We start from the raw sequence: 55,451 nt of genomic DNA on the forward strand, positions 1-55,451 counted from the left end.
CACCTGGAGTGGTTCGAGGTGGTCGACACCCGGGGGCATATCCGCGACAACAAGGCAGCGCACTTCCAGGTGACGTTGAAGGTGGGCTTCCGTATTGCCAACAGCTGAAACGTAAACGGGCTGGCATCGCCCGGCGTGATGGCGTTATAACTTCGAAGGGCGCCTTGGCGGCGCCCTTCTGGTCTTTTCTCATCTGTAACAAGGAATGCGATCGATGAAGAAACTGATTCTGGCAGTGGGGATGATGGCGCTGGCCGGTGGTGCCATGGCTGCAGGCAAGCCCTGTGAAGAGCTCAAGGCGGAAATCGCGGCCAAGCTCGATGCCAAGGGTGTGAGCGGTTACAAGCTGGAGATCGTCAAGAAAGGCGACCCGGCGGGCAAGGTGGTGGGCAGCTGCGAGGCGGGTAGCAAGGAGATTGTCTACCGCCGTGGGTGATGGGCTGGCTTCTTCGCGGGGCAAGCCCGCTCCTACACATTAGATTGTAGGAGCGGGCTTGCCCCGCGAAGAACGTCACTCGGTTTTCAAGGCCTGCGCCAACAATTCATAGGACCGCACCCGGTCCGCATGCTCATACAAATCACAGGTGAAGATCAGCTCATCGGCCCCAGTCTGCTCCAGCAGCACCTCGACCTTGGCCCGCACCTTCTGCGGGCTGCCAATCATCGCCAAGCCCAGGAAACTGCCCACTGCATCGCGCTCATGGGGCAGCCACAGGCCATCCATGCTCGGCACTGGCGGTTTCTGCATCAGGCTTTGCCCACGAATAAGCGCCAGAATGCGCTGGTATACCGACGTGGCCAGGTACTCGGCCTTTTCGTCGGTTTCCGCCACCACCATCGGAATCCCCAGCATCACGTAGGGCTTGGCCAAGGTGGTGGAGGGCTTGAAGTGGTCGCGGTAGATGCGAATCGCCTCATGCATGTAGCGCGGCGCGAAGTGCGAGGCAAAGGCATAGGGCATGCCGCGCATGCCGGCCAACTGGGCGCTGAACAGGCTGGAGCCTAGTAGCCACAGGGGCACGTCGGTGTCGTGGCCGGGCACGGCGATCACTTTCTGGTCATCGGTACGCGGGCCCAGGTAGCGCGACAGTTCTTCCACATCGTCCGGGAAATCGTCGGCGCTGCCGGCGCGGTCGCGGCGCAGGGCGTAGGCGGTCATCTGGTCGGAGCCCGGCGCGCGGCCCAGGCCCAGGTCGATGCGCCCGGGGTAGAGGCTGGCCAGGGTGCCGAACTGTTCGGCGATTACCAGCGGAGCATGGTTGGGCAGCATGATGCCACCGGAGCCGACTCGGATGGTCGAGGTGCCGCCGGCCAGGTAGCCGATCAGCACCGAGGTGGCTGAGCTGGCGATGCCGTCCATGTTGTGGTGTTCGGCCACCCAGAAGCGGTTGTAGCCAAAGCGCTCCACATGCCGCGCCAGGTCCAGCGAGTTGTGCAGCGATTGCGCCGGGCCTTGGTCGGCGCGCACGGGCACCAGGTCGAGGGTGGATATTTTCAGGTCACGCAACGGCGTCATGGGAGCCTCCGCAAGAATGGTTGGCCCGCAGGCCCTGTTGACTCTGTATGGGCACATTCGCCGGATTCAATGCTAACGGGGTAATTGCTCTGAACTTGCCGTAGGACGCTGGCCTCTGAACCGTTAGGTAAGTAACCCTGCGACCAGGAGGCATCATGAAAAAGACAGCATCGGCGATTTGGCAAGGTGGCCTGAAGGATGGCAAGGGCCTGCTCTCCACTGAAAGTGGCGCCCTCAAGCAAAACCCTTACGGCTTCAACACACGGTTCGAAGGCTCGCCGGGCACCAACCCAGAGGAGCTGATTGGCGCGGCCCATGCCGGCTGCTTCTCGATGGCACTGTCGATGATGCTGGGTGAAGCCGGGCTGACCCCCGAGCGCATCGACACCATTGCCGAAGTCACCCTCGACAAGCAGCCAGACGGCTTTGCCATCACGGCGGTGCACCTGATTCTCAAGGCCAAGGTGCCCGGCGCCAGTGACGCGCAGTTCCAGGAAATCGCCAACAAGGCCAAGGCCGGTTGCCCGGTGTCCAAGGTGCTCAACGCGAAGATCAGCCTGGATGCCACGCTGGTGGGCTAAGCGGCGCAACGGCAACGGTTTGCTGTAGTCTAAACAGCATCGGCAGCACCGCTGCCCTTCCAGGAGCCGTTCCATGATTCGCGTAGCAATCGCCGTGCTGGCTTCGCTGATGGCCACTTCTGCCTTGGCGGCGGTAAAACCGTGCGAAGAACTCAAGGCTGAGATCGAAGCCAAGATCCAGGCCCAGGGGGTGCAGTCCTACACCCTGGAGATCGTGCCCAACAGCGAGGTGAAGGACCAGAACATGGTCGTGGGTAGCTGCGAGGGTGGTACCAAGAAGATCATTTACCAGAAGAATGATCGCTGACGGTTGAGGCCCATCGCGACAGGTTGTCGCGATGGGCTGCAAGGCAGCTCCGCTCAGGGAATGCAAAACACATCGCTGGGCTCGTTCACCACCACCCGCCGGCTGGCGTCATACAGCAGCACCTGCGGCTCCATCACCGGTGCCCGGGCCTCCAGCCGGTAACGCTCGCCGGCCTTGAAGTCGTTGTAGCGCACGGTCAGGTAGCAGGTGCGGTCCTTGGGCTCGGTCATGATGCCGCCGGCATAGATTTCATAATCGAAGCGCACCACCAGTTCGTGCTTGCCGGGCGTTACCTGGAAGTAGCGGCCATCATCCAGGCGCTGGCCGTCCAGGCGGTCGGCCATGACCAGGCGGCCTGGGGTCATGGTATAGAGGTCGACCCAGGCTTTGCCGGGGTCGGCGGGCGGCAAGGGGCTGGCGCAAGCCCCCAGTGCACTGAGGGCGATCAGCATCATGGGCTGGCGCATGGCAAAACTCCCACTTGCGATTTACAGCTTACAAGCATAGCGCCATTTGCCGGGCTCAGGTGCGTTGGCAACCCGCTGGCGAGCCTTGGCCGACCAGTTTTTGCTGTTGGTCGTAGAGCTTGATCCAGGGGCGGAAACCGATACTGCCGGCCTGCACCTGGTAGCGTTCGCCGGCATTGAAGCCTTTGTAGGCCACCTTGACCTGGCAATCGCGCCACAACGGCTCCTCGACCGGGCCGATATTGCTCGGTGCAACCGGGAACTGGTAGCGCACGGTCAGCTCGTGGCTGCCGGGCTGTACTTCGAAATAGCGGTTGTCGGCCCAGTCGCGCTCGTCTACCTGCACGGCGTGCAGCGAGGCGTTGTCGTAGGGAGCAAGGTCGACCCAGGCCTGGTTCGGGTCGGGGTCTGGCAGGGTCGAACAGGCCGAAACCAGCAACAATGAGCCGGTGACCAACAGTGCACGCATGGCGAAACTCCCCCTTGGCGAGATAGTCTTGAAGTGCATTGGCCGTGAGCGGGAAAGCCCCAGATGGATCTCTTTGTTGTTCTCAAGCGCTCAGGCCCTGGGCCACTCGACCGCGTTTTCAGGCATTTGGTTCCGCTGCTGGGCATCATTGCGCTGAGCGGTTGCAGCAGCCTGGGCTACTACGGCCAGCTGGCCGAGGGCCAATGGCAGCTGCTGCGGGCGCGCCAGCCGGTGGACCAGGTGATCGCCAACCCCGCCACCCCGGCGAAGCTGCGCGAGCGCCTGGCGCATGCCGAGCAGGCGCGGTTGTTCGCCAGCCAGCACCTGAAGCTGCCGGATAACCGCAGCTACCGGCTGTATACCGACCTCAAGCGGCCCTACGTGGTGTGGAATGTGTTCGCAACGCCGGAGCTGTCGCTGCAGCCGGTGACCCATTGCTTTCCGATTGCCGGCTGCGTGGCGTACCGGGGCTATTACCAGCAGGGCGCTGCCCGGGGTGCCGCGGCGTTGCTGCGTGAGCAGGGCCTGGATGTGTACGTGAGCGGCGTGGAGGCCTATTCGACGTTGGGTTGGTTCGATGACCCCATCCTCTCGTCCATGGCGGCCTGGGGTGATGAACGCCTGGCCACGCTGATCTTCCATGAGCTGGCGCACCAGCGCTTCTATGTGAAGGACGACACCGAGTTCAACGAGTCGTATGCCAACTTCGTCGAGCAGGAAGGCACCCGGCAATGGCGGGTGGCACGCGGGCTTGCGCCGGTGGGGGCGGATGATTCCGAGCAGCGTGAGCAGTTCACCCGGCTGATACTGGCCAGCCGTGAGCGGTTGCAGGCGATTTATGCAGGGCCCCTGGACGATGTGCACAAGCGAATGGCCAAGCAGGCGGAATTCGAGCGCTTGCGGGGCGAGTACAAGCAGGTGCGTGACAGCCAGTGGAACGGGGATAAACGTTATGACGCCTGGATCTACGCGCCGTTGAACAATGCCAAGTTGTTGCCGTTCGGGCTGTATGACCAGTGGGTGCCGGCGTTTGCGGCCTTGTTTCGGGAGGTGAATGGAGACTGGGCGCGGTTTTATGAGCGGGTCGAGCAGCTTGGGCGGTTGCCGGCTGACGAGAGGAAGGCGGCGTTGCAGCGGTTGATGTGAAGCTGGGGCCGCTGTGCGGCCCTTCGCGACCTTTGGTCGCTCCTACCAGGAACGCGATCCCTGTAGGAGCGACCAAAGGTCGCGATGGGCTGCAAAGCAGCCCCAACCCCCTCAATCCCTACAAAATGCCCGATGCAACTCGGCCACCGTAGCAAAATGAAACGCCGGCGCCTCGGCCACCAGCTCCTCCCGGCTACCGAACCCATACCCCACCGCCACCGCCTGCAGGCCATTGCTGCGGGCGCCGATCAAATCATGCTTGCGGTCGCCGATCATCAGCGTTTGCGCAGGGTCCAGCCCTTGCTCATCCAGCAGGTGGCGAATCAGCTCAACCTTGTTGGTGCGCGTGCCATCCAGCTCGCTGCCGTAGATCACCTTGAAATGCCGGTCGAAGGCGAAGTGCCGGGCGATCTCGCGGGCGAATTCCCATGGCTTGGAGGTGGCGATGTACAGCGTGCGGCCTTGGCCGTTGAGTGCTTCGAGCAGTTCCGGCACCCCTTCGAACACCCGGTTCTCGTACAGGCCGGTGACCCGGAAGCGTTCGCGGTAGAAATTCACCGCGTCCCACGCCTTGGCTTCATCGAAGCCATAGAACTGCATGAAAGCCTGCAGCAGGGGCGGGCCGATGAAGTGTTCGAGGCGGGTCAGGTCCGGCTCGTCGATACCCAGCTTGGCCAGCGCGTACTGGATCGAACGGGTGATGCCCAGGCGCGGGTCGGTCAGGGTGCCGTCGAGGTCGAAGAGGATGTTTTGCTGGTGCATGTAAGGGGTTCCACTTGAGTATTGCGTGGCCTTCTTCGCGGGCAAGCCCGCTCCCACAGATCCAGCGCTGGCCTTGAAGGCTCCACTGACCTTGTGGGAGCGGGCTTGCCCGCGAATGCGGTCATTCAGGTTGGTCGTAGCCTTCGGCCAGGTGCTGGTCCTTGAGCTTCACATAGTTGCCGGCGCTGTAGGGGAAGAAGGCGCGCTCCTGTTCACTGAGCGGGCGCACCTGTTTCACCGGGCTGCCCATGTACAGGTAGCCACTGACCAGGCGCTTGCCGGGCGGCACCAGGCTACCGGCGCCGATCACCACTTCGTCCTCGACGATGGCGCCGTCCATCACGGTGCTGCCCATGCCCACCAGGATGCGGTTGCCCAGGGTGCAGCCATGCAGCATGACCTTGTGGCCGATGGTGACTTCGTCGCCGATGATCAGCGGGAACCCGTCGGGGTTGAAGGGCCCGGCGTGGGTGATGTGCAGCACGCTGCCATCCTGCACGCTGGTGCGCGCGCCGATGCGGATGCGGTGCATGTCGCCGCGAATCACCGTCAGCGGCCAGACCGAGCTGTCTTCACCGATCTCCACATCGCCCAGCACCACCGCCGATCGGTCGACGAATGCCCGGGGCCCCACTTTCGGAGTGTGTTGCTGGAAGCTGCGAATGGCCATGATAGCGTCTCTCATCTGTGCCGATAGGCAGGCTGCCTGCTGCGGTCGGCGTCGATTGTAATTAAGATGGGGCAGTGTTTCTTCTGCCAAGGTATCCAAACCGTGACTGCGAACAACCCGCTTCTGCAATCCCACGATCTGCCGCCCTTCTCGCAAATCCGTGCCGAACACGTGTTGCCGGCGATCGAAGCGATCCTGGCCGACAACCGTAAAGCCATTGCCGAGATCCTTCAGCAGCAGGGCGACAAGCCCACCTGGGCCGGCCTGGTGCTGGCCATGGACGAACTGAACGACCGCCTGGGCGCTGCCTGGAGCCCGGTCAGCCACCTCAATGCGGTGTGCAACAGCCCGGAACTGCGCGAGGCCTATGAGTCCTGCCTGCCGGCGCTGAGCGCCTACTCTACGGAACTTGGCCAGAACCGTGTGCTGTTCGATGCCTACCAGGCGTTGGTCAACAGCCCGGAAGCGGCAGGCTTCGACGTGGCGCAAAAGACTATCCTCGAGCATGCCCTGCGTGACTTCCGCCTGTCGGGTATCGACTTGCCGGCGGACAAGCAGCAGCGTTACGCCGAAGTGCAGAGCAAGCTCAGCGAGCTGGGCAGCCGCTTCTCCAACCAGCTGCTCGATGCCACCCAGGCCTGGACCAAGCACGTTACCGACGAAGCCGCGCTGGCCGGCCTGACCGACTCGTCCAAGGCGCAGATGGCCGCCGCCGCCCAGGCCAAGGGCCTCGACGGCTGGCTGATTACCCTGGAATTCCCCAGCTACTACGCGGTGATGACCTACGCCAGCGACCGCGCCCTGCGCGAGGAGCTGTACGCCGCCTACTGCACCCGTGCCTCGGACCAGGGCCCGAATGCCGGCCAGTTCGACAACGGCCCGGTGATGCGCGAAATTCTTGACCTGCGCCAGGAACTGGCCGGGCTGCTGGGCTACAAGAACTACGCCGAGCTGAGCCTGGCGACCAAGATGGCCGAGTCCAGCGACCAGGTGCTGAGCTTCCTGCGCGACCTGGCCAAGCGTTCCAAACCCTTCGCCGCCCAGGACCTGGAGCAGCTCAAGGCCTATGCCGCCGAACAGGGTTGCCCGGAACTGGCCAGCTGGGACGCCGGTTACTTCGGCGAGAAGCTGCGTGAACAGCGCTACAGCGTGTCGCAGGAAGCCCTGCGCGCCTACTTCCCGATCGACAAGGTGCTTGGCGGGCTGTTCAGTATCGTCCAGCGCCTGTACGGCATCGAAATCACCGAGCTGCAAGGCTTCGACGCCTGGCACCCGGACGTACGCCTGTTCGAAATCAAGGAAAACGGCCAGCACGTTGGCCGCTTCTTCTTCGACCTGTATGCCCGCGCCAACAAGCGCGGCGGTGCCTGGATGGACGGCGCCCGCGACCGCCGCCGCACCGCTGCAGGCGCGCTGCAAAGCCCGGTGGCCAACCTGGTGTGCAACTTCACCCCGGCCGCGCCCGGCAAGCCGGCGCTGCTGACCCACGATGAAGTCACCACCCTGTTCCATGAGTTCGGCCACGGCCTGCACCACCTGTTGACCCGCATCGAGCATGCCGGTGTGTCTGGCATCAACGGTGTGGCCTGGGATGCGGTCGAGCTGCCAAGCCAGTTCATGGAAAACTGGTGCTGGGAGCCCGAAGGCCTGGCGCTGATCTCCGGCCACTACGAAACCGGCGCTGCCCTGCCCCAGGACCTGCTCGCCAAGATGCTGGCGGCGAAGAACTTCCAGTCCGGCATGATGATGGTGCGCCAACTGGAGTTCTCGCTGTTCGACTTCGAGCTGCACGCCAGCCACGGCGATGGCCGCAGCGTGCTGCAGGTGCTCGAAGGCGTGCGTGACGAGGTATCGGTGATGCGCCCGCCCGCGTACAACCGCTTCCCCAACAGCTTTGCGCACATCTTTGCCGGCGGCTATGCGGCGGGCTACTACAGCTACAAGTGGGCCGAAGTGCTGTCGGCCGATGCCTTCTCGCGCTTCGAGGAAGAAGGCGTGCTCAATGCCGAGACTGGCCGCGCCTTCCGCGAGGCGATCCTGGCCCGTGGCGGTTCGCGTGAGCCGATGGTGCTGTTTGTCGACTTCCGTGGCCGCGAGCCGTCCATCGATGCACTGTTGCGCCACAGCGGCCTGACCGAGGACGCGGCGGCATGAGTGAGGTAGCCGTGAACAAGACCAAGAAGCGCTTCATCGCCGGGGCGGTCTGCCCGGCGTGCAGCGAGCCCGACAAGTTGATGATGTGGAGTGAAGACGACGTGCCGCACCGCGAGTGCGTGGCCTGTGGCTTCACCGACACCCTCAACGAGCAGGGCTTGTCGGTGCCCAAGGAGCTCGGCACGCGGGTCAACCACCTGGCGCCCAAGGCGGCGCCGGCCAAGGTGCAGACCGTGCAGTTCTTCCCTAACCCGAAGCTGAAGAAGCCAACCGAGTAAGGGCTGGCTGACCGAAGGGGCTGTTGGATTGTGGGCGGCTGATATACTGTATATGAATACAGTATAGAGGCCCGCCATGAACCCCACCGCCCCGCAAAAAGGCCGCGGCACGGCGCACAACCCGCATAACCGGTTTGCGCCGAGCCATTCGGTGGCCGAGGATGACGGCTGGTACCAGGAGGTGCCGCTGACCCAGGGCACCGAGGTGCGGGTCGAGATCGCCAAGTCGGTGATCAGCCGCAACACCTCGCCCGACCTGCCCTTCGACCGCTCGATAAACCCGTATCGGGGCTGCGAGCACGGTTGCATCTACTGCTATGCCCGCCCTTCCCATGCCTACTGGGACCTTTCTCCCGGGCTGGATTTTGAAACCAAGCTTATCGCCAAGACCAACGCCGCCGAGGTGCTGGCCCAGCAGTTGAGCAAGCCCGGCTACGTCTGCGCACCCATCAACCTGGGCGCCAATACCGACCCCTACCAGCCCATCGAGCGCGAACAGCAACTTACCCGTCGGTTGCTGGAGGTGCTGCTGCGTTTTCGCCACCCGGTGACCATCGTCACCAAGGGCGCGCTGGTGCTGCGCGACCTCGACCTGCTGGCGCAGATGGCCAACCAGCGCCTGGCCCGGGTAATGATCAGCCTCACCACCCTGGATGACGACCTCAAGCGGGTGCTCGAACCCCGCGCGGCTTCGCCCAAGGCCAGGTTGCGGGCCATTCGGGTGCTGCGTGAGGCCGGGGTGCCGGTGGGTGTGCTGTGTTCGCCGATGATTCCGATGATCAACGACAGCGAGTTGGAACGGCTGCTGGAGGCGGCCAAGGAGGCGGGTGCGCAAAGTGCAGCCTACATGATGCTGCGCCTGCCGCTGGAAGTGGCACCGCTGTTCGAGCAATGGCTGCACGACCATTACCCGCAACGGGCCGCCCATGTGTTGAGCCTGATTCGCCAGAGCCGGGGCGGTGAGTTGTATGACAGCCGCTTCGGGGCGCGGATGCGCGGTGAAGGGGTGTTCGCCGAGTTGCTGGCCCAGCGTTTCGCCAAGGCCATGAAGCGCCTGGGTTTCGAAGGGCGCGAGGCGCAGGCGCTGGATTGTTCGGCGTTCTGCCCGCCGGGTGGGCAGATGGCGTTGTTCTGACCCCCTGGCTGAACCACAGGGGCCGTGCCAGGCCGGAGCGTTGAATTGCCATCTCCGAACGTGGCTCATTCAAGGCAATAATTTGGGTAATCCTTGTTGGCTTTTGATGCTTTTTTGCTATTATTCAATTCCCGCCTTTTGCATCTGGAACACCCGTTCTAGAGCCTTCGAATTAAGTTTCAGTTAAGTTTTCCCCGCTAGCGTAGGAAACCAGTCAGCGAAGACTGTGATTTATCGCCCGTGCGCGTCATCTAAATCTGCGCATAGCCAGAATCTTTCACCGGTAAAATGGATTTACCTACACACCGTCAAGAGGATGAATCATGCCCGTCAAGGACCCATCCAAGGTCATTCCGCAAGCCCCCGCGGAGAGCGCCGATGCCGCCCTGAAGCACATCGTCGACGGCTTCCTGCGTTTTCACCATGACGTCTTCCCCGAGCAGCAGGAGCTGTTCAAGAAGCTCGCCACCGCGCAAACCCCGCGTGCGATGTTCATCACCTGTGCCGACTCGCGCATCGTGCCCGAGCTGATTACCCAGAGCTCGCCGGGCGACCTGTTCGTGACCCGTAACGTAGGTAACGTGGTACCGCCCTATGGCCAGATGAACGGCGGCGTGTCCAGCGCCATCGAGTACGCCGTGCTGGCGCTGAAGGTGCACCACATCATCATCTGCGGCCACTCCGACTGTGGCGCCATGCGTGCGGTGCTCAACCCGCATTCGCTGGACAAGATGCCTACCGTCGGTGCCTGGCTGCGCCACGCCGAAGTGGCCCGCACCGTGGTCGAGAACAACTGCTCGTGCGGCAGCGAACACGAAAGCATGCAGGTGCTGACCAAGGAAAACGTCATCGCCCAGCTGCACCACCTGCGCACTCACCCGTCCGTGGCCTCGCGCCTGGCAGCGGGCCAGCTGTTCATCCACGGTTGGGTCTACGACATCGAAACCAGCAAGATCGAAGCTTATGACGCCGTCAGCGACAGCTTCCTGCCCCTGGCCGCCGGCGAGCCGGTTCCAAGCGCCACTCCGAGAGGCCGCTACTAAGCGACCCGTCCACAGCTGAACCTTGAATAGCCGGCTGCACCCGCCAGGGGTGTGGCGCGGCCTTCGGCTGCCTTGAAAATGCCCTGACTGCCCTGCCGGCGATTGCGCTGGCGGCCCGCGCCTGCGCGCACGTCAGGGGCCAAACGTGCCCACGGCCAGGGGAATGGCCGTGTGACAAAGTAAGGAGAATGATGGTGAACATGACACAGTTGAAAGCGGCCCTGCCGCGTGAGTTGCTGGCCTCGGTCGTGGTCTTCCTGGTCGCCCTGCCGTTGTGCATGGGCATTGCGATCGCCTCGGGCATGCCGCCGGCCAAGGGCCTGATCACCGGCATCATCGGCGGTATCGTGGTGGGCTTTCTGGCCGGCTCGCCGTTGCAGGTCAGCGGCCCGGCCGCGGGCCTGGCGGTGCTGGTGTTCGAGTTGGTGCGCCAGCATGGCATGGCCATGCTTGGGCCGATCCTGCTGCTGGCGGGCATCCTGCAGTTGCTGGCCGGGCGCTTGCGCCTGGGGTGCTGGTTCCGCGTCACCGCCCCGGCGGTGGTGTACGGCATGCTGGCGGGTATCGGCGTGCTGATCGTGCTGTCGCAGGTGCATGTGATGTTCGACACGGCGCCGCAGCCTTCGGGCATGCAGAACCTGCTGGAATTCCCGGCCACCGTGGCCGCGGCGCTGCCCCAGGAAAGCGCAGGTTCTGGTTGGATGGCCGGTGCCCTGGGCCTTGGCACCATCGCCATCATGTGGGGCTGGGAGCGCTTGCGCCCGCAGCGGCTGCGCTTCGTACCCGGTGCGCTGCTGGGCGTGGCGGCGATGACCGCCATCGCCATGTGGCTGGCGCTGCCGGTGAACCGTGTGCAGGTGCCGGCCGACCTGTCGCAGGCGATCGATTGGCTTCGCCCGGACGACCTGATGAAGCTTGCCGACCCAACCCTGTTGGTGGCGGCCTTTGCCCTGGCCTTTATCGCCAGTGCCGAAACGCTGCTGTCGGCGGCGGCGGTCGACCGCATGCACAGCGGCCAGCGCTCGGATTTCGACCGTGAGCTGTCGGCCCAGGGTATCGGCAACATCCTTTGCGGGGTGCTGGGCGCGCTGCCGATGACCGGGGTGATCGTGCGCAGTTCGGCCAACGTGCAGGCCGGTGCGCAAACCCGTGCCTCGGCGATCCTGCATGGCCTGTGGTTGCTGGCGTTCGTGGTGGCACTGAGCAGCGTGCTGCAGCAGATTCCGGTGGCGAGCCTGGCGGGCGTGCTGGTGTTCACCGGGGTGAAGCTGGTGGACTTCAAGGCGTTCAAGGGCCTGGGCCGTTACGGCCGGATGCCGATGTTCACCTACGCGGCCACGGCGCTGGCGATCATTTTCACCGACCTGCTGACCGGCGTGCTACTGGGCTTCGCCCTGACCTTGCTGAAGTTGGCGTTCAAGGCGGCGCGGCTGAAGATCAACCTGGTGAGCTTGGAGAAGGACGGCCACATGGAACTGCGCCTGAGCGGCGCGGCCACCTTCCTCAAGGTGCCGGCGCTGACCCAGGTGCTCGATACTGTGCCGGCGGGGACCCATCTGCATGTGCCCATGGTCAATCTCAGCTACATCGACCACTCGGTGCTGGAATTGCTCGAGGATTGGGCGCGCACCCAGCGTCACCAGGGTGCCCGCCTGATCATCGAGCCACGTGGGCTCAAGCGGCGCATCGAGGGGCGCCTGCGCAGGGCTACCGAGTGTTGATCAAGCCGCCTTGGGCACCAGTTTGCGGCAGCCCTCCTTGCGGCTCGGGTACTGCTCGCATTTGTGCAGGACCTGCTCGATCTCGACCTTGGATTTGAGCTGGCGATTGGCCATGAGCTTTTCAGTGATGAACAGCTCCTCCGAGCCCAGGTTGCGTTCGGCCTTGTCAATCATGGCAAGGGCCGCCTGAGGTTCACCGCTTCTGAGGTGATGGCCAATCATCAAGTCGTAGATCGACGGGCTGGCCAGGGACCAGTCCTGGATTGCCTGCAGGTCCGCCAATGCCTCACGGTTCTTGCCCTGGGCCGTGTGAAGGCTATAGGCGGCGCGGCGAACGCCGGGTTGGTCGGCAACCGGCGAGGCGAGCGCGCGCTTGATGAACGTGCTGGCTTCTGCCGTTTTCTTCTGCTCCAAGGCAGTGATTGCCGCGTAGGCATCACGATACCCTTGCAGCGAGCGCGAAACTGCAGCCGAGTCTCGCACGCGGGGCCAGCTACGCCGGTCGACCCGAGCGCGAGTCTGTGGTTTGTACTCGCGATGCAGATACTGGCGAAGCTCTTCGTCACGCTCTACCGGCGACATGTGCGAGCGGGTCAGATACTGGCCGGTCGAAGCGATCGCCGTCCCGACGCCCTGATTGAGCAAGGTTTGCAGTTCGCGGGTGGTGCGGTTGATATCGAGTTGCTGGAGCGATTCGCTCATGGCGACCTGGCGCTCTGCGAGAAAGCTACTCAGTAGCGGTTTCTGCTTTCCCTGGAAATCGTTCAGCCGTTGCAGGCTGACACTGGATGCACGCGGCGCGTAGCCGGCTTTGATCATCAGGTCGGCACCCAGCAGGTCGGCCTGATCTTCCTGGGTGCGACCCCAGGCTGTGCTCCAGATGTTATCCGAGAAACTGTTGGCCAGAGCGGTGTAGAGCACGGTATTGCCGATGGTTTTCTGCGTACCCAGCGGGTCCTTGCTGAACACTTTGCCGGTGTCACGGTTCCACCCCGTGTTCTTGGCCATGGCAGCGATGACCACGGTACTGGCAACATTGGTCACCCATTCCTTCTGTTGCTGGAATGCGGCCAGGCGGTCGTGGTGGCGCAGCAGCACATGGCTCATCTCGTGGCCGAGCATGGCGGCGATTTCGTCCTCGCTTTCGACGTTATCGAGCATACCCAATGGCACGAAAATGTTGCCATAAGGGTCGGCCGAGGGGCCGAACGCGTAACTGTCGATAATGCGCACGCGTAATGCTGGGGCATCACCTGGCCAACCTTTGGCCAGGCGCGTGACGATACCTTGCAGGTAATTTTCAAGCTCCGGAATGCGCACCAGGTTTTGCTGGCGGATTTCATTGGCGGGCAAGGTGCGGCCATCGAAGCTCAGGCGCAATTGGCCTGCATGCTGTGGGTCCAGGCGGTAGTACTGGTGCACTTCGGGCTGGTCTACGTAGCGACCGTCCAGGCGTGCCTGAGTCGAGGGGCCGACCAGGTTCTTGAAAGCGTCGTTGGCGCCGTTGAGGGTCTGGCAGCCTCCCAGCAACGGCAGCGCAATGGCGCACAATAGGCCACCGATGCTTTTGATTGGGCTCATTTGGCGCACCCGGCGCCGAAGCCGATCGTCGAGTTGTTCTGATGGTCTTCGGGCAGGCTGCTGGAGAGTTTCTGGCAAGGTAGCTTGACGACATTCAAGGGCGGATTGACGCGCACGGTCATTGGGTCCAGCCAGACTTTTTCACCGGAAAGCTCGACCTGCACCAGATCCAGCTCCTTGTTGTACTGCAGGACCGGCACACTGCCTTTGGGCAGGTTGGCGCTGGCGATGTCACGTATGGATTTGCCCTGGTCATCCAGAATCGGCAGTGGGTCCTCAAGGAAGGCTTCGACCGCAGTGGTGGCCAGCAGGTTTGGGCTGAACAGTGCAGCAATCAGAAACAGTAACGGCTTGCTCATCGATGGGGTCCTTGAGGTGAAAAGTCCAGTCGGCTTTGGTGCTTGTTCTCTGAGAGCGCCTGCAGCCGAGCGCTGAACAACGTCAGCGACAGCAACAACAGGCCCAGTACATTGGCGGGGGTAAAGTCGTTGAACCACAAAAACGCACTGAGCCCAGTCAGCATTGCCAGGACCATTGCCCAGGCGGTCAGTGGCTTGAGCTGCACACGTAGCTGGCGGTCACCCATCGAGGGGGTCAGTAGCGGTGCATCGAGCGCCCCTTTGAGGTAGGCGATGACGCCCAGTAGCAGCAGTTCGACGATATCGAGGACATCCACCGCCCAATTCGCAGGCAGGCCCAGGTCGGCCAGGCTGGGTGTTGCCCGGTAGTAATCCAGTCCCCAATCGATCAGGTTGTCCAGGGCCATTGCGTGCAGATAAACGCCCGGAAGTTTGCCGTGCAGTGGCGACAGGGTGACGTCCCCGGTGCCTGCGATGCGGGCACCAACGAGCACCAGTTTGCCCTGCAGCAGTTTGCGGATGAGTGCCTGGTCTTCAGGGGCTGTGACTTCGAGGTCCTGTGCCGACAGAGTGAGGCTGTAGGCACAGTTGGACTGCGCACTGTTGCCAAGCTTCCAGAACACGGCCTGCAGCAGCTGGTCGAGCAGCCCTGGGACGTTGCAGTCGCCCAGGTCGGAAACTTGCGCCTGCAGAGGAGAACGATGTACTCCCCACTGCACAGTCATGGCAGGCAAACGGGCGGCGCTTTGGGCATCTGCAGGCAGCTGTGCGCAGGCATGTTGACGGCAGTACTGCCGGTACAGCGCCATGGCCGGGGTTTCCAACGGGCCAATCTCGCTCGCCACCGCAAGTGGGTACTGGTTGCCAAAGCCACTCCAGTCCACCAACCCCGGTGTACTGGCCTGGGCAAGGCGCGGCAATGTATTGACTGCACGATAGGTATCGCGATTGGCGCCGGAGTTGGCCACGACCAATGGAATACCTTGCTGCCGGTAGCGTTCGAACACGTTGGCCAGCACCTGGCTTTCCATGCGAGGCGGCTGCCCTGGTACTTCGCGTGAGTGATCGTGGCTGTAGAGCAGATCGATGAATACCGCACCTGGCTTGTAGGCGAGCAGGCGCTTGAACAGCTTGCTCTGTTCGCTATAGGGCAGAGGCCATGAAGCGTCGTGGCGCTTGAGGTAGTCGTCGTCGATCAGCACCACGACCACCTGGCGTTGCCCATCATCGGCGTACCAGCTGGCCATCAGGCGGTTCAGCCAGCGAGAGGATGCGTCATCGGTAGAACTGGCCAACCCCAGCGGGTCGAGCAAGGCGACCAATATCAGGGTGATGCCGAATAGCAGCCGGCGCAGTGGAAAGCGCGAGAATGTGAGCATCCATGCCTCGAATCATTAATCAAGGCATTTTGCCATCATTCGTGACGAGTTCGAAAGAGGGATGGTCAAATGCGCCCAATCGCCGAATCCCTGGCGATCGGACCCTTCGTTCAGGCCGGCTGGCCCAGCTCCACACCCAGCTGGCGCGACAGGCAAGGCCAGCGCTTCCAGGCCGCGCCGGTTTCCGGGCTGCACAGGGTTTCGCGGTAGGCTTCCACCGATTCTGCGGCGAAGCTGTCTTCGTCGAGCATTTCGTCCACCGAATGGTGCACCACCTCATCGAGCTGGTTGGCAAAGGTTTCGCCGATCAGCTGGTGGGCGATCAGGTTGGCCACCGTGGTGTCCACCGGAATCAGCGGCTGCTGGAAGTGGCGGATGTACAGGTCGTTGACCTCTTCAACCAGACGATGCGCCAGGTAGGCTTCATCCAGCAGGCAATCGAGGCCCACATGGCCCTGCATCACGCTCGGTGGCTGCAGGAAATAGGCTTCGGCGATTTTCAGCACGGGTTTGATCTGCGATTCGATACCGGCCTCGCGGGCCACGTCGTGGGCAGCTTCCAGCAGCTCGGGAACTTGATCGATGTAAGCGCTGACGAAGCGCGCCAATGTACCCTGGGCGTCCTGCTCAGGCAGTTGGATCGAGGGGTGCAGGTGGGGCAGTTGCAGCTCGAGACGCTCCTTCAGTTGGCCGGTGCGGCCTTCGTGGTCGTGGGCTTGGCTAATCTGCTCGCGTACAGCAGCGATGTTCATGACAACTCCAGGGACAGGACGTTTCAAACGGAAGACACTAACTTAGCTCGGTATACAGCATACCTAAGACGCATTTGTTATAGATGACGCAAACGTGTGCGTAGTTAGCTATATGGGCAGGCCATTATTGTGCCATAACCCTTCAAACACGGGCTTCTGCCGGCATTTCCCGATTTCGTGACGATGTTTTAACCGGCGCCGTTGCGGGCCATTGGTCGCTGTCTATACTCCCGGTGAACGTGATTCGTTGATGAGGCCCAGCTGCTACCAGCAGGGGCTCGGTCGTCGAAGCCAGGCAGTCTTGACCGCCGTTCCCTCTTGCCCAGGCCATGCCTCCGGGACTACAAGAACGAGAAGGGGAACCCGCAATGATGCGACATCCACATGTCTGGATGGGCCTGCTGTTGTGGTCGGTTTTTGGTCAGGCCAACGCTGCCTGGACCGTGAACATGCACCCAGGGGCGACGGACGTCTCCAACGCCGTGTTCGACCTGCACATGACCATTTTCTGGATCTGCGTGATCATCGGCGTCGTGGTGTTTGGCGCGATGTTCTGGTCCATGGTCGTCCACCGGCGCTCCACCGGCCAGCAACCGGCGCATTTCCACGAACACACCTGGGTGGAAATCCTCTGGACCATCGTCCCCTTCCTGATTCTGGTGGCCATGGCGATTCCGGCCACCAAGACGCTGATCGACATCTATGACGCCAGCGAGTCGGACATCGACATCCAGGTCACCGGCTACCAGTGGAAGTGGCACTACAAATACCTGGGCCAGGACGTTGAGTTCTTCAGCAACCTGGCCACCCCCGCCGAGCAGATCCACAACCAGGCGCCGAAGGACGAGCATTACCTGCTGGAAGTCGACCAGCCGCTGGTGCTGCCGGTGGGCGCCAAGGTGCGCTTTCTGGTAACCGCCGCCGACGTCATCCATTCCTGGTGGGTGCCGGCCTTCGCGGTCAAGCGTGACGCCATTCCTGGGTTCGTCAACGAAGCCTGGACCCGTGTCGAGAAGCCCGGCATCTACCGTGGCCAGTGCACCGAGCTGTGCGGCAAGGACCACGGTTTCATGCCCGTGGTGGTCGAGGTCAAGTCCAAGGCCGACTACGACACCTGGCTGAGCGAGCGCAAGGCCGAGGCCGCCAAGCTCAAGGAACTCACCAGCAAGGAGTGGACGCTCCAGGAACTGGTCGAGCGCGGCGACAAGGTTTACCACACCACCTGCGTGGCCTGTCACCAGGCCGAGGGCCAGGGCCTGCCGCCGATGTTCCCGGCACTCAAAGGCTCGAAAGTGGCCACAGGGCCGAAGGAGGAACACCTGAGCACGGTGTTCCATGGCCGCCCGGGCACGGCGATGGCTGCGTTCGGCAAGCAGCTTTCGGAAGTCGACATCGCCGCCGTGGTGACCTACGAGCGCAACGCCTGGGGCAACAACAAGGGCGACATGGTCACGCCGAAGGACGTGCTGGCGCTCAAGCAGGCAGAAGCGAAGTGAACCGGGTTTCGCGCGGCAATCAGCAGATTGCAGGAGACAGGACATGAGTGCAGTGATCGACGACCACGCCCACGGCCATGACCACGCCCACGGCCCGGCCAAGGGCCTGATGCGCTGGGTGCTGACCACCAACCACAAGGACATCGGCACGATGTACCTGTGGTTCGCCTTCATGATGTTCCTGCTTGGCGGCTCGTTCGCCATGGTGATCCGCGCCGAGCTGTTCCAGCCTGGGCTGCAGATCGTCGAGCCGGCGTTCTTCAACCAGATGACCACCATGCACGGCCTGATCATGGTGTTCGGCGCGGTGATGCCGGCCTTCGTCGGCCTTGCCAACTGGATGATCCCGCTGATGATCGGCGCGCCGGACATGGCCCTGCCACGGATGAACAATTTCAGCTTCTGGCTGCTGCCTGCGGCCTTCCTGCTGCTGGTTTCGACCCTGTTCAGCCCAGGCGGCGGGCCGAACTTCGGCTGGACCTTCTACGCCCCGCTGTCCACCACCTACGCGCCGGCCAGCGTGACCTTCTTCATCTTCGCCATTCACCTGATGGGCATCAGCTCGATCATGGGCGCGATCAACGTGATCGCCACCATCCTCAACCTGCGCGCCCCGGGCATGACCCTGATGAAGATGCCGCTGTTCGTCTGGACCTGGCTGATCACCGCGTTCCTGCTGATTGCGGTGATGCCGGTGCTGGCGGGGGTGGTGACCATGATGCTGATGGACATCCACTTCGGCACCAGCTTCTTCAGCGCCGCCGGTGGTGGCGACCCGGTGCTGTTCCAGCACGTGTTCTGGTTCTTCGGCCACCCCGAGGTGTACATCATGATCCTGCCGGCCTTCGGCGCGGTCAGTTCGATCATCCCGGCGTTTTCGCGCAAGCCGTTGTTCGGCTACACCTCGATGGTGTACGCCACCGGCGCCATCGCCTTCCTGTCGTTCATCGTCTGGGCCCACCACATGTTCGTGGTGGGTATCCCGGTGGTCGGCGAGCTGTTCTTCATGTACGCCACCATGCTGATCGCCGTGCCTACCGGGGTGAAGGTGTTCAACTGGGTGAGCACCATGTGGGAAGGCTCGCTGAGCTTCGAGACGCCGATGCTGTTCGCCATCGCCTTCGTCATCCTGTTCACCATCGGCGGCTTCTCCGGGCTGATGCTGGCCATTGCGCCGGCGGACTTCCAGTACCACGACACCTATTTCGTGGTGGCGCATTTCCACTATGTGCTGGTGCCCGGGGCGATCTTCGGCATCTTCGCCTCGGCGTACTACTGGCTGCCGAAATGGACCGGCCACATGTACGACGAAACCCTTGGCAAGCTGCACTTCTGGTTGTCGTTCATCGGCATGAACATGGCCTTCTTCCCCATGCACTTCGTGGGGCTGGCCGGCATGCCGCGGCGAATTCCCGACTACAACCTGCAGTTCGCCGACTTCAACATGGTGTCGTCGATTGGCGCGTTCCTGTTCGGCACCACCCAGCTGTTCTTCCTGTTCATCGTCATCAAGTGCATCCGTGGCGGCGCGCCGGCGCCGGCCAAACCCTGGGACGGCGCCGAGGGCCTGGAGTGGGAAATTCCCTCGCCTGCGCCCTACCACACCTTCCAGACCCCGCCAGACGTGAAGTAGGAGTGCGGCCATGAACGGCTCTGCGCTCAAGCGCCTGGTCACCCGCCTGCTGCTGCTGACGGTGGTGATGTTTGCCTTCGGTTTCGCCCTGGTGCCGATGTACGACGTGATGTGCAAGGCCTTTGGCATCAACGGCAAGACCGGTGGCCAGTATGAAGGCAGCCAGGTCAGCGACCCGAGCCGTTCGGTGCGGGTGCAGTTCATGTCGACCAACGCCGCCGACATGGTCTGGGACTTCTATTCCACCGCCGACCAGCTGGAGGTCAACCCAGGGGCGGTGAACCAGATGATCTTCGTTGCCCACAACCCGACCAACAGGCCGATGAGTGCGCAAGCCATCCCCAGCATCACCCCGGCCGAGGCCGCGGCGTATTTTCACAAGACCGAGTGTTTCTGCTTCACCCAGCAGGTGCTGCAGCCGGGCGAGCGCATCGAGATGCCGGTGCGCTTCATCGTCGACCGCGACCTGCCGGCCAGCGTCAAGCACCTGACACTGGCCTACACCTTGTTCGACATCACTGCGCGTCATCCGCCGGTCGCCCATGCCGCGGTGCAGAACGCCCAGGGCGCCCGCTAAGGGAAGGAGATCGGCAATGGCAAGTCATGACCACTACTACGTACCGGCGCAGAGCAAGTGGCCGATCATCGCCACCCTCGGCATGTTCATCACGGTGTTCGGCCTGGGCACCTGGTTCAACGACATGAAGGCCGGCCACCCGTCTTCGCACGGGCCGCTGATCTTCTTCGTCGGTGCGCTGTTCCTGGCCTACATGCTGTTCGGCTGGTTCGGCTCGGTGGTACGCGAAAGCCGCGCGGGGCTCTACAGCCCGCAGCTGGACCGCTCGTTCCGCTGGGGCATGAGCTGGTTCATCTTCTCGGAAGTGATGTTCTTCATGGCCTTCTTCGGCGCGCTGTTCTATGTGCGGGTGCTGGCCGGGCCATGGCTGGGTGGTGAAGGGCACAAGGGCATCGCCCACATGCTGTGGCCGAGCTTCGAGTTCGCCTGGCCATTGCTGCACACGCCAGACCCGAAACTGTTCCCGCCGCCCAAGGAAGTGATCAACCCGTGGCACCTGCCGTTGATCAACACCATCTTGCTGGTGAGCTCCAGCGTGACCATCACCCTCGCCCACCACGCCCTGCGCCGTGACCACCGGGGGCCGCTGAAATTCTGGATGGCGCTGACCATCCTGCTGGGCGTGAGCTTCATCTCGCTGCAGGCCTACGAGTACCACGAGGCCTATACCCAGCTGGGGCTGACGCTGGGTTCGGGGATCTACGGCGCGACGTTCTTCATGCTCACCGGTTTCCACGGTGCCCACGTGACCTTGGGCACGATCATTCTGATCGTGATGTTCGTGCGCATCCTGCGTGGGCACTTCAACCCCGACAAGCACTTCGGTTTCGAGGCGGCGAGCTGGTACTGGCACTTCGTCGATGTGGTGTGGGTGGGGCTGTTTATCTTTGTCTACGTGCTGTAGGAGCGGGCTTGCCCTGCGAATGCGATGTTGAATGTGCCGGCGCATTCGCGGGGCAAGCCCGCTCCTACAGGGGGGAGGTGAACGCTTTTAGAAGGGCGCGTGGGAAACCAGCTGGCCGCTGATGAAGCCCCAGGCAACCAGGCCGACGGTCAGGGCCGCCAGGGTGACCCGCACGGTCAGGGCCTTGAGCAGGCGAGTGGATTGATCGTCGTCCTTGACCAGAAACACCAGGCCACTGAACAGGCTGGCCACCGTGGCCAACAGCATCAGGACAATCGCGGCCTTGAGCATGGCGCTACTCCGGGGGAATGCAGTGATGTGGATAAGTATAGCGAGGCGCCCGTGAGGCCGTTTCGCCCAGGCTGGATACCCACCCTGCTGGTGTTCGCGCTGCTGCCAGGGCTGATCGCACTCGGCTGCTGGCAGCTGGGCCGCGCCGATGAAAAACGCGCGTTGCTCACCACTTATGCAGAGCGTGAAGTCGAACCACCGGTGGCCACCAGCCAGCTCCCGCAAACGCCAGACCCCGCCTACCGCCGTGTGCGCCTGTTCGGTCGCTTCGATGCCGAGCACAGCATCCTGCTGGACAACAGCATGCGTGACGGCCAGGCCGGCGTGGAACTGCTGCAACCCTTCCATGACCAGGCCAGCGGCCTTTGGCTGCTGGTCAATCGCGGTTGGCTGCCGTGGCCGGATCGCCGCGTGCCAGTGACATTCACCACGCCCGATCAGGCCCTGGCACTGGATGCCACGGTGTACGTGGCGCCGGGCAAGACCTTCCAGCTACACCCCGACCCAGTCGGCGGGCAGTGGCCGCACCTGCTCACTGCCGTCGACCCGGCCACGCTCTGGCAGCAGCTCGACCGCGAAGGCTTCGCCCATGAACTGCGCCTGGAACCGGGTGCTGCCAGCTACCGACTGGGCTGGCCAATCGTGGCCCTGGGCCCGGAAAAACACTTGGGTTACGCGGTGCAATGGTTCGCCCTGGCCACCGCCCTGGTACTGCTCTACCTCTACTTTGGCTGGCACCACAAGAAGGAGAAACCCCATGGCCGCCGCCACTCCACTGGACCTGCCTGACCGTAGCAAACCCAGAGCCCGCGGGCGTTTGCAGCTTATTTTGATTTTGCTGGTGGTGCTTGGGCCGATGGTGCTGGCCACCTGCATGTACAAGCTGCAGTTCTGGGTGCCCGATGGCCGCAGCTACCACGGCGCGATGATCGGCAATGGCCTGAGCCGCGCCGATATCGGCATCGCTGGCGAGGACGAGCGCTGGCAGTTGCTGGTCAGCGCCCCGCAGGCCTGCACCGAGGACTGCCAGCGCCTGGTCTACCTGGTGCGGCAGATTCAGGTCGGCCTGGGCCGCGATGCCAGCCGCGCCAGCCATGCCTTGGCCACCGCGCAGCCACTGAACGCTGAGTACCAGGCGCTGCTCGGCCGTGAATATCCGCAATTGCAGCGCTATCCACTCGACGCCCAGCGCTACAGCCAAAAGGTGGGTGAAGTCGGCCCGCAACTGTGGATCGTCGACCCCCACGGCAACCTGGTGCTGCGCTACGACGCCAAGGTCAACGGCAAGCATGTGCTCGACGACCTGCGCCACCTGCTCAAGCTGTCCAACATCGGCTAGGAGCCTGCCATGGCCAGACCTGGATTTCGCCTTGCTGTGTTCGCCACTTCGCTGGCCCTGCTGGTCGTCCTGCTCGGGGCCTACACCCGCCTGACCCACGCCGGCCTTGGCTGCCCCGACTGGCCGGGCTGCTACGGCTTCATCAGCGTGCCCAAGGGTGAGGCGCAGCTGGCCCATGCCGAGCTGCATTTCCCCGACCACCCGGTGGAGCAAGCCAAGGGCTGGGCGGAAATGGTCCACCGTTATTTCGCCGGCACCCTGGCCGTGCTGATCGCCCTGCTCGCCGTGCAGGCGCTGCGCCGCCACGCCCGCGACGGCCAACCCTACCGGCTGCCGGTGTTGCTGCTGGGCGTGGTGCTGGCCCAGGCGGCCTTTGGCATGTGGACGGTTACCCTGAAGCTGTGGCCGCAGGTGGTCACCGCGCACTTGTTGGGTGGCTTCACCACCTTGAGCCTGCTGTTCCTGTTATCCCTGCGTCTATCCCGGGCCTTTGCGCCCTTGCCGAAACTGCCCTTGAGCCTGCGCAGGATTGCCGCCCTGGCGCTGCTGGTGGTGATCGGGCAGGTCGCGTTGGGCGGCTGGGTCAGTGCCAATTACGCGGCAGTGGCCTGCATCGACCTGCCAACCTGCCATGGCCAATGGTGGCCGGCAGCGGACTTCAGCAACGGCTTTCACCTGACCCAGCACGTCGGCCCCAACTACCTGGGCGGGCAGCTGGACAGCGATGCGCGCACGGCCATCCACCTGAGCCACCGCCTGGGGGCGTTGCTGGTGACCTGTGTGCTGCTGATGCTCAGCTGGAAGCTGCACCGCTGTGGCCTCACGGGCCTGGCGCGCCTGGTGCTGCTGGCATTGGCGCTGCAGGTGGGCCTGGGCATCAGCAACGTGTTGCTGCACCTGCCGCTGGCCGTGGCCGTGGCGCACAACGCCGGTGGTGCACTGCTGCTGCTGTGCATGGTGCTGGTGAACTACCGCATCCGTGTGGTCGACAAGGTACGTGTCGGCATCGGCCAGGGCTGGCGGCTGCGGCCGGTGGCCGGCGTTGAGCTGACCCATCACATGAGGAACGATACGTGGCGACGCTTCTAACGGCGCGGCGGGCCGGCTGGCGCGACTACCTGGAGCTGACCAAGCCCAAGGTGGTAGTGCTGATGCTGATCACTTCACTGGTGGGCATGTTCCTGGCGACCCGCGCCGGGGTGAGCTGGAGCGTGCTGCTGTTCGGCAACCTGGGCATCGCCCTGTGCGCGGGCGGCGCGGCGGTGGTCAACCATGTGGTGGACCGGCGTATCGACGCGCTGATGGCGCGTACCCGCAAGCGCCCGCTGGCCCAGGGCCGGGTCGAGCCATTGCCGGCCCTGTTGTTCGCCCTGGCCCTGGCGGTGGTGGGCCTGGCCTTGCTGCTGGCGTTCACCAATGCCCTCACCGCCTGGCTGACGTTGGCCTCGCTGCTGGGCTATGCGGTGCTCTACACCGGCTTTCTCAAGCGCGCCACGCCGCAGAACATCGTGATCGGCGGCCTGGCTGGCGCCGCGCCGCCGCTGCTGGGCTGGGTGGCGGTAAGCGGGCACGTCAGCGCCGAGCCGTTGCTGCTGGTGTTGATTATCTTCGCCTGGACGCCACCGCACTTCTGGGCCCTGGCCATTCACCGCAAGGAGGAGTACGCCAAGGCCGATATCCCGATGCTGCCGGTGACCCATGGCGAGCGCTACACCAAGCTGCATATCCTGCTGTACAGCCTGATATTACTGGCGGTGAGCCTGCTGCCCTACGCCATCCACATGAGCGGCCCGCTGTACCTGGGCTGTGCCCTGGCGTTGGGCCTGCGCTTCCTGCAATGGGCCTGGGTGTTGTACCGTGGCAGCCGGCCGCACGCGGCGATCGGCACCTTCAAGTACTCTATTGGCTACCTGTTCGCGCTGTTCATCGCGTTGCTCGTTGACCACTACCTGTTGCTGAACCTATGACCCGAACCCAGAAAACCGTCTTCATCCTCGTTGCCCTGGTCGCGCTGATCATGGGCCTGACCGTCAACAAGGTGCTCAGTGGCCGTGGCCAGCTCAACCCTACCGAGCTGATCGATGCCGGCATCATTCTTTTGCCGCAGAGCCGCACCGTGGCCGATGTGAGCATGACCAACCAGGACGGCCAGCCGGTGCGGATGGATGAGCTCAAGGGCAAATGGTCGTTGCTGTTCTTCGGCTACACCTATTGCCCGGACATCTGCCCGACCACCCTGGCCCAATTGCGCCAGGTGAAGAGCGAGCTGCCCAAGGACGCCGTGGACCGCCTGCAGGTAGTGCTGGTGAGCGTGGACCCGAACCGCGACACGCCGAACCAGCTCAAGCAGTACCTGGGCTATTTCGACAAGGATTTCGTGGGGGTGGCGGGGTCGATCGAGGATACCCAGAAGTTGGCCAATGCCTTGAGCATTCCCTTCATTCCGGCCGATACCAGCAAGCCTGGGTATACCGTGGATCACAGCGGCAATCTGGCGATCATCGGGCCGGATGGGCGCCAGCGCGGGTTCATTCGTGCGCCGTTCAACAACCAGAAGCTGGTGGCGCAGTTGCCGGGGCTTGTGAAGCGGGATTGAGCGCCGCGTGCGCGGCGCAATCGCGAGCTGCGCTCGCTCCTACAAGGGATTGCGATTTCCGGTAGGAGCGAGCGCAGCTCGCGATGGTTTGCTTAGAACGCCGGAACCACAGCGCCCTTGTACTTCTCGATAATGAACTGCTTCACCTCAGGCGAGTGCAGCGCCGATACCAGCTTCTTGATGGCATCGGAATCCTTGTTGTCCGGGCGGGCGACCAGGATGTTCACGTAGGGCGAGTCGCTGCCTTCAATGGCCAGGGCGTCCTTTTCCGGGTTCAGCTTGGCTTCCAGCGCGTAGTTGGTGTTGATCAGGGCCGCATCGACCTGAGTCAGCACGCGCGGGATGGTGGCCGCTTCCAGCTCACGGAATTTGACGTTCTTCGGGTTCTCGGCAACATCCTTCACGGTGGACAGGATGTTCTTGTTGTCCTTGAGCTTGATCACACCGGCCTTGTCCAGCAGCAGCAGGGCGCGGCCGCCGTTGGTGGCGTCGTTGGGGATGACCACGGTGGCGCCGGACGGCAGCTCGTCGAGCTTCTTGATCTTGGTCGAGTACACGCCCAGCGGCTCGATGTGCACGCCGGCGACGCTCACCAGGTCGGTGCCCTTGGCCTTGTTGAACTCATCCAGGTACGGCTGGTGCTGGAAGAAGTTGGCGTCCAGGCGTTTTTCGGCCACCTGCACGTTTGGCTGGATGTAGTCGGTGAACTCCTTCACCTTCAGGTCCACGCCTTCTTTGGCCAGCTGTGGTTTGACGAAGTTGAGGATTTCGGCGTGCGGCACCGGGGTGGCGGCAACGCTCAGGGTTTCGGCAGCGTTGGCCGAAAAGGCCGCGACAGCGGCGACAACAGCAAGCAGCTTCTTCATTGATCACTCCTTGTGAGGGCCGCGACGGCCCCCGAACGGGTCGGCCGGGCCGACCCCATTGGGGTTACTTACGGGAAAAATGCACGACCAGTTTGTCGCCAACGCTCTGCAGCACTTGCACCAGCACCAGCAGCAACACCACGGTGACGATCATCACGTCGGTCTGGAAACGCTGGTAACCGAAGCGGATCGCCAGGTCGCCCAGGCCGCCGGCACCGACCACACCGGCCATGGCGGTGTACGACACCAGGGTGATGGCAGTGACGGTGATGGCCGCGAAGATGCCCGGGCGGGCCTCAGGCAGCAGCGCGCTGGTGATGATCTGGCGGGTTGTGGCGCCCATCGACTGGGTCGCTTCGATGATGCCGCGGTCCACTTCGCGCAGGGCGGTTTCCACCAGGCGCGCGAAGAATGGCGTGGCACCCACCACCAGTGGCGGGATGGCGCCGGCAACGCCCAGGGAGGTGCCGGTAATCAGCACGGTGAACGGGATCATCACGATCAGCAGGATGATGAACGGCAGCGAGCGCAGGATGTTCACCACCAGCGACAGCAGCGCGTAAACGCCCTTCTGTTCGAACATCTGGCGTGGCCCGCACAGGAACAACAGCACGCCCAGCGGCAGGCCGAGCAGCACGGTGAACAGCAGCGAGCCGAACAGCATGATCAGGGTATCGCCGGTGGCCAGCCAGATTTCGGCCCAGTCGACGTTGGCGAAGAAATTCAGGGCGTCCATCAACGCAGTACCTCCATATGTACGTCAGCTGCCTTGAAGCGGGCGAACGCCGCTTCCATGTCACCGCCAATCAAGGCGAGGGTGAGCTGGCCATAGGGGACATCCTTGATACGGTCGATACGCCCGGCGAGGATGCTGTAGTCCACGCCGGTTTCACGGGCCACGGTGCCCAGCAGCGGCGCGTAGGTGGCGTCGCCCTGGAAGGTCAGGCGCACGATGCGCCCCGGCACGTGGGCGAAGTCGTCGCGCTGTTCGCCTTCGTCGACCTGCTCGTCTTCCTGCACGAAGCGCTTGGTGGTGGGGTGCTGCGGGTGCAGGAACACCTCGGCCACCGAGCCTTGCTCGACGATCTGCCCTGCGTCCATCACGGCCACGCGGTCGCAGACCCGGCGGATCACGTCCATCTCGTGGGTGATCAGCACGATGGTCAGCTTCAGCTCACGGTTGATCTCGGCCAGCAGTTGCAGCACCGATGCCGTGGTTTGCGGGTCGAGGGCGCTGGTGGCCTCGTCGCACAGCAGGATCTTCGGGTTGGTGGACAGGGCGCGGGCAATGCCGACGCGCTGCTTCTGGCCGCCGGAGAGCTGGGCCGGGTACTTCTTCGCGTGGTCCTGCAGGCCTACGCGGGCCAGCAGCTCGGTGACGCGCTTGTCGATTTCGCTGCGCGACAGCTCGCCGGCGAGGGTCAGCGGCAAGGCGACGTTGTCGGCGACGGTCTTGGAGGCCAGCAGGTTGAAGTGCTGGAAAATCATCCCGACCTGCTGGCGGAAGCCGCGCAGTTGGTTGGCGTTGAAGGCGGTGACGTCTTCGCCGTCGACGATGATCTTGCCGCCGGAGGGTTCTTCCAGGCGGTTTATCAGGCGCAGCATGGTGCTTTTGCCCGCGCCGGAATGGCCGATCAGGCCGAACACCTGGCCGTTTTCGATGGTCAGGGTTGTCGGATTCAGTGCGGGGATTTCCCTACCGGCAACGCGGTAGGTTTTATGTACCTGTTGGAACTCGATCACGTAGCGAACCTTGTGGGGCGCATGGAATGGGGGTCAGCGGTTAGCTGGGGTCGCGCATTTTAGCCTTTTCCCATAGCTGTTCTTAGCATTTATTTCGTAATGCTCCAATCCTTCGGGCATAACGCGACAGCCGGTAATCCTGATTGAACGCTCGGCAAAGCCCTCCAGTCACTACTTGCACAAGCCCTTCGAGGGCACGCCTGAAGACTGATGAGGAGAGCCGACCATGCCGAACAAACCCACGGACGCGCCCAAGCACAGCGAGGCCGCCGGTACCCAGACCCCTGACCGGGCCAACACCAATGCCAAGTTGCAGAGCCTGGAGGCGTTTCGCAGCGATGCCACCGGCCAGGCGCTGCGCACCAACCACGGGGTGAAGATCGCCGACAACCAGAATAGCCTCAAGGCGGGCGCGCGCGGGCCGTCGCTGCTCGAAGACTTCATCATGCGCGAGAAGATCACCCACTTCGACCATGAGCGCATCCCCGAGCGTATCGTGCATGCCCGCGGCACCGGTGCCCACGGCTACTTCCAGAGCTACGGCTGCCATGCCGAGCTGACCAAGGCGGGTTTCCTGCAAGACCCGGAGAAGATCACCCCGGTGTTCGTGCGCTTTTCCACCGTGCAGGGCCCCCGGGGTTCAGGTGACACAGTGCGTGATGTGCGCGGGTTTGCCGTGAAGTTCTATACCGATGAAGGCAATTTCGACCTGGTTGGCAACAACATGCCGGTGTTCTTCATTCAGGATGCGATCAAGTTTCCCGATTTCGTGCACGCCGTGAAGCCTGAACCGCACAACGAGATGCCCACCGGCGGCTCGGCCCACGACACCTTCTGGGACTTCGTTTCACTGGTGCCGGAGTCGGCGCACATGGTGATCTGGGCCATGTCCGACCGCGCCATCCCGCGCAGCCTGCGGATGATGGAAGGCTTTGGCGTGCACACCTTCCGCCTGATCAATGCCCAGGGCGTGGCCAGCTTCGTCAAGTTCCACTGGAAGCCGCGCCAGGGCGTGCATTCGGTGCTGTGGGACGAGGCGCAGAAGCTGGCGGGCAAGGACACCGACTACCACCGCCGCGACCTGTGGGACGCCATCGAAACCGGCGACTACCCCGAGTGGGAGCTGGGCGTGCAGATCGTGCCCGAGGCCGATGAGCACAAGTACGACTTCGACCTGCTCGACCCGACCAAGCTGATTCCCGAGGAGCTGGTGCCGGTGACCAAGCTGGGCAAGATGGTGCTCAACCGCAACCCAGACAATTTCTTTGCCGAAACCGAGCAGGTGGCCTTCTGCCCGGGCCATATCGTGCCGGGCATCGATTTCACCAACGACCCGCTGCTGCAGGGCCGGTTGTTCTCCTACACCGACACGCAGATCAGCCGCCTGGGTGGGCCGAACTTCCATGAAATCCCGATCAACCGGCCGGTGGCGCCGAACCACAGCAGCCAGCGCGATGCCATGCACCGCATGACCATCGACAAGGGCCGGGCTTCCTACGAGCCCAATTCCATCGATGGCGGCTGGCCCCGGGAAACGCCGCCTGCCGCCCAGGATGGTGGCTTCGAGAGCTACCAGGAGCGCATCGACGCGCACAAGATCCGCCAGCGCAGCGAGTCGTTCGGCGACCACTTCTCCCAGGCGCAGCTGTTCTTCCACAGCATGAGCCCGACCGAGCAGCAGCACATCATCAAGGCCTACAGCTTCGAGCTGGGCAAGGTGGAGCGCGAGCACATTCGCCAGCGGGTGGTTGACGAGATTCTGGCCAACATCGACCTGAAGCTGGCGGCGGCGGTGGCGGGCAACCTGGGGCTGCCCGCGCCGAAGCAGGGTACGGTCAAGGTGAAAGGTGGCAAACCCGCGAAGTCCAAGGCCTTGAGCCAGATGAACCACCCGGGGGATGTGGGCATCAAGGGGCGCAAGATCGCCCTGCTGGTGGCCGATGGCGTGGACAGCGGTAGCGTCGATACGCTGGTGAAGGCGCTGGAAGCCGAAAGCGCCAGGCCGATGCTGTTGGGGCCGACCTCGGCGCCGGTGAAGGCGGCAGATGGCAAGGCCTTGGCGGTGGATGCGTCGATGGAGGGGATGCCGTCGGTGATGTTCGACGGGATCGTGGTGCCCAAGGGGGTGGACAAGGCCCTGGCTTCGAGCGGGTTGGCCAAGCATTTTCTGTTGGAAGGGTACAAGCACCTGAAGGCGATGGTGTTGACCAAGGATCTGTTGAACGGGCTGGGGCTCAAGGAGGACAAGGGGCTGCTGCTGGGGGATGAGCAGAAGAGCGTGGATGCCTTTGTCAAAGCCGTGGAGGGGCATCGGGTTTGGGAGCGGGAGGCAGCGGCGGAGGCGGTGCCAGCCTAAGGGCTGCTCGGCAGCCCATCGCGACCTGGCGGTCGCTCCTACCAGGAGGATAGCGGTAGGAGCGACCGCTAGGTCGCGATGAGGGCCTTAACGCTGATGCGGAACCAGAACCACCTGGGCCGGCATCGAGCGCTGAATCTCATGCTTCTGCTTCAGCTTGAAATCGCCATCGAGCTTGTGCACGCGCTTCTCCAGCAGGCTTTTCAGCCACGGCGCATCCTGTGTCCGTGGCACCTGGAACACCACGTCACACTGGTAATTCACCACGTCCTTGGCAATTTCGTCGAGCTGGCGGCGCATTGCGCGGATGTCGGTGGTTTTCAGCGCCACCACGGTGCTTGGCGCGGTCGGGTCGATCACCCGGGCCTGGGGCTTGGCCTCGGCAGCCTTCAATGCCGCCTCGGCTTTCTCCAGCTCGGCCTTGCGCGCCTGGGACACGGCATCGCCACCGGTTACCGCCGGCGCCTGTGGCATCAGTGCACGGGCGCGGGCCAGGGCCGTGGCGGCGGCGTTGACATCGCCCTTCTGCAGCACGATCTGGCTGCGTTGCAGATAGGCCTCGGCGAGCTGGCGCTGATAGGGCTCCAGGCGGGCGTCGCCGGGCGACTGCGCCTGCAGGGTGGCCAGTTGGTCTTCGGCGGTGGCCAGCTCGTTGCTGGCGATACTCTGTTGCAGCTGCTGCCAGGCATCGGCTTGGGCAGGTGCATCGGCCTGTTCCACCGGCGCACTGGAGCAAGCGGCCAGGAACAGGGAAAACGCGGCAACAAGCAGATAACGGGATGCGAACGGCTTCATTCCTGCGACTCTCTATTTGCGCAAAAAGCGAGCAAGTCTACACCCAGGTGCGCACGCTCGAAAACAGGTCTTACAGACCCTTTACCCGTGAAAAGGTTGCAGGGTGTGCCTGCGCACACCCCGGTTTTCAGCGTTTTGGCAGGGCCAGGCTCAGCAAGAATAGCACCGCCGCGCAGACCACGATCGATGGCCCGGCGGGGGTGTCCTTGAACCAGGACATGGCAAGGCCGCCGCACACGGCGGCAATCCCGAGCAGGCTGGCACCCAGCGCCATCTGCTCGGGCGAGCGGGCGTGACGCTGCGCCGCAGCGGCGGGAATGATCAGCAGCGAGGTAATCAGCAGCACCCCGACGATCTTCATCGCCACCGCGATCACCACGGCAATCAGCAGCATCAGCGCCATGCGCAGGCCCGCCACCGGCAGGCCTTCGACCATGGCCAGCTCCTCATGCACGGTAATCGCCAGCAGCGGCCGCCACAGCGCCGCCAGCAGCAGCAACACCAGGGCACTGCCGCCGAGGATCCAGGCAAGGTCGGTGGTGCTGATGGCCAGCAGGTCACCGAACAGGTAGGCCATCAGGTCGATGCGCACATCGTGCATGAAGCTCAGCACCACCAGGCCCAGCGACAGGGTGCTGGGGGCCAGGATGCCGAGCAGGGTGTCGGAGGCCAGCGGCTGGCGCTGTTGCAGGGTGACCAGCAGGATCGCCAGCAGCAGGCAGCCCACGGTCACCGCCAGCGCCGGGCTGACATCCAGCACGAAGCCCATGGCCACGCCCAGCAGCGCGGCATGGGACAGGGTGTCGCCGAAATAGGCCATGCGCCGCCACACCACGAAGGAGCCGAGCGGGCCGGCCACCACTGCCAGGGACAAACCCGCAAGCAAGGCGTAAAGAAGAAAATCAGCCATGCTTGCAGTGCTCTCCGTGAACATGGGTGCCAGGGGCGATGACCGAGCCATGCAGGTCGTGGCTGTGGTCGTGATGGTGGTGGTAGACCGCCAGGCTCGGCGCATTCTGGCCGAACAGCTCGACGAACGCCGGGTCGTTGCTGACCTGCTCGGGGTGGCCCGAGCAGCACACGTGACGGTTCAGGCACACCACCTGGTCGGTAGCGCTCATCACCAGGTGCAGGTCGTGAGAAACCATCAGCACGCCGCAGCCGTGGCGGTCGCGCAGGCGGGTGATGAGGTTGTACAGCTCGGTCTGGCCGACTACGTCAACCCCTTGTACCGGCTCGTCGAGCACCAGCAGTTGCGGCTCGCGCAGCAAGGCCCGGGCCAGCAGCACGCGCTGCATCTCGCCCCCGGAAATGGTCTGGATCGGGCTGTCGATAACCTGCTCGGCGCCCACTTCCTGCAGCGCCGACAAGGCTGCCGCGCGGTCTACGCCGGGCACCAGACGCAGGAAGCGCAGTACCGACAGCGGCAGCGTGGCATCGACCTGAATCTTTTGCGGCATGTAGCCGATGCGCAGCTTCGGCTTGCGCCACACCGTGCCGCGGTGGGGCTTGAGCAGCCCGAGCACGGCGCGTACCAGGGTGGTCTTGCCTGCACCGTTGGGGCCGATCAGGGTGACGATCTGGCCCGGGGCGACCGTCAGGTCGATGCTGTCGAGCACCGCCTCGCCGCCAAAGGTGACGCCGACCTGCTCAAGGCGGATCAGGGCCTCGCTCATGCCGCGCTCCGGCAGTTGGCGCACAGGCCGACGATTTCCACGGTTTGCGACTCGACGCTGAAGCCCACGCCCTTGGCGCTGGCGACGATGGCGTCGCTGATGCTGTCCTGCTCCAGCTCGATGGCCACATGGCACTCACGGCAGATCAGGAACTGGCCTTGGTGCACGTGCTCGGGGTGGCTGCAGCCAATGAAGGCGTTGAGCGAGGCGATGCGGTGCACCAGGCCGTTTTCCAGCAGGAAGTCCAGGGCACGGTATACGGTGGGCGGCGCGGCGCGGCGGCCGTCCTGTTCGCTGAGCACGGCGAGGATGTCGTAGGCGCCCAGCGGCTTGTGGCTCTGCCACACCAGTTCCAGCACGCGCTTGCGCAGTGCGGTCAGGCGCAGGCCTTGGCGGGTACAGAGCACCTCGGCTTCAGCCAGGGCGCTGTGCACGCAATGGGAATGATCGTGGGGACGGTGAGCCAGCGGCGTAATGGACATATGGGCGGCGACGGTTCTGGATGGAGACGTTATTATGTTACCTGTTTCTGACGAGTCGAGTATTGATCGTGTCCCGATTCCTAGTGCTTTTTGTCGCTTTCATCGCCTGTTCGGCCCAGGCCGACGTGCGTGTGCTGACCAGTATCAAACCCCTGCAACAGATTGCCGCCGCCGTGCAGGACGGTGTCGGCAGCCCCGACGTGCTGCTGCCGCCGGGCGCCTCGCCGCACCACTATGCGCTGCGCCCCTCCGACGTGCGCAAGGTGGGCGATGCCGACCTGCTGTACTGGATTGGCCCGGACATGGAGAACTTCCTGCCCCGCGTGCTGGGCACCCGCAGCAAGCCGACGGTGGCCGTGCAATCGCTGCCGGGCATGAAGCTGCGCCATTTCGGCGAGGACAGCCATTCCCACGAGGAGGCAGACCAGGACGAGCATGACCACGACCACCGCCCCGGCAGCCTGGATGCGCACCTGTGGTTGTCGTCGTTCAACGCCCGGGTGATCGCGGCGAAGATGGCCGCGGACCTGGCGGCAGCGGACCCTGCCAATGCGGCGCGTTACCAGGCCAACCTGAAGGCGTTCAGTGCGCGTATGGACGGCCTGGATGCGCGCATCAAGGCGCGGGTGGCGGGTATTGCCGGCAAGCCGTACTTCGTGTTCCACGAGGCGTTCGATTACTTTGAGTCGGCTTATGGCCTGCAGCATACCGGGGTGTTCAGCGTGGCCTCGGAGGTGCAACCGGGCGCGCAGCACGTGGCGGCGATGCGCAAGCGCCTGATGGAAGTGGGCAAGACCTGCGTGTTCAGCGAGCCGCCGCTGCGCCCGCGCCTGGCCGAGACGTTGACGGCTGGCTTGCCGGTGCGCTTGGCCGAGCTGGATGCCTTGGGCGGCACCGACCCGGTGGATGCCAAGGGGTATGAGCGGTTGCTTGAGAAGCTGGGGGGTGATTTGGCCGGGTGCCTGGAACAGTTGTAAGCCTGTTCCGGCCCTTTCGCGAGCTGCGCTCGCTCCTACCGGGAATTGTGGCCTGGTAGGAGCGAGCGCAGCTCGCGATGCGGTTCAAAGGGCAAATGGTAGGTGCAAAGCCACCTGCTGGCGCTGCGCCAGGCGCACCTCGAACTCGCGTGGGTCATGGATCATCACATCCATCCCGGCAAACGATTCCGCGGCAATCAGGCGCGACAGCCAGAAGCGCACGCAACCCACCCGCAGCATTTCCGGCCACAGCTCGGCTTCGGCCGCGGTAAACGGCCGCAGCGCGGCATACGCCGCCAGCAGCGCCTGGGCCCGTGGCACATCGATTGCGCCGTGCTCATCCAGGCACCAGTCGTTCACGGTGATGGCGATGTCATACAGCATCGGGCCCGAGCAGGCGTTGTAGAAATCGATCACGCCGGTCAGGTGGGTGCCTTCGAACATCACGTTGTCGCGGAACAGGTCGGCATGCAGGTTGGCCCGTGGCAAGGCCAGGATCTGCGCCTTGTGCGCGGTGATTTCCGCCAGTGCCGGCTGCAGCAGCGCAGCCTGCTCGCCGCTCAGGCGCGGCAGCAGCTCGGCGCCGGAGGCCAGCATCCAGTCCAGGCCGCGGTCGGTGCGGCGCTCGATGATGTGCTCGCGAGTGGCCAGGTGAATGTGCGCCAGCAGCTCGCCCACCTGGGCGCAGTGCTGGGCGTTGGGCGCCTTGATGTGCTTGCCCGACAGCCGAGGCTGCAGCAGCGCCGGCTTGCCGCACAATTCGCGCAGGGCGTTGCCGTCGCGGTCGCGCAGGGCGTAGGGCACCGGCATGTCGGCGCCGTGCAGCACGTCCAGCAGCTCGATGAAGAACGGCATGTCCTCGACCGGGCCGCGTTCGACCAGCGTCAGGACGAACTCACCCTTTTCCAGGCTGACGAAGAAGTTGCTGTTCTCGGTACCGGCGGCAATGCCCTGGAAGTCGAGCAGACGGCCCAGCTCGTACGGCGCCAGAAAGGTTTCCAGCTCAGGCCGGGTCACGGGGGTGAAGACTGACATGATGAAAAAAAGCCCATACGGGCACTTCCGCCGGGAAGTGCCGGGTTGATGTGAACGGTGCGCGCGTCAGCTTACCACTCGAAGATCTTCCAGGACGGAATCAGCATGTCCGGCTGGTCGGAACGAATGAAATTGCCATCAGAGCCATCGGCGCGTACCAGGAAATATGGCTTGCCGTTTTTCGGCGTAATCTTGATCGCATACAGGAAGCCGTTCTGGCGGTATTCCTGGATGGTCTTGTCGCCTTCCGTGCGAATGGTCACCTCGGGATCGGCCGAGGGGGCGTCTTCCGCCGCCAGGGTGACGACTGGCATGGTGGCCAGCAGGCCCAGCACTAACAGGCGATTGAGTGTACGCATGATAACCTAGTCCCTTTGTCGTCATTGATCCGGCTATTCTAGCTCCGGACCCGCCGAAAAGGTTGATTCTGCTCATGAGCCAAGCGCCTCTCGTCCTGGTGGACGGTTCCTCCTACCTCTACCGCGCCTTCCACGCGCTGCCGCCACTGACCACCTCCAAGGGCATGCCCACCGGCGCGGTCAAGGGGGTGCTGAACATGCTCAAGAGCCTGCGCCGGCAATACCCCGACAGCCTGTTCGCCGTGGTGTTCGACGCCAAGGGCGGCACCTTCCGCGACACCCTGTACGCCGACTACAAGGCCAACCGCCCGAGCATGCCCGACGACCTGCGGGTGCAGGTAGAGCCACTGCACGCCAGCGTGCGCGCACTGGGCTACCCACTGCTGTGCGTGGAAGGGGTGGAGGCCGATGACGTGATCGGCACCCTGGCCCGCAGCAGCGCCACCCAGGGCCGCCCGGTTATCATCTCGACCGGCGACAAGGACATGGCGCAGCTGGTGGACGGCCACGTGACCCTGGTCAACACCATGACCGGCAGCGTGCTGGACGTGGCCGGCGTGCACGAAAAATTCGGCGTCGGCCCCGAGCACATCATCGACTTCCTGGCCTTGATGGGCGACAAGGTCGACAACATTCCGGGCGTACCGGGCGTGGGCGAAAAAACCGCGGTGGGCCTGCTGACCGGTATCGGCGGAGGCCTCAGCGACCTGTACGCCAACCTCGACAAGGTGCCGACCCTGGCCATTCGCGGCGCCAAGACCCTGCCGGCCAAGTTGCAGGAACACCGTGATGCCGCGTTCCTGTCCTACGAGCTGGCCACCATCAAGTGCGACGTGCCACTGGATGTGGAGGTCGAGGCGCTGGTGTGCGGCGAGCCCGACCGCGAAGCCCTGCTCGCGCTGTACACCGAGATGGAGTTCAAGAGCTGGATCGCCGACGTGCAGCGCGACGCGGTGAAGGCCGGCAGTGACCTGGCACCCGTTGAAGCACCGGCTGCACCTGTGGAACCCACCTACGAAACCATTCTCGACCAGGCCCGTTTCGACGCCTGGCTGGAAAAGCTGCGCCAGGCGCCGCTGTTCGCCTTCGACACCGAAACCACCAGCCTCGACGCCCAGCAGGCGCAACTGGTTGGCCTGTCGTTCGCGGTCAACCCGCATGAGGCGGCCTACGTACCGCTGGCCCACGATTACGAAGGTGCCCCCCAGCAGCTGGACCGCGAGGCCGTGCTGCTGGCCCTCAAGCCCTTGCTTGAAGACCCGGCTAAGGCCAAGGTCGGGCAGAACGCCAAGTACGACATCAACATCCTGGCCAATGGCTCGCCGGCCATCGACATGCGTGGCGTGGCCTACGACACCATGCTGGAGTCGTATGTGTTCAACTCCACCGCCACCCGTCACGACATGGACAGCCTGGCGCAGAAGTACCTGGAGCACAGCACCATCGCCTTCGAGGACATCGCCGGCAAGGGTGCCAAGCAGCTGACCTTCAACCAGATCCACCTGGACAAGGCCGGCCCGTATGCGGCCGAAGACGCCGACATCACCCTGCGCCTGCACCACGCGCTGCAGGCACGCCTGGCGCAAACGCCGAGCGTGCAACCGGTGCTGATGGACATCGAGATGCCGCTGGTGCCGGTGCTGGCGCGCATCGAGCGCCAAGGCGCGCTGGTGGACGCTGCGCTGCTGAACGTACAAAGCGGCGAGTTGGGCGTGAAGATGGCCGAACTGGAGCAGCGTGCCTACGCGCTGGCCGGCGAGGAGTTCAACCTGGGTTCGCCCAAGCAGCTGGGCGCGATCCTTTACGACAAGCTGGGCATGCCGGTGCTGAGCAAGACTGCCAAAGGCCAGCCGTCCACCGCCGAAGCCGTGCTCGACGACCTGGCCCTGCAGGGCTACCCGCTGCCGGAAGTGCTGATGCAGTACCGCAGCCTGAGCAAGCTCAAGAGCACCTACACCGACAAGCTGCCGGGCCAGATCAACCCGCGCACCGGGCGTATCCACACTTCCTACCAGCAGGCCGTGGCGGCCACCGGGCGCCTGTCGTCCAGCGACCCGAACCTGCAGAACATCCCGATTCGGACCGCCGAGGGCCGGCGCATTCGCCAGGCCTTCGTCGCCAGCCCCGGCTACAAACTGCTGGCTGCGGACTACTCGCAGATCGAGCTGCGCATCATGGCCCACCTGGCCAAGGACGAAGGCCTGCTGCATGCTTTTCGCAACGACCTCGACGTGCACCGCGCCACCGCTGCCGAAGTGTTCGGCGTGGCCCTGGAGAACGTCACCACCGACCAGCGCCGCAGCGCCAAGGCCATCAACTTCGGCTTGATCTACGGCATGAGTGCCTTTGGCCTGGCCAAGCAGATTGGCGTCGACCGCAAGCAGTCCCAGGACTACATCGACCGCTACTTCGCCCGTTACCCAGGCGTGCTGGCCTACATGGAGCGCACCCGCGCCCAGGCCGCCGAGCAGGGCTTCGTCGAAACCCTGTTCGGCCGCCGCCTGTACCTGCCGGACATCAACGCCAAGAACCCGGCCCTGCGCAAGGGTGCCGAGCGCACGGCGATCAACGCGCCGATGCAGGGCACGGCCGCCGACATCATCAAGCGCGCCATGGTCAATGTGGACAACTGGCTGCAGGCCAGCGGCCTGGACGCCCGGGTGATCCTGCAGGTGCACGACGAACTGGTGCTGGAGGTGCGCGAGGAACTGCTGGAGCAGGTGAAAGATGAAATTCGCCAGCACATGAGCAATGCCGCAAAACTGGATGTGCCGCTGCTGGTCGAAGTAGGTGTTGGTGCGAATTGGGATGAAGCTCACTGATTGAGCTGGGAAAGCTGTGTAGGATCTGCGGCGTAGTGACGCGGATCCTGGCATGGCTCGATGCCACTAGATCCGGAGTTTCATGAAACTATCGCAAATAGTTTTGAGGGCTTCGGAACTAAACCGGTGAAGTGGAACTCAGAGTAACTGAATGGCTGGTGAAGCCTTTCGATGCTCCTATGTTGTGTTAAGTGTTGGCAGATACCTGGACCCCGCCCTAGCGGTCCAGACTTGAACCCCGAACTTCCCCCTCCCCATACGAAGTCCGGGGTTTTTTTTGCCCGGAATTTGACCTGGGGCACTCCCTTAATCACCCGGCCCTGTAGGAGCGAGCGCAGCTCGCGATGGGCTGCAAAGCAGCCCCGGCATCATCAGCCGCGAAGCTGACAACCTGGGGCCGCTGCGCGCCCCATCGCGAGCTACGCTCGCTCCTACCGGAAGTGCGGTGCCTTCAGGCGACGGGCTTGTCTTCCAGTTCCATCCAGTCGGCCAGCACCCGGTAGGCTTCTTCCAGGCCCAGGCGCTTGGGCGCCGAGAACAGTTGGATGGTCACGCCATCGCCCCAGCCCTTGCGGATTTCCGACTGCACCTTGAGCAAGGTGTTCTTGCCCGCGCCGTGGGTCAGCTTGTCGGCCTTGGTCAGCAGGATGTGCATCGGCATGCCGCTGGCCTTGGCCCAGTCGAGCATCATCTTGTCGAAGTCGGTCATCGGGTGGCGGGTGTCCATCATCAGGATCACCCCACGCAGGCACTCGCGGCTGCCCAGGTAGGCCTCCAGGTGCTTCTGCCAGTGCTGCTTGAGCGGAATCGGGACTTTTGCATAACCGTAACCCGGCAGGTCGACCAAACGCCGTTCATCGTCCAGACTGAAAAAATTCAACAGCTGGGTGCGCCCTGGGGTTTTCGAGGTACGCGCCAGGCTGGCATGAGTCAGGGTGTTGAGGGCGCTGGACTTGCCGGCGTTGGAACGGCCGGCGAAAGCCACCTCGTAACCCTGATCGTCCGGGCATTGTTCGACCTTGGCAGCGCTGAGGGCGAATTTGGCTTTCTGGCAGAGGCCGAGGATGGGGTTCTTGACTTGCATGGGATATCCGATGTGGGTGTTGCCAACGCCTAGGCCGGCAAGCAGTGTCGTTTCCGTTTGGTTGGCGGAAGTATATAATGCCCCAGTTTTTGTGTGCCCATTCTCCCAGCGAAGGGGAACGGGCATGGGGTGTCGAACAATAGCTCGCGCATCAGAACGCAGCGCGTCCCCCAACCCTGTCAGGTCGTTTCGCATGGCGAAATGGCTGCTAGCTGTCGGTGTGTTCCTGCCGATGTTCAGCGCACAGGCTACACAGGATCCCGAGGCGTTGTACAACCGCACGTGTGCGGCTTGTCACGCCGGGCAGTTGCCCCAGGCGCCCCAGAGGGGTGACCGGGCTGCATGGGAGCCAAGGCTGGCGCAAGGCATGGATCAGCTGTTGGTGCATGTTACCCAGGGTTTCAAGGCTATGCCGCCGCGTGGATTGTGCATGGACTGCAGTGCCGAGGACTACCGTTTGGTCATCCTTTGGATGAGTGGCAGTCCCGATACATAACATTTCACCCTTAGCCGTGTTGGATTAGCTGATGAACAAACTAGTCGTGAGTCTGCTGTTGACCCTGGGTGTCGCAGGTGCAGCCACTGCTGCGGACCCCATCAAAGGCGATGCCGCCGCTGGCCAGGCCAAGACGGCCGTTTGTGGTGCCTGCCACAACCCCGACGGCAACAGCCTGGCACCAAACTTCCCGAAACTGGCCGGCCAGGGCCAGCGCTACCTGGAAAAGCAATTGCACGACATCCAGTCGGGCAAGCGTACCGTGCTGGAGATGACCGGCATGCTGGCCAACTTCAATGACCAGGATTTGGCCGATATCGCCGCCTATTTCTCCAGCCAGAAAGGCAGCGTTGGCGCCGCCGACCCCAAGCTGGTCGAGCGTGGCCGCGCGCTGTTCAACGGCGGCGACCTGGACCGCAAGCTGCCTGCCTGCACCGGCTGCCATTCGCCCAACGGCGCCGGCATCGCCCTGGCCGGCTTCCCGCACCTGGGGGGCCAGCACTCGCAGTACGTGACCAAGCAGCTCACCGACTTCCGTGAGGGCAACCGCACCAACGACGGCGACGCCATGACCATGCGCACGATTGCCGGGCGCTTGAGCAATCACGATATCGATGCCTTGGCCAGCTACATCCAGGGCCTGCATTAACATTCGGTTAATGCGGCAACGCTAAAGATGAAAGGGCGGCGCGGGTCGCCCTTTTTTCCATCCGCAGCCGTTACACTACAGAACTCGGGCCCTTCGCCACCGGTCATAGCACAGGTGGCGTCGAGGCGACCAATGAATGCTCAGGAGTAAAGCATGCGTAAACTGATTCTCAGCGCCGCGCTGGTCGCTGCCAGCGTTATCGGTATGACTGCCGCCCAGGCCGCCGAGCCTGCAAGTGCCGGCAAGGAATACATCGAGCTGAGCAACCCTGTTCCGGTATCCCAGCCAGGCAAGATCGAAGTGGTCGAGCTGTTCTGGTACGGCTGCCCACATTGCTACCACTTCGAGCCGACCATCAACCCATGGGTCGACAAACTGCCCAAGGATGTCAACTTCAAGCGCGTGCCCGCCATGTTCGGCGGCCCGTGGGACGCCCACGGCCAGATGTTCCTGACCCTCGAAGCCATGGGCGTGGAGCACAAGGTGCACGCCGCCGTGTTCGATGCCATCCAGAACCAGCACAAGCGCCTGACCGACCCGCAAGACATGGCCGACTTCCTCGCCACCCAGGGTGTGGACAAGGACAAGTTCCTCGCCACCTTCAACTCGTTCGCCATCAAGGGCCAGGTCAACCAGGCCAAGGAACTGGCGAAGAAGTATGAAATCACCGGCGTACCGAGCATGGTGGTCAACGGCAAGTACCGCTTCGACCTGGGCACCGCTGGCGGGCCCGAGGGCGTGCTGAACGTTGCCGACCAGCTGATTGCCAAGGAGCGCGCCGCTAAGTAAGCGGCGAACCCCATGCGCCGCTTCAGAACCGCGCGTGGCATTGGCTTGCACCAGCCGCAGGTCAACGAGCATCACCTGCAGGCCCCTGGCCTGCCTGAGGATGGTCGCCTGCGGCTGCTCAGTTTCAACATTCAAGTTGGCATCAGCACCGAGCGCTATCGCCACTACCTGACCCGTAGCTGGCAGCACCTGCTGCCGCATACCGGGCGGGCTGGCAACTTGCAGAAAATCGGCAAGCTGCTGGGCGACTTCGACCTGGTGGCCTTGCAGGAAGCCGATGGCGGCAGCCTGCGCTCGGGCTACGTCAACCAGGTGGAGCACCTGGCCCAGCTGGGCTCCTTCCCCTACTGGTACCAACAGCTCAACCGCAACCTGGGGCGCTTTGCCCAGCACAGCAATGGCGTACTCAGCCGCCTAAAACCGCAGATGCTGGAAGATCACCCGCTGCCCGGCCCGGCCGGCCGTGGTGCGATCCTGGTGCGTTTCGGCGAAGGCGCCGACGCGCTGATCGTGGTGATGATGCACCTGGCCCTCGGCGCCAAGACCCGCGCACTGCAGCTGGCCTACATTCGTGAGCTGATTGGCGGCTACCGCCACCAGATCCTCATGGGTGACATGAACACCCATGCCACCGACCTGCTCGACCACTCCCCCCTGCGCGACCTGGGCCTGATTGCCCCTCAGGTCGAGGCGACCTTCCCCAGCTGGCGCCCGCAACGCTGCCTGGACCATATCCTGCTCAGCCCGAGCCTGACCCTGGAGCGGGTGGAGGTGCTGGCGCAGCCAATTTCCGATCATCTTCCCGTTGCGGTCGAGATCCGATTGCCTGATGCACTGACTGTGGATACGCTGCCGGCTCTGAGCTAGATCAGCAAAACCGCACGGCGCCCTCAAGTGTTGCATCTTCGCGCCGACAGCGTGTAATTACCGCCCATAGTTGTGTCATTCGTCGCGGATCCAGGCATGACCGAAGAAGCCGAGCGCTGGAAAGAAAAATACCTTAAAAGCATCGAACAGCAGGAAAAGCTCGAACGCCGCTGGGAAGCGCGCCTCGACCTGCTGCGCCGTGGCCTGGTGCGCAGCACCCTGGCCGCCGAAGGCAGCGACAAGGTGGTCGACGAATGCATGAAGGAAATGCGCGATGTCATTCGCAGTGACAACATGGACGCCGGCCTTGCCGGGTTGATCCCGCGCCTGGAAAAAGCCGTGCTCGATTCCGAGCAACGCCGCGAAACCCGCATGAACCAGGTCAGTGATGCGCTGAACGCACTGGTCAACCAGTTGCAGGGCCTGCCCTTGCCTGGCGATGTGTCGCGGCCCTTGAAGAAACTGGCGAAAAAGCTCGACGGCGGGGTTGCCCAGTCACGCGAGCTGCCGCCGCTGCTGGGTGAGCTCAGTGGCTTGCAGGGCCGCGCCCTGTCGTCGCTGAACCGCACCGACGAGGAAGCCAGGCCAGGTTTCCTGCAGCGCTTGTTCGGCAACCGCGAAAGCGAGCCCCAGGCCGAGGCGCCGCCGGCCGAGCCGGTGCAGCCGGTTGTCGCCGTAGTTGAAGACCTTCCCCACCGCGAAGGGCCGCTGCTGGTAGACCTGCCGCCCCGGGATGTCGATGAGCTGCATGCGGTGCCTGCGCCGGAGCCTGTCGCCGAGCCCGTGCCCGAGCCGCAAGCCGAGGCTGTAGCCATTGAACCGCTGGAGCCCGCGGTTGGCGCCCCGCCTGCGATGGCTGAGCCCTTGGCCGCGCCAGAATCCGAGGCGGCTGCAGTCATGCCAGCGCCCGAGGCGGTCACCGCGCCGGAAGCGGCCGTGCCCTTGCCGGAAACCGAGGCAGATGGCGACACATTGGCCCCCCTTGACGAGGTGTTTGGCGAAGATGGGCCCTACGCCCTCCCCGATGCGGTCGAACCCCCGTACAGCCAGGTGGCTGCGCACATCGAGCATACCCTGCTCGGCCTGCTGGACGACCTCAGCCTGCCCGAGCGCCACAAGGCCCAGGCGCTGGATATGCGCGAACGGGTGGCGCGTGGGCTGAACTGGTACGAACTGATTCCGGTGCTCGACGACCTGGCGGTTCTGATGCTGGCGATCACCGACAGCGGCCAGCACGAATTCGAAACCTACCTGCAGCAACTCAACGAGCGCTTGGAAAGCTTCCAGAGCCACTTGCACGAGGCCAGTGCCGGGCATGCCGACAACAGCTCGGCCGCCCGTGAACTGGACCACCAGCTGCGCGAGCAGGTCGACGGCTTGCAGAGCAGCGTGCAGGGCGCAGTCGATGTGGTCAGCCTCAAGTCCATCCTGGAAAACCGCCTGGAAGGCCTGCTGGGCACCATGGACGCCCACCAGCACGAGCGCGACCGCCGCGAGCAGGAGCTGGCCGGGCGCCTGCAGGGGCTGGCCGAACGGGTGGCGAGCATGGAGCAGGAAGCCCTCGGTTACCGCGAGCACCTTGAGGAGCAGCGCCAGAAAGCCTTGATCGACCCGCTCACCGGCCTGCCCAACCGCGCCGCCTGGAGCGAGCGCGTCGAGCATGAAATGCGCGACTGGCAGGAAAATGGCGGCCACCTGGCCATGGCGATTCTCGACCTGGACCACTTCAAGCGTATCAACGACAGCTACGGCCACCTGGCCGGTGACAAGGTGTTGAAGATTGTCGCCGACCAGCTGCGCAAGCGCCTGCGTGGGCGCGACTTCATCGCCCGCTTCGGCGGCGAGGAGTTCGTCCTGCTGCTGCCGCAGACGCCCCCGGCGGCGGCGGCCCAGGTGGGCGAGGTGCTGCGCGCGGCCATCGAGGCGTGCCCGTTCCACTTCAAGGGCGAGCGGGTGGTGATTACCACCTCCATCGGGCTGAGCGCGTTCCGCTCTGGCGAGCGAGGCGACCAGGTGCTCAAGCGCGCCGACGAGGCCTTGTACCGGGCCAAGGAGTTGGGCCGTAACCGCGTGGAACAAAGCTGATCGGGTGGGCGGGCTGCGCATACGTTATGATGTTGCATTACTGCCCCAGCAAACCTGGCACCCCCAATGAAAGCGTTCTTTTCCGCATTGCTGCTGCTTGCCCTGGCCGGATGCTCGACCGGCCTGCGCATCGACCGTAGCCACCCCTCGGCCAACCAGGACAACCGCGTCCAGTTCGTTGTGCTGCACTACACCAATGCCTCCCTGGAGCGCTCCCTGGCATTGCTCACCCATGGCGAGGTGAGCAGCCATTACCTGATCGGTGACGGCCCGGGCACGATCTACCAGCTGGTCGATGAAAACCGCCGCGCCTGGCACGCTGGCGAAAGCCAGTGGCAGGGGCGAACCTGGCTCAACTCCAGCTCGATCGGCATCGAGATCGTCAACCCGGGCTTTGACGAAACGCCCAATGGCCGCGTCTGGTACCCCTACAGCGAGGCGCAGGTGCAGTCGCTGATCGCCTTGCTCAAGGACATCGTCAAGCGAAACCATATCGAGCCACGGCACATCATCGGGCACAGCGACATCGCGCCGCTGCGCAAGCTCGACCCGGGGCCGCTGTTCCCGTGGAAGCGCCTGGCTGACGAAGGCCTGGGCATCTGGCCGGATGCCAACGCAGTGGCCCGCCAGCAGATGTATTTCGCCGCCAATCCGCCAACCGTCGGCTGGTACCAGCAGGAACTGGCGCGCTTTGGCTATGCCATCGAGCAGACCGGGCAACTGGACGTGGCCACCCGGCATGTCATTGCCGCCTTCCAGATGCACTTCCGCCCCCAGCGTTTCGACGGCGTGCCTGACGCCCAGACTGCCGCCATGTTGCAGGTACTCAACCGCATGCGCTGAGGCCTCCCGGCTCCCGCCAAACGGCAGGGGCCGATTCCCATTCCAGTTGCTATACCTTGTTAATCAACTGGATGCTGCCCATGTCTGCTCTGATTTCTGCGCTCCGCCAATTTTTTTACCGTCCCTGGATGCTGGCCACCTTGGCAGCACTGGCCAGCGCTGCCGTATTGCTTACTGCCAGCATTGGCATTGCCCTGCACCAGATGAAGGAAAGCGAAAGCGCGCAGATGAACGCCCAGGGCGAGCGCTTTCTCGACCGCCTGGAGCAAGTCTTCGGCCAGTTGCGTGAAGGCGTCGACGAGTTGCAGGGGCAAACCTTGCGTGGCTGCAGCCCGGCAATGATCGCGACCTTGCAGCGGGTCGGCCTGGGTTCGCGCTTCATTTATGAGGCGGCCTACGTCGATGCCAATGTCGCCTGCTCCAACCGCGGCGGTGACCGGGCATTCGTGCCGACCCGGCCACCGGACATTCGCGGGCCCACCTACAGCTACTGGCTCAACACCACCACCGAGCCCAACGAGAACCTGGCAGCGCTGATGCTGGCGCGGGGCAACTTCCTGGTGTCCACGTCCCGTGGGCACCTGACCGATGTGGTCGACCTGCCGCCGGGCGGCAGCTTGCTGGTGGTGCTCGATGGAGGAACCCGGGCGATACCGGTGCTTGGCCCGGCCCAGGCCTGGCCCCCGACCCGCGACTGGCCACCGCCCAGCCATAAATCGTTGTTCGAGTTGCGTGATCGGCTGGTGTACCGCATGCCCACCAAGTCACCGGACTACCAGCTGATGCTGATTGCGCCGCGTGCCAGCCTGCCCTTGCGCATGAACGGCATGCTCTGGCTGCTGTTCCCCGGTAGCCTGCTGGCGGCCTGCTGCATTGGCTGGCTGGTACTGCAGTTGGTGCAGCAGCGCCGCTCGATGAGTTCGGAGCTGCAGAACGCCTTGCGCCGTGGTGAGCTGCAGGTGCTGTACCAGCCGATCATCGAGCTCGACAGCCGCCGCTGTGTCGGCGCCGAGGCGTTGGTGCGCTGGCGCCGCCCGGACGGCACCCTGACCAGCCCGGACCTGTTCATTCCCCTGGCGGAGAACACCGGGCAGATCCGCCAGATCACCGATTTCGTGTTGCAGCGGGTGCTGGAGCAGCTGGGGCAGCTGCTGCGCTCGCACCGTAACCTGTACATTTCCGTGAACCTGGCGGCTTGTGACGTGATGGCCCCGCGCATCGGCCGGGTGGCGGCGCGCCTGCTGGCCCTGCACCGGGTGGCGGCCAGCCAGATTGCCTTCGAAGTCACCGAGCGTGGGCTGATCGACGTGGTGGTGGCGCGGGACAACCTGCAGGCCCTGCGTTCGGTGGGGCACCAGGTGTTGATCGACGATTTCGGCACGGGCTATTGCAGTCTGGCCTATTTGCAGACCCTGCCGGTGGATTGCCTGAAGATCGACAAGGCGTTCATCGATGCCCTGGGGCATGACGCGGCCAGCAGTGGCGTGGCGCCCCATATCATTCGCATGGCCCATGACCTGCACCTGCGGGTGATTGCCGAGGGCATCGAATGTGAGGCGCAGGCGGTGTTGCTCAACAGCGAGGGGGTGAACTACGGGCAGGGGTGGTTGTTCGCCCACCCGCTCAATGCCCGGCAGTTCGCCGAGCTGGTGACCCGTGGGCGGCAGCCGCGGCGGGTGAGGATCGATGATGAGCCTTGAGCACCCCAGGGAAGTTGGCGATAAGCCGGGTAGGAGCGAGCACAGCTCGCGATGGGCTGCAAAGCAGCCCCGCCATTCTGTGCCGCGCTGAAACCCCGGGGCCGCTGTGCGCCCCATCGCGAGCTAAGCTCGCTCCTACCAGGCGACATCAAACGGGCAAGGCCATGTAGAACTGGGTGCCCTGCCCTGGCCGGGAAAACACGCCCATGCGCCCGCCATGCAACTGCACGATCTCCTTGCACAGGGCCAGCCCCAGCCCTGCCCCGCCTTTCTTGCGCCCCACCTGCACGAACGGTTCGAAAATCCGCCCCTGCTGCCCATAGGCTATCCCCTCGCCGTTGTCTTCGACGCTGACGATCACCCGCTCGGCATGGCGCCGTGCGTGCAGGCGGATGCGCCCGCCGTTGGCGGTATGGCGGATGGCGTTGTGCAGCAGGTTGTCGAGTACCCGGTCCAGCTGCGCGATGTCGGCCTGAATACGCGGCAACGGCGGCTCCAGCGCCTTGACCAGCTCGATTTGCTTGTCCGCCGCGTGCTCACTGGCCCGTGCCAGGGCGCGCTCAAGCAACTCGTCTATGGCACACGGCGCCAGTTCGAGTTTCTGCAGGCCGCTCTGGTAGCGCGAGAAATTCAGCAGGTCGTTGATCAGCTGGGTCAGGCGCTGCATTTCCTCACCGATGGTTTCCAGCAGGTCGTTCTCGCGTGCTTCGGGCGGGAACTTCACCCGCTCGCGCAACAGCCCGAAGGCCATGTGCATACCGGTGACCGGGGTGCGCAGTTCATGGGAGGCGCGCAGCACGAATTCACTGCGCACGCGCTCGAAGGCGCGCTGCTCGGTCACGTCGTGCAGCACCATCACCGCACCGAGAATCGGCCCCTGCGGGTGGCTGACCGGGGTCAGGCTGTAGGTCAGCAAGCGCATTTCTTCGTCGACCTCGATGCTCAGGTCTTCGGGCTGGCGGTCCAGGCTGCCACCGCGCAGCACCTGGCGCAGTTGCGCTTCCAGCTCTGGCCGCTGCAGGGCCTCGGCCAGGGCGCTGCCGACGCGGCTATCGCTCCAGCCCAGTTGGCGCTGGGCCACCGGGTTAAGGTGTTCCAGGCGCCCTTGGCGGTCGATGATCAGCAAGCCGTCGTCGATGCTGTCGAGCACCGCCTGCAAGCGCTGCTGGCCGGCCAGCAATTCGTCGACGTTGGTTGCCTGGTGCTTGCGCAGGGCATCGGCCATCAGCCCGAAGCGGCGGGTGAGCTGGTTGAGCTCGATGGCCTGGGTCACCGGCAGGGTGACATCGAAGTTGCCCTGGCCCAGCTGGTCTGCGGCCTTGGCCAGCGCTTCGATCGGCTGGCCGAAGCGCCGGGCGATGTTGTGTGCGGTGATGAAGCCCAACACCAGCACCACCAGGCCCATCAGGCCGAGCACGCCGCTGACCAGCAGGGCGCGGTCGCGGGTGTGCTCTTCACTGCGGGTAATCAGCTCCAGCGCCTGTTTGTGCGAGTCGATCAGGTCGCTGCGCACCTGGTTGAACGCAGCTCCCAGCGGCTGTTCCGCGCCCATGCTGCGGGCCGGTGCCGGGCTTTCGTGGTAGGCCTGGAGGAACGCCTGGTAGTTGCTGTTGGCCTTGCTGAAGCCCGAGCGCTCACCGCCTTGGGCCAGGCCTTGGTCGAGCAGTGCCTTGAAGTTGTCTTGCAGGGCCACCAGGCTGGTGGGCGCGGTATCCTCGTCCAGCAGCAAGGTCAGTTGCTCGCCAAGGTTTTGCCGCAACTTCAGGCCCGTTTCCAGGGCCTGGGTCGTCTCGCGCACCGATTCTTGCTGCACGGTGGCCATCTGCAGCACGCTGACCAGGCCCAGCAGCAGGCCCAGCAGGGCCACCGTCACCAGCGCCGAGATGCTGAGGAAAAGCCGCGTGCGCAGCTTCATTTGCCACTTCATAGGTTGTACTGCTTACGCTTGCGGTAAAGGGTCGAGGCATCGATGCCCAGGGTTTTGGCGGCTTGGTCGAGGGTGTCGCTGGTGGCCAGCACCGCGCCGATGTGCGCACGCTCCAGTTCGTCCAGGCTCAATGCCGCGCCCACCCGTGGCGCATTGCCGGTAGGTTGCTCGCCCATGCCCAGGTGGCTGATTTCCACCCGCTCCTGCGGGCAGATGATGCTGGCGCGTTCGATCACGTTACGCAGCTCGCGGATGTTGCCCGGCCAGCGGTAGTTGAGCAGCGCGGCGCGGGCCTCGTCGCTGAAGCCACGGGCCGGGCGCGAGTATTCCTTGACGAAGCGGGCGAGGAAACGGTCGGCCAGGGTCAGGATGTCCTCGCTGCGCTCGCGCAGCGGCGGCAGGTGCAGGGTGATGACGTTCAGGCGGTACAGCAGGTCTTCCCGGAAGCGGCTCTCGCGCACCATCTCCTCAAGGTTGAGGTTGGTGGCGGCGAGGATGCGCACATCGGCGCGGCGCGTGACCGGGTCGCCGACCCGCTCGTATTCCTTGTCCTGGATGAAACGCAGCAGTTTCGGTTGCAGGGTCAGCGGGAAGTCACCGATCTCATCGAGGAACAGGGTGCCGCCGTCGGCCTGGCTGACCCGCCCCAGGGTACTTTCGCTGGCCCCGGTGAAGGCGCCACGGGTGTGGCCGAACAGTTCGCTTTCCATCAGCTCGGCATTGAGCGATGGGCAGTTGATGGTGACGCAAGCCTTGCGCGCACGCTTGCTCCAGCCGTGAATGGCGCGGGCCAATTCGCCCTTGCCGGTGCCCGACTCGCCAAGGATGAGGATGTTGGCGTCGGTGGTGGCCACCTGGCGGGCGGTTTCCAGCACCGCCATCATCGCCGGGCTGTGGGAGTCGAGGCCATCCTTGGGTTTGCGTACTTCGCCCTCCAGGGCTTCCAGGCGCGCCGAGAGCTGGCGCACTTCCAGTTGCTTGGCGGTGGCCAGGCGCAGTTGGTCGGGGCTGCAAGGCTTGACCAGGTAATCGGCGGCGCCGGCCTGGATGGCATCGACGGCGGTGTCGATCGCCGAATGGGCGGTGACGATCACCACGCGCATCCAGGGCGCCTGCACGCGCATCTGGGCCAGCACGTCCAGGCCGTTGTCTTCGCCCAGGCGCAGGTCGAGAAAGCACAGGTCGAAGACCTGGCGTTGCAGCAACGCTTCGGCCTGGGCGGCGCTGTTGGCGGTGGCCACGCTGTAGCCTTCATCTTCCAGGCAGTAACGGAAGGTGCGCAGGATCGCGGACTCGTCATCCACCAGCAGAATGCGGCCTTGGTTGTCCTGGGCTGATTCCATGTGCTGCGCTCCTTAGGGAAAGATCTTTGTTTAGTGTGGGAAAAATCGGGCAAGTTGCATGGTCAATTCTGAATGAATCTGTCCTTTGCATGCTAGCCAATGGCCAATTCATAACGCCAAGCCGTGATATCCCGATGATTTCCTTAGAGGTGCGCGCTGGCACATTGGTTGCGACGATTTTCAGCTTTTGCCAACAAAAGGAGGTGTAGCCATGCCCTTTAACCCCCGAATGGCCGTGTTGGCGGCCGCGCTGCTGTCCAATTGCGTGCCGGCGTTCGCAGGCCCAGTGCAGGACGCCCGCCTGCAAGGCGCGTTGCAAACGGCGCTGGCGCTGAACCGGATACTCAACCCATTCACCATCAAGGTCGAGGTCGAGGGCACCCGGGCGCGCCTGGACGGTGAGGTGGAGAATGCCGTGGAGCGCGACCTGGCCGAGCAGGTGGCGTTGGCTACCCGGGGCATCGACCAGGTCGACAACCAGTTGCGCGTCAATGCACAGCTGGTGGAGCGCCCGCTGGAACTGCGCGCCTATGCCCAGCGCCTGGAGGACGCCACCTTGGCTGCGGTGATTCGTGCACGCCTGCTGTGGAGCCGCACCACGGAAAAGGCGGCCATCGAGGTGCAGAGCAGCGAAGGCGTGGTGACGTTGCGCGGCAAGGTGGACAGCGCCGAGGCCAAGGCGCTTGCCGGCATGCTGGCAAGCTCCACCGATGGCGTGCACCTGGTCAACAACCTGGTGAGCCTGGACTCTGCTGCCATGGCCAAGGCGCGGGAAACCCCGGTGGGTGCACCCAGTGGACCCCAGCCAAGCGATAGCTGGGTGGTGGACAAGATCCAGACCAGCTACCGCTTCAGCCGCAACCTCGATGGCTTGAATATCAAGGTGGCCAGCGAACAGGGCATGGTGCGGCTCTCGGGCGAGGTGGTCAGCAGCGAGCAGAAGACCATTGCCGTGGAGATTGCGCGGCAGATCGTCGGCGTGCGGGGGGTGGACGCCGACCTGTTGCGCGTGGCAACGAAAGTTCAAGGGTGAATCGTGCAATTCGCACGACGCTACAGCGGGCATCGTGCAGGATACGTCCTCAATCGAATTGCCAAGATTACTTAACTTATTGATTTATAAGTGTTTTATTGGATTAAAAAGGCTGGCACGCAGGCTGCAATTACCTGTTCAGGTTTGAATAGAAAAATTACAGCAGGAGAAGCCGGCATGAACCGCCCATCCGTCAACCGCTCGCGCAATGCCGCACTGCCTGTGCGCCAGTTCCTGATCCTCGGGATGGCGCTGCTGCTGACCCTGGCCGCCGGCCTCTTCTACTACAGCTGGCAGACCGCGCGCCTGGCCGACCAGGTGGCGGCGCAAACCGCCCTGCTGGCGCAAATCCAGGCGAGCCGTGCCAGTACCCTGGTCAAGGCAGCCGAGCCCACCGGGCGGCGGCCTGCCGCCGATACCTCACCGGCCACCGTCGACACTGCCGTACCGGCACAACGCTGGGTGTTCTAAGTCGCGCACCGGACCGATTTCGACAAAGAAAGGAGAATCATCATGCTGAGCTGGGCAGTCACTTTCCTCATCATTGCCATTGTCGCCGCCGTACTGGGCTTCGGTGGTATCGCCGGCGCCGCAACCGGCATCGCGAAGATTCTGTTCATCGTCTTCCTGGTGTTGTTCGTGGCCTCCTTCTTCTTTGGACGTGGTCGAGGTTGAACATGAGCAGGGGATTATCCACTGCCCTGGCTGCCGCCCTGCTGTTGGGCGGCAGTACGGCGGCGCTGGCGGCCAATGATGGCCAGGTGCGGGCCGACCAATTGCTCGGCTCGGACCCCGGATACCGGGAAGCTTGGCAACATGCGATCAAAGGCGAGGAACGCCTGCCCGATTGGGTCATCAACCTGACCGGTAGTGCCCAGCAGCAGATGTCGGCGGTGACCGAGGATGGCGACAAATACCTCGTCGGCCCGCTGTGTGAAACCGCCGACAACTGCACCTACAAACGGCTGATCGTGGCGTTCAGCTGGGACAAGGACGATGCCTACGGGATGCTCGTGGAAGTGCCCGAAGGCCTGCCGAGCGACAAGTCGCCGACCCGCCACGCCCAATACCGCTGGCTGGGCAAGCCGGACGACGGCATGAAGGCCATGCTGCAGGAGCAGCTCAAGCGTGACCCGAAGTGGTACTGACCAGCGGTCACGCGCTGTCACGTAATAGAAGCGGAACCTTTCTATCTTTCTCGCTTCTATGATGCGCCGCTTCGAGGAGGAGCGGCACATGACCAGGGGGCCGGGCTGTTCTGATTGCTACAGGATCGGAGTGGCCTAGGGGTACAGGGAGTACCTCCATCAGTGGGCCGGGTCAGGAAAAGGCAGAATCGGAAGCATCAGGTCGTGGCGGTGTCTGACAATCACCCGACCCAGGCCTGGCTTCCGAGGCGCCATCTACCCCTCATGCTGATTCCTTTCAGGAATTGATCTCCAAGACACATTTTGTGATGACCGCACGTCAATTTTTTTGGGTCACACAAGGTGCCTTGCAAGTGGCATTTCGGCCATTCGGATTGTCGAACAAGCCGTTTTTCAGCGCTTCAGCATACCGCTAAAACTGCCGAAATATGGCGGTTTGGCCTTGTTCGGATTTCCGAACGTTATAAATCAATGACTTACGTGCGGCGTATTTTGACTCGTAAGCCCATGCCGAATCGGTATGGGGTATGCGTTTCCGGCATTAGATTTAAGCCTCCCCCATCGCAATAGTTGCGGCCTTTTTCGCTGGCACGAGCGCCTTGTCGCTCGCTCGCGGTGTCCTTACATGAGGTCTCCGGACGGAAGCCAAAAGCTCCCCGTGACGTTGCCAACGGCTCTGTTACGCGCTTTTTCCGGTCGGTGCCCGTGACCACTAGAACAAAGGGTAAAGACATGAAGAAGGCAAAACTGAGCCTCGCCTGGCAGATCGTCATCGGTCTGGTACTGGGCGTTGCAGTCGGCGCGCTGCTGAACCACTTCAGCGCGGAAAAGGCCTGGTGGATCAGCAACGTTCTCCAGCCCGCCGGTGACATCTTCATTCGCCTGATCAAGATGATCGTCGTCCCGATCGTGATTTCGTCGCTGATCGTGGGTATCGCCGGGGTTGGCGATGCGAAGAAACTGGGCAGCATCGGCCTGAAGACCATCCTCTACTTCGAGGTGGTGACCACCATCGCCATCGTCGTCGGCCTGGTGTTGGCCAACCTGTTCCACCCGGGCGCCGGCATCGACATGAGCACCCTGGGGACCGTCGACATCTCCAAGTACCAGGCCACCGCGGCCGAGGTACAGCATGAACATGCGTTCATCGAGACCCTGCTGAACCTGATTCCGTCGAACATCTTCGCAGCGCTGATGCGTGGCGAGATGCTGCCGATCATCTTCTTCTCGGTGATGTTCGGCCTGGGCCTGTCGAGCCTGCAGGCCGACCTGCGCGAGCCACTGGTGCGTACCTTCCAGGCCGTGTCGGAAACCATGTTCAAAGTCACCCACATGATCATGAACTACGCCCCGATCGGCGTGTTCGCCCTGATCGCCGTGACGGTCGCCAACTTTGGCTTCAGCTCGCTGTTGCCGCTGGCCAAGCTGGTGCTGCTGGTGTACTTCGCCATCGCCTTCTTCGCCTTCATGGTGCTGGGCCTGGTCGCACGCCTGTTTGGCTTCTCGGTGATCAAGATCATGCGCATCATGAAAGATGAGCTGATCCTCGCCTACTCCACCTCCAGCTCCGAAACCGTGCTGCCGCGCGTGATCGAGAAGATGGAGAAGTACGGTGCGCCGAAGTCGATCTGCTCGTTCGTGGTGCCGACCGGCTACTCGTTCAACCTCGATGGCTCGACCCTGTACCAGAGCATCGCGGCCATCTTCATCGCCCAGCTGTACGGTATCGACCTGTCGTGGAGCCAGCAGCTGCTGCTGGTGCTGACCTTGATGGTGACCTCCAAGGGTATCGCTGGCGTACCGGGTGTTTCCTTCGTGGTGTTGCTGGCCACCCTGGGCAGCGTGGGCATCCCGCTGGAAGGCCTGGCCTTCATCGCCGGTGTCGACCGCATCATGGACATGGCGCGTACCGCCCTGAACGTGATCGGCAACGCCCTGGCAGCCCTGGTGGTTGCCCGTTGGGAAGGCATGTACGACGCAGCTAAAGGCGAGAAGTACTACGCCTCGCTGATGGCCGACAAGCAGCAGGCTGCTGTGGTTGGCGAACCGGCCAAGCGTTGAGCCTGAACCGCTGAAGCAGAAAGCCCCGACTTGTCGGGGCTTTTTGTTGGGGTTCGAAAAGGTGCAGCGGCCTATCGCGAGCGTTGCTCGCTCCTACAAAGGCTTTGCGTACGATTGGTAGGAGCGAGCAGAGCTCGCGATGGGCCGCGTCGACAGCACGGGGCCTCCAGCCAGGCGCGCCGATACGCTATCATTCGGGCATTTTTCAGGGGGTAATCGCGGATGCTCAACGGCCTTTGGCTCGGCTTTTTCCTGGTGGCGGCCGTGTCTGCCCTGGCCCAATGGCTGGTGGGCGGCAACGCCGGCATCTTCGCCGCGATGGTCGAGAGCATCTTCGCCATGGCCAAGCTCTCGGTGGAGGTCATGGTTCTGCTGTTCGGCACCCTGACCCTGTGGCTGGGCTTTTTGAAGATCGCGGAAAAGGCTGGCATCGTCGAATGGCTGGCCAAGGTGCTCGGCCCGCTGTTCGCCCGGCTGATGCCGGAGGTTCCGCCCGGCCACCCGGCCCTGGGCCTGATCACCATGAACTTCGCCGCCAACGGCCTGGGCCTGGACAACGCCGCCACGCCGATCGGCCTCAAGGCCATGCGTGCGCTGCAGGAGCTCAACCCCAGCAGCACCACGGCGAGCAATGCGCAGATCCTGTTCCTGGTGCTCAACGCCTCGTCGTTGACCCTGCTGCCGGTGACCATCTTCATGTACCGCGCCCAGCAGGGCGCCACCGACCCGACCCTGGTGTTCCTGCCGATTCTGCTGGCCACCAGCGCCTCGACCCTGGTTGGCCTGCTGTCGGTGGCGGTCATGCAGCGCCTGCGCCTGTGGGACCCGGTGGTGCTGGCGTACTTCATCCCCGGTGCGCTGCTGCTGGGCGGTTTCATGGCCTTTCTCGGCACCCTGTCGGCCGCCGCACTGGCCAGCCTGTCGTCGATCCTCGGCAACCTGACGCTGTTCGGGGTGATCATCCTGTTCCTGGTGATAGGCGCGCTGAAACGGGTGAAGGTGTACGAAGCCTTCGTCGAAGGCGCCAAGGAAGGCTTCGATGTGGCCAAGAGCCTGCTGCCCTACCTGGTGGCGATGCTGGTGGCGGTCGGCGTGCTGCGCGCGTCAGGGGCCCTGGAGCTGGCCCTGGACGGTATTCGCCATGCGGTGAACTGGATGG

Annotated in this window: 56 protein-coding genes and 1 pseudogene (2 of these 57 cut by a window edge); 35 read left to right on the forward strand and 22 right to left on the reverse strand. The window is 63.7% G+C overall.

Going from position 1 to position 55,451, the window contains the following annotated elements; translation table 11 throughout:
- Positions 1–108 carry the 3' portion of a dodecin gene (locus F3J45_RS14955; protein WP_003253076.1) on the forward strand. The gene continues 108 nt to the left of window position 1, outside the view, so only the last 108 of its 216 coding nucleotides appear in the window; its start codon lies off the left edge, out of view; the stop codon is at positions 106–108.
- A gap of 106 nt (positions 109–214) precedes the next feature.
- A complete protein-coding gene (locus tag F3J45_RS14960; protein WP_167063805.1) occupies positions 215–436 on the forward strand; it encodes a DUF1161 domain-containing protein in 222 nt (73 codons plus the stop codon).
- A gap of 75 nt (positions 437–511) precedes the next feature.
- Here F3J45_RS14960 and F3J45_RS14965 read toward each other — a convergent pair whose 3' ends face one another.
- Positions 512–1,516, reverse strand: a complete 1,005-nt coding sequence (locus F3J45_RS14965; protein ID WP_167063808.1) for an LLM class flavin-dependent oxidoreductase — start codon at positions 1,514–1,516, stop codon at positions 512–514.
- A gap of 155 nt (positions 1,517–1,671) precedes the next feature.
- Between F3J45_RS14965 and F3J45_RS14970 the strand changes: the two genes are divergently transcribed.
- Positions 1,672–2,097, forward strand: a complete 426-nt coding sequence (locus tag F3J45_RS14970) for an OsmC family protein (protein ID WP_167063811.1) — start codon at positions 1,672–1,674, stop codon at positions 2,095–2,097.
- Between the two features lie 73 nt (positions 2,098–2,170).
- Complete coding sequence (locus F3J45_RS14975) at positions 2,171–2,404, forward strand: DUF1161 domain-containing protein (RefSeq protein WP_167063814.1); 234 nt, start codon at positions 2,171–2,173, stop codon at positions 2,402–2,404.
- Between the two features lie 53 nt (positions 2,405–2,457).
- On the opposite strand, the gene F3J45_RS14980 is transcribed toward F3J45_RS14975, so the two are convergent.
- On the reverse strand, positions 2,458–2,871 hold the full coding sequence (locus F3J45_RS14980) for a hypothetical protein (protein ID WP_167063817.1): 414 nt from the start codon (positions 2,869–2,871) through the stop codon (positions 2,458–2,460).
- A gap of 55 nt (positions 2,872–2,926) precedes the next feature.
- Positions 2,927–3,340, reverse strand: coding sequence for a hypothetical protein (locus F3J45_RS14985; RefSeq protein WP_167063820.1), 414 nt, complete (start codon positions 3,338–3,340; stop codon positions 2,927–2,929).
- Positions 3,341–3,403: 63 nt separating this feature from the next.
- Between F3J45_RS14985 and F3J45_RS14990 the strand changes: the two genes are divergently transcribed.
- Positions 3,404–4,486, forward strand: a complete 1,083-nt coding sequence (locus F3J45_RS14990; protein ID WP_167063823.1) for an aminopeptidase — start codon at positions 3,404–3,406, stop codon at positions 4,484–4,486.
- Positions 4,487–4,597: 111 nt separating this feature from the next.
- Here F3J45_RS14990 and F3J45_RS14995 read toward each other — a convergent pair whose 3' ends face one another.
- The gene (locus F3J45_RS14995) at positions 4,598–5,248 is read right to left on the reverse strand and encodes an HAD family hydrolase (RefSeq protein WP_167063825.1); all 651 of its coding nucleotides are present in this window, start codon (positions 5,246–5,248) and stop codon (positions 4,598–4,600) included.
- Between the two features lie 121 nt (positions 5,249–5,369).
- Positions 5,370–5,918 carry a gamma carbonic anhydrase family protein gene (locus F3J45_RS15000; protein ID WP_167063827.1) on the reverse strand — a complete coding sequence of 183 codons (549 nt, stop codon included), beginning with the start codon at positions 5,916–5,918 and terminating at the stop codon, positions 5,370–5,372.
- A 102-nt stretch (positions 5,919–6,020) separates the two neighbouring features.
- On the opposite strand from F3J45_RS15000, the gene prlC reads away from it, so the two are divergent.
- The 5 genes from prlC (at position 6,021) to F3J45_RS15025 (ending at position 12,249) form a co-directional block, all read left to right on the forward strand.
- Complete coding sequence (gene prlC, locus F3J45_RS15005; protein WP_370526380.1) at positions 6,021–8,072, forward strand: oligopeptidase A; 2,052 nt, start codon at positions 6,021–6,023, stop codon at positions 8,070–8,072.
- Entirely contained in the window at positions 8,069–8,350 is a 282-nt protein-coding gene (locus tag F3J45_RS15010; protein WP_016484250.1) for a YheV family putative zinc ribbon protein, read from the forward strand. The genes prlC and F3J45_RS15010 overlap by 4 nt, the downstream gene beginning before the upstream one ends.
- A gap of 76 nt (positions 8,351–8,426) precedes the next feature.
- On the forward strand, positions 8,427–9,485 hold the full coding sequence (locus tag F3J45_RS15015) for a PA0069 family radical SAM protein (protein ID WP_167063833.1): 1,059 nt from the start codon (positions 8,427–8,429) through the stop codon (positions 9,483–9,485).
- A gap of 386 nt (positions 9,486–9,871) precedes the next feature.
- Complete coding sequence (locus F3J45_RS15020; protein WP_205299958.1) at positions 9,872–10,528, forward strand: carbonic anhydrase; 657 nt, start codon at positions 9,872–9,874, stop codon at positions 10,526–10,528.
- A gap of 200 nt (positions 10,529–10,728) precedes the next feature.
- The gene (locus F3J45_RS15025) at positions 10,729–12,249 is read left to right on the forward strand and encodes a SulP family inorganic anion transporter (protein WP_205300526.1); all 1,521 of its coding nucleotides are present in this window, start codon (positions 10,729–10,731) and stop codon (positions 12,247–12,249) included.
- Here F3J45_RS15025 and F3J45_RS15030 read toward each other — a convergent pair whose 3' ends face one another.
- The 4 genes from F3J45_RS15030 to F3J45_RS15045 form a co-directional block, all read right to left on the reverse strand.
- Positions 12,250–13,830, reverse strand: a complete 1,581-nt coding sequence (locus tag F3J45_RS15030) for a M48 family metallopeptidase (protein ID WP_167063841.1) — start codon at positions 13,828–13,830, stop codon at positions 12,250–12,252.
- A complete protein-coding gene (locus tag F3J45_RS15035) occupies positions 13,827–14,189 on the reverse strand; it encodes a hypothetical protein (RefSeq protein WP_167063844.1) in 363 nt (120 codons plus the stop codon). The genes F3J45_RS15030 and F3J45_RS15035 overlap by 4 nt, the downstream gene beginning before the upstream one ends.
- The gene (locus tag F3J45_RS15040; RefSeq protein ID WP_167063847.1) at positions 14,186–15,568 is read right to left on the reverse strand and encodes a CHASE2 domain-containing protein; all 1,383 of its coding nucleotides are present in this window, start codon (positions 15,566–15,568) and stop codon (positions 14,186–14,188) included. Before F3J45_RS15040 ends, F3J45_RS15035 begins: the two co-directional genes overlap by 4 nt.
- 110 nt (positions 15,569–15,678) lie before the next feature.
- Complete coding sequence (locus F3J45_RS15045; protein ID WP_167063850.1) at positions 15,679–16,320, reverse strand: hypothetical protein; 642 nt, start codon at positions 16,318–16,320, stop codon at positions 15,679–15,681.
- Positions 16,321–16,688: 368 nt separating this feature from the next.
- On the opposite strand from F3J45_RS15045, the gene coxB reads away from it, so the two are divergent.
- From coxB to F3J45_RS15065, 4 genes are read left to right on the forward strand one after another with little or no spacing between them, the layout of a single operon-like run.
- Positions 16,689–17,816, forward strand: coding sequence for a cytochrome c oxidase subunit II (coxB, locus tag F3J45_RS15050; protein WP_167063853.1), 1,128 nt, complete (start codon positions 16,689–16,691; stop codon positions 17,814–17,816).
- A gap of 43 nt (positions 17,817–17,859) precedes the next feature.
- A complete protein-coding gene (ctaD, locus tag F3J45_RS15055) occupies positions 17,860–19,449 on the forward strand; it encodes a cytochrome c oxidase subunit I (protein WP_167063856.1) in 1,590 nt (529 codons plus the stop codon).
- Positions 19,450–19,459: 10 nt separating this feature from the next.
- Positions 19,460–20,026, forward strand: a complete 567-nt coding sequence (locus F3J45_RS15060) for a cytochrome c oxidase assembly protein (RefSeq protein WP_167063859.1) — start codon at positions 19,460–19,462, stop codon at positions 20,024–20,026.
- Positions 20,027–20,042: 16 nt separating this feature from the next.
- Complete coding sequence (locus F3J45_RS15065) at positions 20,043–20,930, forward strand: cytochrome c oxidase subunit 3 (RefSeq protein WP_167063862.1); 888 nt, start codon at positions 20,043–20,045, stop codon at positions 20,928–20,930.
- A gap of 87 nt (positions 20,931–21,017) precedes the next feature.
- On the opposite strand, the gene F3J45_RS15070 is transcribed toward F3J45_RS15065, so the two are convergent.
- On the reverse strand, positions 21,018–21,221 hold the full coding sequence (locus tag F3J45_RS15070; RefSeq protein ID WP_153789017.1) for a twin transmembrane helix small protein: 204 nt from the start codon (positions 21,219–21,221) through the stop codon (positions 21,018–21,020).
- Positions 21,222–21,272: 51 nt separating this feature from the next.
- On the opposite strand from F3J45_RS15070, the gene F3J45_RS15075 reads away from it, so the two are divergent.
- From F3J45_RS15075 to F3J45_RS15095, 5 genes are read left to right on the forward strand one after another with little or no spacing between them, the layout of a single operon-like run.
- Positions 21,273–22,010, forward strand: a complete 738-nt coding sequence (locus F3J45_RS15075; RefSeq protein WP_167063865.1) for an SURF1 family protein — start codon at positions 21,273–21,275, stop codon at positions 22,008–22,010.
- The gene (locus F3J45_RS15080; RefSeq protein ID WP_167063867.1) at positions 21,979–22,560 is read left to right on the forward strand and encodes a hypothetical protein; all 582 of its coding nucleotides are present in this window, start codon (positions 21,979–21,981) and stop codon (positions 22,558–22,560) included. The genes F3J45_RS15075 and F3J45_RS15080 overlap by 32 nt, the downstream gene beginning before the upstream one ends.
- A 9-nt stretch (positions 22,561–22,569) precedes the next feature.
- A complete protein-coding gene (locus tag F3J45_RS15085) occupies positions 22,570–23,649 on the forward strand; it encodes a heme A synthase (RefSeq protein WP_167063870.1) in 1,080 nt (359 codons plus the stop codon).
- A complete protein-coding gene (gene cyoE, locus F3J45_RS15090) occupies positions 23,634–24,527 on the forward strand; it encodes a heme o synthase (protein ID WP_167063873.1) in 894 nt (297 codons plus the stop codon). Before F3J45_RS15085 ends, cyoE begins: the two co-directional genes overlap by 16 nt.
- Positions 24,524–25,156: an SCO family protein gene (locus F3J45_RS15095; protein WP_167063876.1), complete on the forward strand. Its 633-nt coding sequence runs from the start codon at positions 24,524–24,526 to the stop codon at positions 25,154–25,156. The genes cyoE and F3J45_RS15095 overlap by 4 nt, the downstream gene beginning before the upstream one ends.
- A gap of 92 nt (positions 25,157–25,248) precedes the next feature.
- Here F3J45_RS15095 and F3J45_RS15100 read toward each other — a convergent pair whose 3' ends face one another.
- The 3 genes from F3J45_RS15100 to F3J45_RS15110 form a co-directional block, all read right to left on the reverse strand.
- The gene (locus F3J45_RS15100; RefSeq protein WP_167063879.1) at positions 25,249–26,022 is read right to left on the reverse strand and encodes a MetQ/NlpA family ABC transporter substrate-binding protein; all 774 of its coding nucleotides are present in this window, start codon (positions 26,020–26,022) and stop codon (positions 25,249–25,251) included.
- Between the two features lie 64 nt (positions 26,023–26,086).
- Positions 26,087–26,761, reverse strand: coding sequence for a methionine ABC transporter permease (locus F3J45_RS15105; RefSeq protein WP_240158399.1), 675 nt, complete (start codon positions 26,759–26,761; stop codon positions 26,087–26,089).
- On the reverse strand, positions 26,758–27,765 hold the full coding sequence (locus F3J45_RS15110) for a methionine ABC transporter ATP-binding protein (protein ID WP_167063885.1): 1,008 nt from the start codon (positions 27,763–27,765) through the stop codon (positions 26,758–26,760). Before F3J45_RS15110 ends, F3J45_RS15105 begins: the two co-directional genes overlap by 4 nt.
- Positions 27,766–27,982: 217 nt before the next feature.
- On the opposite strand from F3J45_RS15110, the pseudogene katE reads away from it, so the two are divergent.
- Positions 27,983–30,121 (forward strand): annotated as a pseudogene (gene katE / locus F3J45_RS15115) (catalase HPII); the annotation flags it as partial.
- A gap of 87 nt (positions 30,122–30,208) precedes the next feature.
- Here katE and F3J45_RS15120 read toward each other — a convergent pair.
- The 4 genes from F3J45_RS15120 to zur all read right to left on the reverse strand — a co-directional run bounded on the left by F3J45_RS15120 (position 30,209) and on the right by zur (position 33,074).
- Complete coding sequence (locus F3J45_RS15120; RefSeq protein WP_167063892.1) at positions 30,209–30,916, reverse strand: PA5502 family lipoprotein; 708 nt, start codon at positions 30,914–30,916, stop codon at positions 30,209–30,211.
- Between the two features lie 127 nt (positions 30,917–31,043).
- Positions 31,044–31,826, reverse strand: a complete 783-nt coding sequence (gene znuB / locus F3J45_RS15125; RefSeq protein WP_167063895.1) for a zinc ABC transporter permease subunit ZnuB — start codon at positions 31,824–31,826, stop codon at positions 31,044–31,046.
- Positions 31,819–32,592 carry a zinc ABC transporter ATP-binding protein ZnuC gene (gene znuC / locus F3J45_RS15130; protein WP_167063898.1) on the reverse strand — a complete coding sequence of 258 codons (774 nt, stop codon included), beginning with the start codon at positions 32,590–32,592 and terminating at the stop codon, positions 31,819–31,821. Before znuC ends, znuB begins: the two co-directional genes overlap by 8 nt.
- Positions 32,589–33,074 (reverse strand): zinc uptake transcriptional repressor Zur, encoded by a 486-nt coding sequence (zur, locus tag F3J45_RS15135; RefSeq protein WP_167063900.1) that lies wholly within the window; start codon positions 33,072–33,074, stop codon positions 32,589–32,591. The genes znuC and zur overlap by 4 nt, the downstream gene beginning before the upstream one ends.
- 68 nt (positions 33,075–33,142) lie before the next feature.
- Here zur and F3J45_RS15140 point away from each other — a divergent pair, with 68 nt between their 5' ends.
- Entirely contained in the window at positions 33,143–34,051 is a 909-nt protein-coding gene (locus F3J45_RS15140; RefSeq protein WP_205300527.1) for a metal ABC transporter solute-binding protein, Zn/Mn family, read from the forward strand.
- A gap of 84 nt (positions 34,052–34,135) precedes the next feature.
- On the opposite strand, the gene F3J45_RS15145 is transcribed toward F3J45_RS15140, so the two are convergent.
- Entirely contained in the window at positions 34,136–35,086 is a 951-nt protein-coding gene (locus tag F3J45_RS15145; RefSeq protein WP_167063906.1) for a homoserine kinase, read from the reverse strand.
- A gap of 71 nt (positions 35,087–35,157) precedes the next feature.
- Positions 35,158–35,445, reverse strand: coding sequence for a DUF2782 domain-containing protein (locus F3J45_RS15150; RefSeq protein ID WP_167063909.1), 288 nt, complete (start codon positions 35,443–35,445; stop codon positions 35,158–35,160).
- A gap of 65 nt (positions 35,446–35,510) precedes the next feature.
- Here F3J45_RS15150 and polA point away from each other — a divergent pair, with 65 nt between their 5' ends.
- The gene (polA, locus tag F3J45_RS15155) at positions 35,511–38,267 is read left to right on the forward strand and encodes a DNA polymerase I (RefSeq protein WP_370526385.1); all 2,757 of its coding nucleotides are present in this window, start codon (positions 35,511–35,513) and stop codon (positions 38,265–38,267) included.
- A gap of 451 nt (positions 38,268–38,718) precedes the next feature.
- Here the strand turns inward: polA and yihA are convergent, their stop codons facing one another.
- Entirely contained in the window at positions 38,719–39,351 is a 633-nt protein-coding gene (gene yihA / locus F3J45_RS15160) for a ribosome biogenesis GTP-binding protein YihA/YsxC (RefSeq protein WP_167063915.1), read from the reverse strand.
- 232 nt (positions 39,352–39,583) lie between these two features.
- On the opposite strand from yihA, the gene F3J45_RS15165 reads away from it, so the two are divergent.
- The 7 genes from F3J45_RS15165 (at position 39,584) to F3J45_RS15195 (ending at position 46,780) form a co-directional block, all read left to right on the forward strand.
- Positions 39,584–39,847, forward strand: a complete 264-nt coding sequence (locus F3J45_RS15165; RefSeq protein WP_240164614.1) for a cytochrome c5 family protein — start codon at positions 39,584–39,586, stop codon at positions 39,845–39,847.
- 31 nt (positions 39,848–39,878) lie between these two features.
- Positions 39,879–40,496 carry a cytochrome c gene (locus F3J45_RS15170; RefSeq protein ID WP_167063921.1) on the forward strand — a complete coding sequence of 206 codons (618 nt, stop codon included), beginning with the start codon at positions 39,879–39,881 and terminating at the stop codon, positions 40,494–40,496.
- A 153-nt stretch (positions 40,497–40,649) separates the two neighbouring features.
- A complete protein-coding gene (dsbA, locus tag F3J45_RS15175; protein ID WP_167063925.1) occupies positions 40,650–41,285 on the forward strand; it encodes a thiol:disulfide interchange protein DsbA in 636 nt (211 codons plus the stop codon).
- 12 nt (positions 41,286–41,297) lie between these two features.
- A complete protein-coding gene (locus F3J45_RS15180) occupies positions 41,298–42,152 on the forward strand; it encodes an endonuclease/exonuclease/phosphatase family protein (protein WP_167063928.1) in 855 nt (284 codons plus the stop codon).
- Positions 42,153–42,248: 96 nt separating this feature from the next.
- Complete coding sequence (locus F3J45_RS15185; protein WP_167063931.1) at positions 42,249–44,237, forward strand: GGDEF domain-containing protein; 1,989 nt, start codon at positions 42,249–42,251, stop codon at positions 44,235–44,237.
- A 66-nt stretch (positions 44,238–44,303) separates the two neighbouring features.
- Positions 44,304–45,080 (forward strand): N-acetylmuramoyl-L-alanine amidase, encoded by a 777-nt coding sequence (locus F3J45_RS15190; RefSeq protein WP_167063934.1) that lies wholly within the window; start codon positions 44,304–44,306, stop codon positions 45,078–45,080.
- Positions 45,081–45,160: 80 nt separating this feature from the next.
- Positions 45,161–46,780, forward strand: a complete 1,620-nt coding sequence (locus tag F3J45_RS15195) for an EAL domain-containing protein (RefSeq protein ID WP_167063937.1) — start codon at positions 45,161–45,163, stop codon at positions 46,778–46,780.
- Positions 46,781–46,928: 148 nt separating this feature from the next.
- On the opposite strand, the gene F3J45_RS15200 is transcribed toward F3J45_RS15195, so the two are convergent.
- Both F3J45_RS15200 and algB read right to left on the reverse strand, forming a co-directional pair.
- Positions 46,929–48,695, reverse strand: coding sequence for a KinB sensor domain-containing domain (locus F3J45_RS15200; RefSeq protein ID WP_205300528.1), 1,767 nt, complete (start codon positions 48,693–48,695; stop codon positions 46,929–46,931).
- Positions 48,696–48,703: 8 nt separating this feature from the next.
- Positions 48,704–50,050: a sigma-54-dependent response regulator transcription factor AlgB gene (algB, locus tag F3J45_RS15205; RefSeq protein WP_167063943.1), complete on the reverse strand. Its 1,347-nt coding sequence runs from the start codon at positions 50,048–50,050 to the stop codon at positions 48,704–48,706.
- Positions 50,051–50,261: 211 nt separating this feature from the next.
- Here algB and F3J45_RS15210 point away from each other — a divergent pair, with 211 nt between their 5' ends.
- The 6 genes from F3J45_RS15210 to F3J45_RS15235 all read left to right on the forward strand — a co-directional run.
- A complete protein-coding gene (locus F3J45_RS15210) occupies positions 50,262–51,083 on the forward strand; it encodes a BON domain-containing protein (protein ID WP_167063946.1) in 822 nt (273 codons plus the stop codon).
- Between the two features lie 177 nt (positions 51,084–51,260).
- Positions 51,261–51,554, forward strand: a complete 294-nt coding sequence (locus F3J45_RS15215) for a hypothetical protein (RefSeq protein WP_167063949.1) — start codon at positions 51,261–51,263, stop codon at positions 51,552–51,554.
- Positions 51,555–51,596: 42 nt separating this feature from the next.
- Positions 51,597–51,758 carry a DUF1328 domain-containing protein gene (locus tag F3J45_RS15220; protein WP_103448315.1) on the forward strand — a complete coding sequence of 54 codons (162 nt, stop codon included), beginning with the start codon at positions 51,597–51,599 and terminating at the stop codon, positions 51,756–51,758.
- Between the two features lie 2 nt (positions 51,759–51,760).
- Complete coding sequence (locus tag F3J45_RS15225) at positions 51,761–52,231, forward strand: inhibitor of vertebrate lysozyme family protein (RefSeq protein ID WP_167063952.1); 471 nt, start codon at positions 51,761–51,763, stop codon at positions 52,229–52,231.
- A gap of 732 nt (positions 52,232–52,963) precedes the next feature.
- Positions 52,964–54,292, forward strand: coding sequence for a glutamate/aspartate:proton symporter GltP (gltP, locus tag F3J45_RS15230; protein WP_167063955.1), 1,329 nt, complete (start codon positions 52,964–52,966; stop codon positions 54,290–54,292).
- 222 nt (positions 54,293–54,514) lie between these two features.
- Positions 54,515–55,451: the 5' portion of a nucleoside recognition domain-containing protein gene (locus F3J45_RS15235; protein WP_167063958.1), read on the forward strand. Its footprint extends 293 nt past the window's final position; the window shows 937 of its 1,230 coding nt (coding positions 1–937); it begins with the start codon at positions 54,515–54,517; its stop codon lies off the right edge, out of view.

The sequence above is a fragment of the Pantoea sp. Ap-967 genome (assembly GCF_011752565.1).
Lineage (GTDB): Bacteria > Pseudomonadota > Gammaproteobacteria > Pseudomonadales > Pseudomonadaceae > Aquipseudomonas.

Bases quoted from the DNA above. Each gene is read 5' to 3' on its own strand.
- F3J45_RS14960 (WP_167063805.1), top strand. From the start codon at position 215: ATGAAGAAACTGATTCTGGCAGTGGGGATGATGGCGCTGGCCGGTGGT.
- F3J45_RS14965 (WP_167063808.1), bottom strand. From the start codon at position 1,516: ATGACGCCGTTGCGTGACCTGAAAATATCCACCCTCGACCTGGTGCCC.
- F3J45_RS14970 (WP_167063811.1), top strand. From the start codon at position 1,672: ATGAAAAAGACAGCATCGGCGATTTGGCAAGGTGGCCTGAAGGATGGC.
- F3J45_RS14975 (WP_167063814.1), top strand. From the start codon at position 2,171: ATGATTCGCGTAGCAATCGCCGTGCTGGCTTCGCTGATGGCCACTTCT.
- F3J45_RS14980 (WP_167063817.1), bottom strand. From the start codon at position 2,871: ATGCGCCAGCCCATGATGCTGATCGCCCTCAGTGCACTGGGGGCTTGC.
- F3J45_RS14985 (WP_167063820.1), bottom strand. From the start codon at position 3,340: ATGCGTGCACTGTTGGTCACCGGCTCATTGTTGCTGGTTTCGGCCTGT.
- F3J45_RS14990 (WP_167063823.1), top strand. From the start codon at position 3,404: ATGGATCTCTTTGTTGTTCTCAAGCGCTCAGGCCCTGGGCCACTCGAC.
- F3J45_RS14995 (WP_167063825.1), bottom strand. From the start codon at position 5,248: ATGCACCAGCAAAACATCCTCTTCGACCTCGACGGCACCCTGACCGAC.
- F3J45_RS15000 (WP_167063827.1), bottom strand. From the start codon at position 5,918: ATGGCCATTCGCAGCTTCCAGCAACACACTCCGAAAGTGGGGCCCCGG.
- F3J45_RS15010 (WP_016484250.1), top strand. From the start codon at position 8,069: ATGAGTGAGGTAGCCGTGAACAAGACCAAGAAGCGCTTCATCGCCGGG.
- F3J45_RS15015 (WP_167063833.1), top strand. From the start codon at position 8,427: ATGAACCCCACCGCCCCGCAAAAAGGCCGCGGCACGGCGCACAACCCG.
- F3J45_RS15025 (WP_205300526.1), top strand. From the start codon at position 10,729: ATGACACAGTTGAAAGCGGCCCTGCCGCGTGAGTTGCTGGCCTCGGTC.
- F3J45_RS15030 (WP_167063841.1), bottom strand. From the start codon at position 13,830: ATGAGCCCAATCAAAAGCATCGGTGGCCTATTGTGCGCCATTGCGCTG.
- F3J45_RS15035 (WP_167063844.1), bottom strand. From the start codon at position 14,189: ATGAGCAAGCCGTTACTGTTTCTGATTGCTGCACTGTTCAGCCCAAAC.
- F3J45_RS15040 (WP_167063847.1), bottom strand. From the start codon at position 15,568: ATGCTCACATTCTCGCGCTTTCCACTGCGCCGGCTGCTATTCGGCATC.
- F3J45_RS15045 (WP_167063850.1), bottom strand. From the start codon at position 16,320: ATGAACATCGCTGCTGTACGCGAGCAGATTAGCCAAGCCCACGACCAC.
- coxB (WP_167063853.1), top strand. From the start codon at position 16,689: ATGATGCGACATCCACATGTCTGGATGGGCCTGCTGTTGTGGTCGGTT.
- ctaD (WP_167063856.1), top strand. From the start codon at position 17,860: ATGAGTGCAGTGATCGACGACCACGCCCACGGCCATGACCACGCCCAC.
- F3J45_RS15060 (WP_167063859.1), top strand. From the start codon at position 19,460: ATGAACGGCTCTGCGCTCAAGCGCCTGGTCACCCGCCTGCTGCTGCTG.
- F3J45_RS15065 (WP_167063862.1), top strand. From the start codon at position 20,043: ATGGCAAGTCATGACCACTACTACGTACCGGCGCAGAGCAAGTGGCCG.
- F3J45_RS15070 (WP_153789017.1), bottom strand. From the start codon at position 21,221: ATGCTCAAGGCCGCGATTGTCCTGATGCTGTTGGCCACGGTGGCCAGC.
- F3J45_RS15080 (WP_167063867.1), top strand. From the start codon at position 21,979: ATGGCCGCCGCCACTCCACTGGACCTGCCTGACCGTAGCAAACCCAGA.
- F3J45_RS15085 (WP_167063870.1), top strand. From the start codon at position 22,570: ATGGCCAGACCTGGATTTCGCCTTGCTGTGTTCGCCACTTCGCTGGCC.
- F3J45_RS15095 (WP_167063876.1), top strand. From the start codon at position 24,524: ATGACCCGAACCCAGAAAACCGTCTTCATCCTCGTTGCCCTGGTCGCG.
- F3J45_RS15100 (WP_167063879.1), bottom strand. From the start codon at position 26,022: ATGAAGAAGCTGCTTGCTGTTGTCGCCGCTGTCGCGGCCTTTTCGGCC.
- F3J45_RS15120 (WP_167063892.1), bottom strand. From the start codon at position 30,916: ATGAAGCCGTTCGCATCCCGTTATCTGCTTGTTGCCGCGTTTTCCCTG.
- znuB (WP_167063895.1), bottom strand. From the start codon at position 31,826: ATGGCTGATTTTCTTCTTTACGCCTTGCTTGCGGGTTTGTCCCTGGCA.
- znuC (WP_167063898.1), bottom strand. From the start codon at position 32,592: ATGAGCGAGGCCCTGATCCGCCTTGAGCAGGTCGGCGTCACCTTTGGC.
- zur (WP_167063900.1), bottom strand. From the start codon at position 33,074: ATGTCCATTACGCCGCTGGCTCACCGTCCCCACGATCATTCCCATTGC.
- F3J45_RS15145 (WP_167063906.1), bottom strand. From the start codon at position 35,086: ATGTCAGTCTTCACCCCCGTGACCCGGCCTGAGCTGGAAACCTTTCTG.
- F3J45_RS15150 (WP_167063909.1), bottom strand. From the start codon at position 35,445: ATGCGTACACTCAATCGCCTGTTAGTGCTGGGCCTGCTGGCCACCATG.
- yihA (WP_167063915.1), bottom strand. From the start codon at position 39,351: ATGCAAGTCAAGAACCCCATCCTCGGCCTCTGCCAGAAAGCCAAATTC.
- F3J45_RS15165 (WP_240164614.1), top strand. From the start codon at position 39,584: ATGTTCAGCGCACAGGCTACACAGGATCCCGAGGCGTTGTACAACCGC.
- F3J45_RS15170 (WP_167063921.1), top strand. From the start codon at position 39,879: ATGAACAAACTAGTCGTGAGTCTGCTGTTGACCCTGGGTGTCGCAGGT.
- dsbA (WP_167063925.1), top strand. From the start codon at position 40,650: ATGCGTAAACTGATTCTCAGCGCCGCGCTGGTCGCTGCCAGCGTTATC.
- F3J45_RS15180 (WP_167063928.1), top strand. From the start codon at position 41,298: ATGCGCCGCTTCAGAACCGCGCGTGGCATTGGCTTGCACCAGCCGCAG.
- F3J45_RS15185 (WP_167063931.1), top strand. From the start codon at position 42,249: ATGACCGAAGAAGCCGAGCGCTGGAAAGAAAAATACCTTAAAAGCATC.
- F3J45_RS15190 (WP_167063934.1), top strand. From the start codon at position 44,304: ATGAAAGCGTTCTTTTCCGCATTGCTGCTGCTTGCCCTGGCCGGATGC.
- F3J45_RS15195 (WP_167063937.1), top strand. From the start codon at position 45,161: ATGTCTGCTCTGATTTCTGCGCTCCGCCAATTTTTTTACCGTCCCTGG.
- F3J45_RS15200 (WP_205300528.1), bottom strand. From the start codon at position 48,695: ATGAAGCTGCGCACGCGGCTTTTCCTCAGCATCTCGGCGCTGGTGACG.
- algB (WP_167063943.1), bottom strand. From the start codon at position 50,050: ATGGAATCAGCCCAGGACAACCAAGGCCGCATTCTGCTGGTGGATGAC.
- F3J45_RS15210 (WP_167063946.1), top strand. From the start codon at position 50,262: ATGCCCTTTAACCCCCGAATGGCCGTGTTGGCGGCCGCGCTGCTGTCC.
- F3J45_RS15215 (WP_167063949.1), top strand. From the start codon at position 51,261: ATGAACCGCCCATCCGTCAACCGCTCGCGCAATGCCGCACTGCCTGTG.
- F3J45_RS15220 (WP_103448315.1), top strand. From the start codon at position 51,597: ATGCTGAGCTGGGCAGTCACTTTCCTCATCATTGCCATTGTCGCCGCC.
- F3J45_RS15225 (WP_167063952.1), top strand. From the start codon at position 51,761: ATGAGCAGGGGATTATCCACTGCCCTGGCTGCCGCCCTGCTGTTGGGC.
- gltP (WP_167063955.1), top strand. From the start codon at position 52,964: ATGAAGAAGGCAAAACTGAGCCTCGCCTGGCAGATCGTCATCGGTCTG.